Origin of the sequence: Photobacterium atrarenae (assembly GCF_024380015.1) — a bacterium.
GTDB classification, from domain to species: domain Bacteria; phylum Pseudomonadota; class Gammaproteobacteria; order Enterobacterales; family Vibrionaceae; genus Photobacterium; species Photobacterium atrarenae.
Map to the genome: position 1 here is coordinate 1,054,902 of NZ_CP101508.1, position 57,671 is coordinate 1,112,572.

The 57,671-nt window shown below is 54.7% G+C and carries 37 protein-coding genes and 1 other annotated feature (1 of these 38 only partly in view); of the genes, 13 read left to right on the forward strand and 24 right to left on the reverse strand.

Annotated elements, in window-relative coordinates:
* Window positions 1-29 precede the first annotated feature (29 nt).
* Complete coding sequence (locus NNL38_RS05150) at window positions 30-14,360, forward strand: Ig-like domain-containing protein (protein WP_255390563.1); 14,331 nt, start codon at window positions 30-32, stop codon at window positions 14,358-14,360.
* Between the two features lie 339 nt (window positions 14,361-14,699).
* On the opposite strand, the gene gspS2 is transcribed toward NNL38_RS05150, so the two are convergent.
* The 11 genes from gspS2 to aroF form a co-directional block, all read right to left on the reverse strand.
* Window positions 14,700-15,086, reverse strand: a complete 387-nt coding sequence (gene gspS2 / locus NNL38_RS05155; protein WP_255389954.1) for a type II secretion system pilot lipoprotein GspS-beta — start codon at window positions 15,084-15,086, stop codon at window positions 14,700-14,702.
* Window positions 15,087-15,112: 26 nt separating this feature from the next.
* Entirely contained in the window at window positions 15,113-15,412 is a 300-nt protein-coding gene (locus NNL38_RS05160) for a YciI family protein (RefSeq protein WP_255389955.1), read from the reverse strand.
* A 131-nt stretch (window positions 15,413-15,543) separates the two neighbouring features.
* The gene (gene yciA / locus NNL38_RS05165) at window positions 15,544-15,942 is read right to left on the reverse strand and encodes an acyl-CoA thioester hydrolase YciA (protein ID WP_255389956.1); all 399 of its coding nucleotides are present in this window, start codon (window positions 15,940-15,942) and stop codon (window positions 15,544-15,546) included.
* 305 nt (window positions 15,943-16,247) lie between these two features.
* Window positions 16,248-17,531, reverse strand: coding sequence for a dicarboxylate/amino acid:cation symporter (locus NNL38_RS05170; protein ID WP_255389957.1), 1,284 nt, complete (start codon window positions 17,529-17,531; stop codon window positions 16,248-16,250).
* Window positions 17,532-17,862: 331 nt separating this feature from the next.
* Window positions 17,863-18,678, reverse strand: coding sequence for a tryptophan synthase subunit alpha (trpA, locus tag NNL38_RS05175; RefSeq protein ID WP_255389958.1), 816 nt, complete (start codon window positions 18,676-18,678; stop codon window positions 17,863-17,865).
* A complete protein-coding gene (gene trpB / locus NNL38_RS05180) occupies window positions 18,678-19,868 on the reverse strand; it encodes a tryptophan synthase subunit beta (protein WP_255389959.1) in 1,191 nt (396 codons plus the stop codon). Before trpB ends, trpA begins: the two co-directional genes overlap by 1 nt.
* An 11-nt stretch (window positions 19,869-19,879) precedes the next feature.
* On the reverse strand, window positions 19,880-21,250 hold the full coding sequence (gene trpCF / locus NNL38_RS05185; protein WP_255389960.1) for a bifunctional indole-3-glycerol-phosphate synthase TrpC/phosphoribosylanthranilate isomerase TrpF: 1,371 nt from the start codon (window positions 21,248-21,250) through the stop codon (window positions 19,880-19,882).
* 2 nt (window positions 21,251-21,252) lie between these two features.
* Window positions 21,253-22,263, reverse strand: a complete 1,011-nt coding sequence (trpD, locus tag NNL38_RS05190) for an anthranilate phosphoribosyltransferase (protein ID WP_255389961.1) — start codon at window positions 22,261-22,263, stop codon at window positions 21,253-21,255.
* A gap of 27 nt (window positions 22,264-22,290) precedes the next feature.
* Window positions 22,291-22,902 (reverse strand): aminodeoxychorismate/anthranilate synthase component II, encoded by a 612-nt coding sequence (locus NNL38_RS05195; RefSeq protein ID WP_255389962.1) that lies wholly within the window; start codon window positions 22,900-22,902, stop codon window positions 22,291-22,293.
* 10 nt (window positions 22,903-22,912) lie between these two features.
* On the reverse strand, window positions 22,913-24,493 hold the full coding sequence (locus tag NNL38_RS05200; RefSeq protein ID WP_255389963.1) for an anthranilate synthase component 1: 1,581 nt from the start codon (window positions 24,491-24,493) through the stop codon (window positions 22,913-22,915).
* Entirely contained in the window at window positions 24,490-25,503 is a 1,014-nt protein-coding gene (gene aroF / locus NNL38_RS05205) for a 3-deoxy-7-phosphoheptulonate synthase (RefSeq protein ID WP_255389964.1), read from the reverse strand. Before aroF ends, NNL38_RS05200 begins: the two co-directional genes overlap by 4 nt.
* Window positions 25,504-25,570: 67 nt before the next feature.
* Window positions 25,571-25,666 (reverse strand) — a sequence feature (Trp leader region).
* 117 nt (window positions 25,667-25,783) lie between these two features.
* Here aroF and rnm point away from each other — a divergent pair.
* From rnm to rluB, 3 genes are all read left to right on the forward strand, one after another.
* Entirely contained in the window at window positions 25,784-26,650 is an 867-nt protein-coding gene (rnm, locus tag NNL38_RS05210) for an RNase RNM (RefSeq protein ID WP_255389965.1), read from the forward strand.
* Between the two features lie 23 nt (window positions 26,651-26,673).
* Window positions 26,674-27,294 (forward strand): L-threonylcarbamoyladenylate synthase, encoded by a 621-nt coding sequence (locus NNL38_RS05215; protein WP_255389966.1) that lies wholly within the window; start codon window positions 26,674-26,676, stop codon window positions 27,292-27,294.
* Between the two features lie 140 nt (window positions 27,295-27,434).
* Window positions 27,435-28,442 (forward strand): 23S rRNA pseudouridine(2605) synthase RluB, encoded by a 1,008-nt coding sequence (gene rluB, locus NNL38_RS05220; RefSeq protein ID WP_255389967.1) that lies wholly within the window; start codon window positions 27,435-27,437, stop codon window positions 28,440-28,442.
* Window positions 28,443-28,600: 158 nt separating this feature from the next.
* On the opposite strand, the gene NNL38_RS05225 is transcribed toward rluB, so the two are convergent.
* Window positions 28,601-29,371 carry a YciK family oxidoreductase gene (locus NNL38_RS05225; protein WP_255389968.1) on the reverse strand — a complete coding sequence of 257 codons (771 nt, stop codon included), beginning with the start codon at window positions 29,369-29,371 and terminating at the stop codon, window positions 28,601-28,603.
* 105 nt (window positions 29,372-29,476) lie between these two features.
* On the opposite strand from NNL38_RS05225, the gene sohB reads away from it, so the two are divergent.
* The gene (sohB, locus tag NNL38_RS05230) at window positions 29,477-30,538 is read left to right on the forward strand and encodes a protease SohB (RefSeq protein WP_255389969.1); all 1,062 of its coding nucleotides are present in this window, start codon (window positions 29,477-29,479) and stop codon (window positions 30,536-30,538) included.
* A 94-nt stretch (window positions 30,539-30,632) separates the two neighbouring features.
* Here sohB and NNL38_RS05235 read toward each other — a convergent pair whose 3' ends face one another.
* Entirely contained in the window at window positions 30,633-30,881 is a 249-nt protein-coding gene (locus tag NNL38_RS05235; RefSeq protein WP_255389970.1) for a DUF2498 family protein, read from the reverse strand.
* Between the two features lie 593 nt (window positions 30,882-31,474).
* On the opposite strand from NNL38_RS05235, the gene topA reads away from it, so the two are divergent.
* The gene (gene topA, locus NNL38_RS05240; RefSeq protein ID WP_255389971.1) at window positions 31,475-34,120 is read left to right on the forward strand and encodes a type I DNA topoisomerase; all 2,646 of its coding nucleotides are present in this window, start codon (window positions 31,475-31,477) and stop codon (window positions 34,118-34,120) included.
* 68 nt (window positions 34,121-34,188) lie between these two features.
* Here the strand turns inward: topA and miaE are convergent, their stop codons facing one another.
* Window positions 34,189-34,983, reverse strand: a complete 795-nt coding sequence (gene miaE / locus NNL38_RS05245) for a tRNA isopentenyl-2-thiomethyl-A-37 hydroxylase MiaE (RefSeq protein WP_255389972.1) — start codon at window positions 34,981-34,983, stop codon at window positions 34,189-34,191.
* A 146-nt stretch (window positions 34,984-35,129) separates the two neighbouring features.
* Window positions 35,130-35,891: a DNA repair protein gene (locus NNL38_RS05250; RefSeq protein WP_255389973.1), complete on the reverse strand. Its 762-nt coding sequence runs from the start codon at window positions 35,889-35,891 to the stop codon at window positions 35,130-35,132.
* A 322-nt stretch (window positions 35,892-36,213) separates the two neighbouring features.
* Here NNL38_RS05250 and cysB point away from each other — a divergent pair, with 322 nt between their 5' ends.
* From cysB to NNL38_RS05265, 3 genes are all read left to right on the forward strand, one after another.
* Window positions 36,214-37,188, forward strand: coding sequence for an HTH-type transcriptional regulator CysB (cysB, locus tag NNL38_RS05255; protein WP_255389974.1), 975 nt, complete (start codon window positions 36,214-36,216; stop codon window positions 37,186-37,188).
* 142 nt (window positions 37,189-37,330) lie between these two features.
* The gene (locus NNL38_RS05260; RefSeq protein WP_255389975.1) at window positions 37,331-38,539 is read left to right on the forward strand and encodes a methyltransferase; all 1,209 of its coding nucleotides are present in this window, start codon (window positions 37,331-37,333) and stop codon (window positions 38,537-38,539) included.
* A gap of 2 nt (window positions 38,540-38,541) precedes the next feature.
* Window positions 38,542-39,255, forward strand: coding sequence for a sulfite exporter TauE/SafE family protein (locus NNL38_RS05265; RefSeq protein WP_255389976.1), 714 nt, complete (start codon window positions 38,542-38,544; stop codon window positions 39,253-39,255).
* A gap of 44 nt (window positions 39,256-39,299) precedes the next feature.
* Here the strand turns inward: NNL38_RS05265 and NNL38_RS05270 are convergent, their stop codons facing one another.
* The 3 genes from NNL38_RS05270 to NNL38_RS05280 form a co-directional block, all read right to left on the reverse strand.
* Window positions 39,300-41,291 carry a putative bifunctional diguanylate cyclase/phosphodiesterase gene (locus NNL38_RS05270; RefSeq protein WP_255389977.1) on the reverse strand — a complete coding sequence of 664 codons (1,992 nt, stop codon included), beginning with the start codon at window positions 41,289-41,291 and terminating at the stop codon, window positions 39,300-39,302.
* A gap of 163 nt (window positions 41,292-41,454) precedes the next feature.
* A complete protein-coding gene (locus tag NNL38_RS05275; RefSeq protein ID WP_255389978.1) occupies window positions 41,455-42,291 on the reverse strand; it encodes a DUF3943 domain-containing protein in 837 nt (278 codons plus the stop codon).
* Window positions 42,292-42,608: 317 nt separating this feature from the next.
* Window positions 42,609-43,817: an aromatic amino acid transport family protein gene (locus tag NNL38_RS05280; RefSeq protein WP_255389979.1), complete on the reverse strand. Its 1,209-nt coding sequence runs from the start codon at window positions 43,815-43,817 to the stop codon at window positions 42,609-42,611.
* A 597-nt stretch (window positions 43,818-44,414) separates the two neighbouring features.
* Between NNL38_RS05280 and NNL38_RS05285 the strand changes: the two genes are divergently transcribed.
* Together NNL38_RS05285 and NNL38_RS05290 are read left to right on the forward strand one after the other, a co-directional pair.
* Complete coding sequence (locus tag NNL38_RS05285) at window positions 44,415-45,632, forward strand: CinA family nicotinamide mononucleotide deamidase-related protein (RefSeq protein ID WP_255389980.1); 1,218 nt, start codon at window positions 44,415-44,417, stop codon at window positions 45,630-45,632.
* A 318-nt stretch (window positions 45,633-45,950) separates the two neighbouring features.
* Window positions 45,951-47,555, forward strand: a complete 1,605-nt coding sequence (locus tag NNL38_RS05290; RefSeq protein WP_255389981.1) for an EAL domain-containing protein — start codon at window positions 45,951-45,953, stop codon at window positions 47,553-47,555.
* 35 nt (window positions 47,556-47,590) lie between these two features.
* Here the strand turns inward: NNL38_RS05290 and NNL38_RS05295 are convergent, their stop codons facing one another.
* The 6 genes from NNL38_RS05295 to NNL38_RS05320 all read right to left on the reverse strand — a co-directional run bounded on the left by NNL38_RS05295 (window position 47,591) and on the right by NNL38_RS05320 (window position 53,606).
* Window positions 47,591-47,890 (reverse strand): 2Fe-2S iron-sulfur cluster-binding protein, encoded by a 300-nt coding sequence (locus tag NNL38_RS05295; RefSeq protein WP_255389982.1) that lies wholly within the window; start codon window positions 47,888-47,890, stop codon window positions 47,591-47,593.
* Window positions 47,887-49,020 carry a class Ia ribonucleoside-diphosphate reductase subunit beta gene (gene nrdB / locus NNL38_RS05300; protein WP_255389983.1) on the reverse strand — a complete coding sequence of 378 codons (1,134 nt, stop codon included), beginning with the start codon at window positions 49,018-49,020 and terminating at the stop codon, window positions 47,887-47,889. The genes NNL38_RS05295 and nrdB overlap by 4 nt, the downstream gene beginning before the upstream one ends.
* A 55-nt stretch (window positions 49,021-49,075) precedes the next feature.
* Complete coding sequence (gene nrdA / locus NNL38_RS05305; RefSeq protein ID WP_255389984.1) at window positions 49,076-51,343, reverse strand: class 1a ribonucleoside-diphosphate reductase subunit alpha; 2,268 nt, start codon at window positions 51,341-51,343, stop codon at window positions 49,076-49,078.
* 382 nt (window positions 51,344-51,725) lie between these two features.
* Entirely contained in the window at window positions 51,726-52,403 is a 678-nt protein-coding gene (locus NNL38_RS05310) for an HAD family hydrolase (protein WP_255389985.1), read from the reverse strand.
* 155 nt (window positions 52,404-52,558) lie between these two features.
* Window positions 52,559-53,278: a bifunctional 2-polyprenyl-6-hydroxyphenol methylase/3-demethylubiquinol 3-O-methyltransferase UbiG gene (gene ubiG / locus NNL38_RS05315; RefSeq protein ID WP_255390564.1), complete on the reverse strand. Its 720-nt coding sequence runs from the start codon at window positions 53,276-53,278 to the stop codon at window positions 52,559-52,561.
* A 193-nt stretch (window positions 53,279-53,471) separates the two neighbouring features.
* Window positions 53,472-53,606: a hypothetical protein gene (locus tag NNL38_RS05320; protein WP_255389986.1), complete on the reverse strand. Its 135-nt coding sequence runs from the start codon at window positions 53,604-53,606 to the stop codon at window positions 53,472-53,474.
* 435 nt (window positions 53,607-54,041) lie between these two features.
* Between NNL38_RS05320 and gyrA the strand changes: the two genes are divergently transcribed.
* Together gyrA and serC are read left to right on the forward strand one after the other, a co-directional pair.
* Window positions 54,042-56,687, forward strand: a complete 2,646-nt coding sequence (gene gyrA, locus NNL38_RS05325; RefSeq protein WP_255389987.1) for a DNA topoisomerase (ATP-hydrolyzing) subunit A — start codon at window positions 54,042-54,044, stop codon at window positions 56,685-56,687.
* 220 nt (window positions 56,688-56,907) lie between these two features.
* Window positions 56,908-57,671, forward strand: partial view of a 3-phosphoserine/phosphohydroxythreonine transaminase gene (serC, locus tag NNL38_RS05330; RefSeq protein ID WP_255389988.1) — the 5' portion only. The gene runs 319 nt beyond the window's last position; the window shows 764 of its 1,083 coding nt (coding positions 1-764); its start codon is at window positions 56,908-56,910; its stop codon lies beyond the right edge, outside the window.

The window sequence follows — 57,671 nt, forward strand, 5'->3', positions numbered from 1 at the left end:
ATACCGAGGTCACAGACCTGGCGATCGAGCTGGATGCGAACATCACAGAAGATGACGTGATCAACGCCGCCGAAGCCGGGCAGGATATCCCTGTCACCGGTAAAGTGACCGGTGAGTTCAATGAAGACGACACCGTCACCCTGACCGTGAACGAGAAACCGTTCACCGGCACAGTCGACAAGGACGGTAACTTCAGCATCAACGTTCCGGGCGCAGACCTTGTTGCAGATGGCGATAAGGTCATCGATGCGAGCATCACGACCACGGATAAAGCGGGCAACACAGATACCGCGACGACAAGCGAAGGCTACAGCGTCGATACCGAGGTCACAGACCTGGCGATCGAGCTGGATGCGAACATCACAGAAGATGACGTGATCAACGCCGCCGAAGCCGGGCAGGATATCCCTGTCACCGGTAAAGTGACCGGTGAGTTCAATGAAGACGACACCGTCACCCTGACCGTGAACGAGAAACCGTTCACCGGCACAGTCGACAAGGACGGTAACTTCAGCATCAACGTTCCGGGCGCAGACCTTGTTGCAGATGGCGATAAGGTCATCGATGCGAGCATCACGACCACGGATAAAGCGGGCAACACAGATACCGCGACGACAAGCGAAGGCTACAGCGTCGATACCGAGGTCACAGACCTGGCGATCGAGCTGGATGCGAACATCACAGAAGATGACGTGATCAACGCCGCCGAAGCCGGGCAGGATATCCCTGTCACCGGTAAAGTGACCGGTGAGTTCAATGAAGACGACACCGTCACCCTGACCGTGAACGAGAAACCGTTCACCGGCACAGTCGACAAGGACGGTAACTTCAGCATCAACGTTCCGGGCGCAGACCTTGTTGCAGATGGCGATAAGGTCATCGATGCGAGCATCACGACCACGGATAAAGCGGGCAACACAGATACCGCGACGACAAGCGAAGGCTACAGCGTCGATACCGAGGTCACAGACCTGGCGATCGAGCTGGATGCGAACATCACAGAAGATGACGTGATCAACGCCGCCGAAGCCGGGCAGGATATCCCTGTCACCGGTAAAGTGACCGGTGAGTTCAATGAAGACGACACCGTCACCCTGACCGTGAACGAGAAACCGTTCACCGGCACAGTCGACAAGGACGGTAACTTCAGCATCAACGTTCCGGGCGCAGACCTTGTTGCAGATGGCGATAAGGTCATCGATGCGAGCATCACGACCACGGATAAAGCGGGCAACACAGATACCGCGACGACAAGCGAAGGCTACAGCGTCGATACCGAGGTCACAGACCTGGCGATCGAGCTGGATGCGAACATCACAGAAGATGACGTGATCAACGCCGCCGAAGCCGGGCAGGATATCCCTGTCACCGGTAAAGTGACCGGTGAGTTCAATGAAGACGACACCGTCACCCTGACCGTGAACGAGAAACCGTTCACCGGCACAGTCGACAAGGACGGTAACTTCAGCATCAACGTTCCGGGCGCAGACCTTGTTGCAGATGGCGATAAGGTCATCGATGCGAGCATCACGACCACGGATAAAGCGGGCAACACAGATACCGCGACGACAAGCGAAGGCTACAGCGTCGATACCGAGGTCACAGACCTGGCGATCGAGCTGGATGCGAACATCACAGAAGATGACGTGATCAACGCCGCCGAAGCCGGGCAGGATATCCCTGTCACCGGTAAAGTGACCGGTGAGTTCAATGAAGACGACACCGTCACCCTGACCGTGAACGAGAAACCGTTCACCGGCACAGTCGACAAGGACGGTAACTTCAGCATCAACGTTCCGGGCGCAGACCTTGTTGCAGATGGCGATAAGGTCATCGATGCGAGCATCACGACCACGGATAAAGCGGGCAACACAGATACCGCGACGACAAGCGAAGGCTACAGCGTCGATACCGAGGTCACAGACCTGGCGATCGAGCTGGATGCGAACATCACAGAAGATGACGTGATCAACGCCGCCGAAGCCGGGCAGGATATCCCTGTCACCGGTAAAGTGACCGGTGAGTTCAATGAAGACGACACCGTCACCCTGACCGTGAACGAGAAACCGTTCACCGGCACAGTCGACAAGGACGGTAACTTCAGCATCAACGTTCCGGGCGCAGACCTTGTTGCAGATGGCGATAAGGTCATCGATGCGAGCATCACGACCACGGATAAAGCGGGCAACACAGATACCGCGACGACAAGCGAAGGCTACAGCGTCGATACCGAGGTCACAGACCTGGCGATCGAGCTGGATGCGAACATCACAGAAGATGACGTGATCAACGCCGCCGAAGCCGGGCAGGATATCCCTGTCACCGGTAAAGTGACCGGTGAGTTCAATGAAGACGACACCGTCACCCTGACCGTGAACGAGAAACCGTTCACCGGCACAGTCGACAAGGACGGTAACTTCAGCATCAACGTTCCGGGCGCAGACCTTGTTGCAGATGGCGATAAGGTCATCGATGCGAGCATCACGACCACGGATAAAGCGGGCAACACAGATACCGCGACGACAAGCGAAGGCTACAGCGTCGATACCGAGGTCACAGACCTGGCGATCGAGCTGGATGCGAACATCACAGAAGATGACGTGATCAACGCCGCCGAAGCCGGGCAGGATATCCCTGTCACCGGTAAAGTGACCGGTGAGTTCAATGAAGACGACACCGTCACCCTGACCGTGAACGAGAAACCGTTCACCGGCACAGTCGACAAGGACGGTAACTTCAGCATCAACGTTCCGGGCGCAGACCTTGTTGCAGATGGCGATAAGGTCATCGATGCGAGCATCACGACCACGGATAAAGCGGGCAACACAGATACCGCGACGACAAGCGAAGGCTACAGCGTCGATACCGAGGTCACAGACCTGGCGATCGAGCTGGATGCGAACATCACAGAAGATGACGTGATCAACGCCGCCGAAGCCGGGCAGGATATCCCTGTCACCGGTAAAGTGACCGGTGAGTTCAATGAAGACGACACCGTCACCCTGACCGTGAACGAGAAACCGTTCACCGGCACAGTCGACAAGGACGGTAACTTCAGCATCAACGTTCCGGGCGCAGACCTTGTTGCAGATGGCGATAAGGTCATCGATGCGAGCATCACGACCACGGATAAAGCGGGCAACACAGATACCGCGACGACAAGCGAAGGCTACAGCGTCGATACCGAGGTCACAGACCTGGCGATCGAGCTGGATGCGAACATCACAGAAGATGACGTGATCAACGCCGCCGAAGCCGGGCAGGATATCCCTGTCACCGGTAAAGTGACCGGTGAGTTCAATGAAGACGACACCGTCACCCTGACCGTGAACGAGAAACCGTTCACCGGCACAGTCGACAAGGACGGTAACTTCAGCATCAACGTTCCGGGCGCAGACCTTGTTGCAGATGGCGATAAGGTCATCGATGCGAGCATCACGACCACGGATAAAGCGGGCAACACAGATACCGCGACGACAAGCGAAGGCTACAGCGTCGATACCGAGGTCACAGACCTGGCGATCGAGCTGGATGCGAACATCACAGAAGATGACGTGATCAACGCCGCCGAAGCCGGGCAGGATATCCCTGTCACCGGTAAAGTGACCGGTGAGTTCAATGAAGACGACACCGTCACCCTGACCGTGAACGAGAAACCGTTCACCGGCACAGTCGACAAGGACGGTAACTTCAGCATCAACGTTCCGGGCGCAGACCTTGTTGCAGATGGCGATAAGGTCATCGATGCGAGCATCACGACCACGGATAAAGCGGGCAACACAGATACCGCGACGACAAGCGAAGGCTACAGCGTCGATACCGAGGTCACAGACCTGGCGATCGAGCTGGATGCGAACATCACAGAAGATGACGTGATCAACGCCGCCGAAGCCGGGCAGGATATCCCTGTCACCGGTAAAGTGACCGGTGAGTTCAATGAAGACGACACCGTCACCCTGACCGTGAACGAGAAACCGTTCACCGGCACAGTCGACAAGGACGGTAACTTCAGCATCAACGTTCCGGGCGCAGACCTTGTTGCAGATGGCGATAAGGTCATCGATGCGAGCATCACGACCACGGATAAAGCGGGCAACACAGATACCGCGACGACAAGCGAAGGCTACAGCGTCGATACCGAGGTCACAGACCTGGCGATCGAGCTGGATGCGAACATCACAGAAGATGACGTGATCAACGCCGCCGAAGCCGGGCAGGATATCCCTGTCACCGGTAAAGTGACCGGTGAGTTCAATGAAGACGACACCGTCACCCTGACCGTGAACGAGAAACCGTTCACCGGCACAGTCGACAAGGACGGTAACTTCAGCATCAACGTTCCGGGCGCAGACCTTGTTGCAGATGGCGATAAGGTCATCGATGCGAGCATCACGACCACGGATAAAGCGGGCAACACAGATACCGCGACGACAAGCGAAGGCTACAGCGTCGATACCGAGGTCACAGACCTGGCGATCGAGCTGGATGCGAACATCACAGAAGATGACGTGATCAACGCCGCCGAAGCCGGGCAGGATATCCCTGTCACCGGTAAAGTGACCGGTGAGTTCAATGAAGACGACACCGTCACCCTGACCGTGAACGAGAAACCGTTCACCGGCACAGTCGACAAGGACGGTAACTTCAGCATCAACGTTCCGGGCGCAGACCTTGTTGCAGATGGCGATAAGGTCATCGATGCGAGCATCACGACCACGGATAAAGCGGGCAACACAGATACCGCGACGACAAGCGAAGGCTACAGCGTCGATACCGAGGTCACAGACCTGGCGATCGAGCTGGATGCGAACATCACAGAAGATGACGTGATCAACGCCGCCGAAGCCGGGCAGGATATCCCTGTCACCGGTAAAGTGACCGGTGAGTTCAATGAAGACGACACCGTCACCCTGACCGTGAACGAGAAACCGTTCACCGGCACAGTCGACAAGGACGGTAACTTCAGCATCAACGTTCCGGGCGCAGACCTTGTTGCAGATGGCGATAAGGTCATCGATGCGAGCATCACGACCACGGATAAAGCGGGCAACACAGATACCGCGACGACAAGCGAAGGCTACAGCGTCGATACCGAGGTCACAGACCTGGCGATCGAGCTGGATGCGAACATCACAGAAGATGACGTGATCAACGCCGCCGAAGCCGGGCAGGATATCCCTGTCACCGGTAAAGTGACCGGTGAGTTCAATGAAGACGACACCGTCACCCTGACCGTGAACGAGAAACCGTTCACCGGCACAGTCGACAAGGACGGTAACTTCAGCATCAACGTTCCGGGCGCAGACCTTGTTGCAGATGGCGATAAGGTCATCGATGCGAGCATCACGACCACGGATAAAGCGGGCAACACAGATACCGCGACGACAAGCGAAGGCTACAGCGTCGATACCGAGGTCACAGACCTGGCGATCGAGCTGGATGCGAACATCACAGAAGATGACGTGATCAACGCCGCCGAAGCCGGGCAGGATATCCCTGTCACCGGTAAAGTGACCGGTGAGTTCAATGAAGACGACACCGTCACCCTGACCGTGAACGAGAAACCGTTCACCGGCACAGTCGACAAGGACGGTAACTTCAGCATCAACGTTCCGGGCGCAGACCTTGTTGCAGATGGCGATAAGGTCATCGATGCGAGCATCACGACCACGGATAAAGCGGGCAACACAGATACCGCGACGACAAGCGAAGGCTACAGCGTCGATACCGAGGTCACAGACCTGGCGATCGAGCTGGATGCGAACATCACAGAAGATGACGTGATCAACGCCGCCGAAGCCGGGCAGGATATCCCTGTCACCGGTAAAGTGACCGGTGAGTTCAATGAAGACGACACCGTCACCCTGACCGTGAACGAGAAACCGTTCACCGGCACAGTCGACAAGGACGGTAACTTCAGCATCAACGTTCCGGGCGCAGACCTTGTTGCAGATGGCGATAAGGTCATCGATGCGAGCATCACGACCACGGATAAAGCGGGCAACACAGATACCGCGACGACAAGCGAAGGCTACAGCGTCGATACCGAGGTCACAGACCTGGCGATCGAGCTGGATGCGAACATCACAGAAGATGACGTGATCAACGCCGCCGAAGCCGGGCAGGATATCCCTGTCACCGGTAAAGTGACCGGTGAGTTCAATGAAGACGACACCGTCACCCTGACCGTGAACGAGAAACCGTTCACCGGCACAGTCGACAAGGACGGTAACTTCAGCATCAACGTTCCGGGCGCAGACCTTGTTGCAGATGGCGATAAGGTCATCGATGCGAGCATCACGACCACGGATAAAGCGGGCAACACAGATACCGCGACGACAAGCGAAGGCTACAGCGTCGATACCGAGGTCACAGACCTGGCGATCGAGCTGGATGCGAACATCACAGAAGATGACGTGATCAACGCCGCCGAAGCCGGGCAGGATATCCCTGTCACCGGTAAAGTGACCGGTGAGTTCAATGAAGACGACACCGTCACCCTGACCGTGAACGAGAAACCGTTCACCGGCACAGTCGACAAGGACGGTAACTTCAGCATCAACGTTCCGGGCGCAGACCTTGTTGCAGATGGCGATAAGGTCATCGATGCGAGCATCACGACCACGGATAAAGCGGGCAACACAGATACCGCGACGACAAGCGAAGGCTACAGCGTCGATACCGAGGTCACAGACCTGGCGATCGAGCTGGATGCGAACATCACAGAAGATGACGTGATCAACGCCGCCGAAGCCGGGCAGGATATCCCTGTCACCGGTAAAGTGACCGGTGAGTTCAATGAAGACGACACCGTCACCCTGACCGTGAACGAGAAACCGTTCACCGGCACAGTCGACAAGGACGGTAACTTCAGCATCAACGTTCCGGGCGCAGACCTTGTTGCAGATGGCGATAAGGTCATCGATGCGAGCATCACGACCACGGATAAAGCGGGCAACACAGATACCGCGACGACAAGCGAAGGCTACAGCGTCGATACCGAGGTCACAGACCTGGCGATCGAGCTGGATGCGAACATCACAGAAGATGACGTGATCAACGCCGCCGAAGCCGGGCAGGATATCCCTGTCACCGGTAAAGTGACCGGTGAGTTCAATGAAGACGACACCGTCACCCTGACCGTGAACGAGAAACCGTTCACCGGCACAGTCGACAAGGACGGTAACTTCAGCATCAACGTTCCGGGCGCAGACCTTGTTGCAGATGGCGATAAGGTCATCGATGCGAGCATCACGACCACGGATAAAGCGGGCAACACAGATACCGCGACGACAAGCGAAGGCTACAGCGTCGATACCGAGGTCACAGACCTGGCGATCGAGCTGGATGCGAACATCACAGAAGATGACGTGATCAACGCCGCCGAAGCCGGGCAGGATATCCCTGTCACCGGTAAAGTGACCGGTGAGTTCAATGAAGACGACACCGTCACCCTGACCGTGAACGAGAAACCGTTCACCGGCACAGTCGACAAGGACGGTAACTTCAGCATCAACGTTCCGGGCGCAGACCTTGTTGCAGATGGCGATAAGGTCATCGATGCGAGCATCACGACCACGGATAAAGCGGGCAACACAGATACCGCGACGACAAGCGAAGGCTACAGCGTCGATACCGAGGTCACAGACCTGGCGATCGAGCTGGATGCGAACATCACAGAAGATGACGTGATCAACGCCGCCGAAGCCGGGCAGGATATCCCTGTCACCGGTAAAGTGACCGGTGAGTTCAATGAAGACGACACCGTCACCCTGACCGTGAACGAGAAACCGTTCACCGGCACAGTCGACAAGGACGGTAACTTCAGCATCAACGTTCCGGGCGCAGACCTTGTTGCAGATGGCGATAAGGTCATCGATGCGAGCATCACGACCACGGATAAAGCGGGCAACACAGATACCGCGACGACAAGCGAAGGCTACAGCGTCGATACCGAGGTCACAGACCTGGCGATCGAGCTGGATGCGAACATCACAGAAGATGACGTGATCAACGCCGCCGAAGCCGGGCAGGATATCCCTGTCACCGGTAAAGTGACCGGTGAGTTCAATGAAGACGACACCGTCACCCTGACCGTGAACGAGAAACCGTTCACCGGCACAGTCGACAAGGACGGTAACTTCAGCATCAACGTTCCGGGCGCAGACCTTGTTGCAGATGGCGATAAGGTCATCGATGCGAGCATCACGACCACGGATAAAGCGGGCAACACAGATACCGCGACGACAAGCGAAGGCTACAGCGTCGATACCGAGGTCACAGACCTGGCGATCGAGCTGGATGCGAACATCACAGAAGATGACGTGATCAACGCCGCCGAAGCCGGGCAGGATATCCCTGTCACCGGTAAAGTGACCGGTGAGTTCAATGAAGACGACACCGTCACCCTGACCGTGAACGAGAAACCGTTCACCGGCACAGTCGACAAGGACGGTAACTTCAGCATCAACGTTCCGGGCGCAGACCTTGTTGCAGATGGCGATAAGGTCATCGATGCGAGCATCACGACCACGGATAAAGCGGGCAACACAGATACCGCGACGACAAGCGAAGGCTACAGCGTCGATACCGAGGTCACAGACCTGGCGATCGAGCTGGATGCGAACATCACAGAAGATGACGTGATCAACGCCGCCGAAGCCGGGCAGGATATCCCTGTCACCGGTAAAGTGACCGGTGAGTTCAATGAAGACGACACCGTCACCCTGACCGTGAACGAGAAACCGTTCACCGGCACAGTCGACAAGGACGGTAACTTCAGCATCAACGTTCCGGGCGCAGACCTTGTTGCAGATGGCGATAAGGTCATCGATGCGAGCATCACGACCACGGATAAAGCGGGCAACACAGATACCGCGACGACAAGCGAAGGCTACAGCGTCGATACCGAGGTCACAGACCTGGCGATCGAGCTGGATGCGAACATCACAGAAGATGACGTGATCAACGCCGCCGAAGCCGGGCAGGATATCCCTGTCACCGGTAAAGTGACCGGTGAGTTCAATGAAGACGACACCGTCACCCTGACCGTGAACGAGAAACCGTTCACCGGCACAGTCGACAAGGACGGTAACTTCAGCATCAACGTTCCGGGCGCAGACCTTGTTGCAGATGGCGATAAGGTCATCGATGCGAGCATCACGACCACGGATAAAGCGGGCAACACAGATACCGCGACGACAAGCGAAGGCTACAGCGTCGATACCGAGGTCACAGACCTGGCGATCGAGCTGGATGCGAACATCACAGAAGATGACGTGATCAACGCCGCCGAAGCCGGGCAGGATATCCCTGTCACCGGTAAAGTGACCGGTGAGTTCAATGAAGACGACACCGTCACCCTGACCGTGAACGAGAAACCGTTCACCGGCACAGTCGACAAGGACGGTAACTTCAGCATCAACGTTCCGGGCGCAGACCTTGTTGCAGATGGCGATAAGGTCATCGATGCGAGCATCACGACCACGGATAAAGCGGGCAACACAGATACCGCGACGACAAGCGAAGGCTACAGCGTCGATACCGAGGTCACAGACCTGGCGATCGAGCTGGATGCGAACATCACAGAAGATGACGTGATCAACGCCGCCGAAGCCGGGCAGGATATCCCTGTCACCGGTAAAGTGACCGGTGAGTTCAATGAAGACGACACCGTCACCCTGACCGTGAACGAGAAACCGTTCACCGGCACAGTCGACAAGGACGGTAACTTCAGCATCAACGTTCCGGGCGCAGACCTTGTTGCAGATGGCGATAAGGTCATCGATGCGAGCATCACGACCACGGATAAAGCGGGCAACACAGATACCGCGACGACAAGCGAAGGCTACAGCGTCGATACCGAGGTCACAGACCTGGCGATCGAGCTGGATGCGAACATCACAGAAGATGACGTGATCAACGCCGCCGAAGCCGGGCAGGATATCCCTGTCACCGGTAAAGTGACCGGTGAGTTCAATGAAGACGACACCGTCACCCTGACCGTGAACGAGAAACCGTTCACCGGCACAGTCGACAAGGACGGTAACTTCAGCATCAACGTTCCGGGCGCAGACCTTGTTGCAGATGGCGATAAGGTCATCGATGCGAGCATCACGACCACGGATAAAGCGGGCAACACAGATACCGCGACGACAAGCGAAGGCTACAGCGTCGATACCGAGGTCACAGACCTGGCGATCGAGCTGGATGCGAACATCACAGAAGATGACGTGATCAACGCCGCCGAAGCCGGGCAGGATATCCCTGTCACCGGTAAAGTGACCGGTGAGTTCAATGAAGACGACACCGTCACCCTGACCGTGAACGAGAAACCGTTCACCGGCACAGTCGACAAGGACGGTAACTTCAGCATCAACGTTCCGGGCGCAGACCTTGTTGCAGATGGCGATAAGGTCATCGATGCGAGCATCACGACCACGGATAAAGCGGGCAACACAGATACCGCGACGACAAGCGAAGGCTACAGCGTCGATAATGCTCCTGATGCTATTGACGATACGTTAACGATCACTTCGTCAGGCCTGAAAGCGGAATACTATGGTTATCAGGAAGGTGCGGATGGCAATAACTTGTCCAGAGTTCATCAGGTTGAGAGCTTCATCCAGTCGAACGATCCTGATGCCACCTTTATCGCGTCCAAGGTTAATTACGGTAGTCAGGAGAATAACCTCGGCACCGGCTCTACGTTACAGAAATTCCTGAAAGGGGATAAAGGTAGCCTGAGCAATGATCCGGGTGATAGCAGTGATGCCATTATTCGCATGTCGGGCCAGATCGAGCTTTCTGAGGGGACCTATCAGTTCAAGGTGAAAGCGGATGATGGCTACAGCATTCGTATCAACGGAGAGGTTGTCGCTGAATATGATGGCAATCAATCTGCAACCTCTCGCAAAGGGATTGAATTTACGGTTGATGAAAGTGGTAGCCATAATATTGAGATCATTTATTGGGATCAGGGAGGTGATTCCCAGCTCAAAGTACAGCTAGGCGAGCAAAACAGCTCTGGTGGCTTTGGGAACTATAAAATTTTAGGTGAAGACATAACGAGCCATGAGCAGCCGCTCTCGGTTGATGATGGCCAGTCACTGACTATCGATCCGGCTGTCTTGCTGGCGAATGACCAGGATGAGTCACCTGAATCCTTGCAGGTTATCGGCGTTGGTAATCCGGTGCATGGCAGCGTATCTATGGTGAACGGTCAGATAGTCTTCACGCCGGATCCGAACTATAGCGGCCCTGCACAATTTGATTACACGGTTGTGGATGAGTACGGCCAGCAGGACAGCGCCACAGTGACTCTGAATGTCGTAGACACCAACGATGCGCCAACTGTCTCTGCAGCAACGGTGACTGTTTCTGAGGAAGGTCTGGCACAAGGGATTGAAGATGGGCAGGGCTTGCCAGATACCACTGATAGCCCTGTGGCTTCAGGTAAGCTCACGATTTCAGACCCGGACAGCAGTGATTTGAGCGTGACCTTAACGGCGCCAACGGTTGCATTGACGTCAGGCGGCCAAGCGATTGAGTGGAGTGGAGATAACACTAATGTGCTCGTGGGCTCCGTTGATGGTCAGCCTGTCATCGAGATTAGCATTGATGATGAAGGCAATTACGATGTGACGCTAAGCGGACCGGTTGATCACCCAGTTCAGGGCGAAGACCGACTGGCCATTGAAGTCGGGGTGAACGTTCATGACGGCGAGTTAACGGGTCAAAGTACATTGACAATCCAGGTTGAGGATGACGCACCGGAATCCAGTGCCCTGACCGAGGACGTGGAAGTCACGCCAACGGATAGCAATATCGTCGTCGTGCTGGATGTTTCTGGCAGTATGGGGGGCAACCGTCTCACCATGGCGAAATCAGCAATCTCTAACTTGTTGGATAGCTACGACGAGCACGGCGATGTCAAAGTCCAGGTAGTGACGTTCTCCGGTGACGCCACGGCGGCGAGCCAATGGCTCGATGTTGCTGAAGCTAAACAGCTTGTGAATGCTGCGCAGGCAGATGGTTGGACGAACTATGATGCGGCGCTATTTGACTCAGAAGACGGTGCGAAGGCTGCTTTTGAAACCCAGGGCAGTTTGCCGAATGGACAAAACTTGCTTTATTTCTTGTCTGATGGCGCTCCAAATTATGGGTATGGTCTGGGGTCTGCTGATGAGGTTAGCTGGGAAACATATCTGAACAATCATGATATTAAGGCCTATGCATTGGGGATCGGAAATGGTGTCTCGGTTTCACAACTCGACCGGGTTGCCTTTGACGGTACGACCAACAGCGAAATGGACGCTCAGGTCGTTACTGACGTAAATGACTTATCGAGTGTTCTGAATGCGACTGCGGCACATATTTCAGGTAACTTGGTGCAAGACACAAGCCGCTCAGGTCAGCTTGATGTCAGTCAGTTTGGCGCGGATGGGGGTTATATTTCAGCGGTTACTGTTGATGGGAAGACTTACCACTATTCACCGGTTGGCGGCATTACCGGCGCGACTGGTGCTCAGTTTAATGCCAATACCAATGAACTGACGATTGAAACCACAGCGAAGGGTAAATGGACTATTGATTTGGATAATGGTGCATATTCATATACGGCTCCGGCTGGCGCACAAGGTGCGTTTAGTGAAAGCCTGGACTATGTGTTGACTGATAGTGATGGTGATACGGCTGACTCCAGCCTGACGCTGAATGTGAAACCTGCTGATAATCAGGCACCTGTCGCCAATGATGATGTGGTGGAACTCAATGTGGCTGAGGGTGAGGCGGTATACCTGCTGCGGGAAAATGACTATTTGGTCAAACTGGATCCTGAATCAGGCACAGGCGCGACCATTGCCAAAGTCAATGTTGATACCCTGGCGATGGGCCAGGCCGGTGATTTGCTGGGAACTTATAAACATGGCAATAGTGCATACCTTGTTGAAATCAGCAAAGAGACAGGCGCGATAACATCGAGCCTCCAGTTATCCGGTGTCAGCGGCAGGTTGAATGCTTTGTGTGTGGGTGATGACGGCCTGTTAATTGCCTCGAATGACCAAGGCATTTATCAAATCGATCCGACGACAGGGCAAAGTAGTCAGCTTAGCAATCAACATACATTTGATGATCTTTCTATGCTTGGTGGTCAGCTTTACGGCGTAGATAACGGTAAGCTATATCTTGTTGATATTGATGGCAGTCAGGTCAGCCGTCAGCAGTTGCTCGACTTTGGTAGCTCTATTAACGGCCTTGCAACCACAGCTGATGGCCAGTTGATTATTGCCGCCACCAACTCTTATGTATATCGCTATGATCCTCAGACAGGGAATGGGGAGTGGATGCATACCTATGACGGCTCCACGAACTCTAAGTTTGCGGATGCGGCGGGTGATGCGTTAGATGTGACTGGAAACGTACTGGAGAATGACTCAGATGCGGAAGGAAGTGCCCTGACGGTGACTGATGTCGCGTTTGGGACGACTGACGGTGATGTCGGCAGTCGGATCGAGGGCAACCATGGGTATCTCGAATTGAATGCCGATGGTCGTTATCGTTACACCCTGACAGATACCGGTAATGCAGATTCGCTGACTGATGAGGTCTTTACCTATACGATCACCGATGGTTCGAAGACAGATACTGCTCAGTTGGTGATCAAGCTGGATGCGCTGACTTCAATCAAGGGTGCCGATGGCGATGATAATATTTCGGTACTGGCAGGTGAAGATCGGGTTCAAGTCGATCTGGGTGCTTATTTTGACTCAGAGAATAAGCCGGTTGGCACTCAGAGTTATCAACAAGCGGTGGATGAGTCCGAAGGTGTCATGCTGAAAGGCGGCGCCGGGAACGATCACCTTACGGGGGGCCTGGGGAACGACATCCTGATCGGCGGAACCAACGGTCATGGCTCTTCTGGCGGATCGAATGGTGGAAACCAAGGTGACACTTTATCGGGCGGCGAAGGGCGCGATACCTTTGTATGGCTGGACGGTGATGCCGGAGACTTTGGCCAAGTGGGTGGGTCCATTGATATTCCTGTTGATATCATCACGGACTTTAACACCAGCAGTGGCTACTTTGATGCCAGCGAAGGGGATACGATTGATCTCAGCGATTTACTTGACAGCGATGGCGGCAAGTCAAAAGACGAACTTGAATCTTTGTTGAGTGCGCTTGAAGTCGATGGGGATACCCACCTGCAGATCAATGTTGATGGCAGTAGCGATGATTCTGTCGATCAAACGATTGTTCTGGAAAATACGACTTTCGATGATATTACAGGAATTAGTAACAGTAGCGCGAATGATGTAATTAACCATTTGTTTAATAACAACCTCATCGACTTAGATAAATAATTGCACTAAAAGCAATGATTTAGAAAAATCCCTCGATTAACTCGAGGGATTTTTTTTGAGTCATCTCAACAGGTCTTTAATGAGGTGTGTTGTGATCGGAGATTGCGGAAATGAAAAACCGCCTGACTAGGCAGGCGGTTTGGCGATCAGGAGAGCTGTCGTTCCGGAGTTTATGCCGGCTTATACCAATTAAAGTAAGTGATCAGAAATAGCGCCGGAAAAATGTTTGAGAACAAGGCAGAATTTTTAGATAAGTAGTTATTCTACAGTCAAAAATTCTAACGCAGTTATCGAGCATTTTAACAAGCTAGAATGACCCCTTATTTACTGCGATTGGTATTATTTCGCCAGTGACTGGCAGTATTCGGCATAGACTGGTTGCTCCACCATGGTCCGGCCCCGCATATCCATGATCAGGATGCGATAGTTCAGTCCCTCGTCGAACAGCGGGGTGAGCTCTTCATTGCGGCAGTAGTTTACTGCGGCATTTTTAGCAGCCACGGAAGGGGCGACTTTGCCGCCGCCGCCGTAGAGAATGGTGATCTCAACGGTTTTTTCCCGCGCTTGCGCTTTCATCACCTGATACTCGCCAATTTTGTTGTACGGCGCTTTATTGTTAATTGCTGTCGCCCGGCTTTTGGCAAGAGCTTTGGCAACATCATCCGGGTTGGATGCACAGCCTGCCAGCAAGAAGATGGCGAGAGAGGCGAAAACCTTTTTTAACATCAGTCAATCGTCCAAGTGGGGTACATTTAAGGCAGTACCTTTTTGAATGGTTTGACGATCACATTTTCATAGACCCCGGCGTCAATATACGGGTCGGCATCGGCCCAGGTTTTGGCCGCTTCCAGTGAGTCAAATTCTGCAATCACGGTTGAACCGGTGAAACCAGCTTCACCCGGGTTGTCGCTGTCAATCGCCGGCATCGGACCGGCAACCAGCAGGCGGCCTTGTTCTTGCAGATCTTTCAGGCGGGCCAGGTGTTTTTCACGTACGCTCAGGCGGCGCTCCAGGCTATTTTCAACGTCCTGAGAAAAAATGACATACCACATCTAGGAATTCTCCCTGTGAAAAATGAAGTTGAAGCTGTTTCAGTAAGATACAGGCCTCTCGAGGGTTGGTCGTTATCTTAAAGTAAAAGAAAAGCCCCAGCCAGTGACGGGGGCTCATTGTGCGCTCAAGTTTACGCTTTTTTGATTGGGCGCGGTCGGCCTTCGCTGTTAATCGCGACATAATTGAAGGTCGCTTCACAGACCCGGTATCGCTCACCGACACCATCGATAGCCACCGGTTTGACCCAGACCTCCAGGCCGACACTCATTGACGTGTTGCCGATACGGGTGCATTCACCGTAGCAGCACACAACATCACCGACGCTGACCGGGGCTTTGAAGGCAATACTGTCGACAGAGACTGTAACGACACGACCGCCGGAAATCTCTTTGGCCAGAATCGCACCGGCCAAATCGAGCTGGGACATGATCCAGCCGCCGAAGATATCGCCGTTGGCATTGGTATCAGCCGGCATCGCGAGGGTGCGGAGCAGCAGTTGTCCGCGTGGAATATGATTCTCTGTGGTCATGGTTCGGTCTTACTAGTTGTTGGAACAGTTGGGGAGCCTATGGTGTGCAATAACACCGCGGCTGGCAAGGGGTAATCCCAATCAAAGTAAGTAAATGAGCAGAAATAGCGCAGGAAAAATGTTTGAGAACAAGGCAGAGTTTTTAGATAAGTAATTATTCTACAATCAAAAAGTCTAACGCAGTTATCGAGCATTTTAATAAGCTAGGATGACCCCTTATTTACTGCGATTGGTATCACTGGGTCTGGTAACGCAAAAGGCTGCGGACGGAGCCGCAGCCAATGTTGTGATTGACCACAGCAGGATCAGGCGATGGACGCCTTTTCGACTGGCTGCTCTGCGGCTTTATCAATTGTGTCGTTGATGATCACGGCACACGCGGCATCGCCGGTGATGTTCAGTGCCGTGCGGATCATATCGAAGATCCGGTCCAGGGCAAACAGCAGCGGCAGGCCTTCAATCGGGATCCCGGCGGATAGTAGCACGGCGACGACCAGGAAGGATGGGCCCGGGACACCAGCCTGACCGACGGCACCTAAAGTGGACGTCACGATAATGGCGATATAAGCACCCATACTCAGATCGATGTTGAACATCTGGGCAAAGAAGATGGCAACCAGGCCGTAGTAGATTGCATTGCCACTCATGTTGATGGTCGCGCCCAGCGGTAGGACAAATGAAGCAGTCGAGTTTTTCACCTTCAGCTCTTCTTCACACACTTCCATGGTAACCGGCAGGGTGGCCATGGAAGATGCGGTCGACAGCGCGACGGCTTGCGGCTTTTTCATTACCGACAGGAATTTCATTGGTGAAGTCTTGCTGAAGACCTTCAGCATCAGCGGGTAGAAAATAAAGCCGTAAATCAAAATGGCAGCGACGTAGACCACGAACAGCTTGAAGACCACCATCAGGGCGTTGAAACCGAATGTGCCGACGGCATCAGCCATCAGGCCGAACACGCCCAGCGGGGCGATTTTCATCACCACGTTGATCATCCACACCATGGCATCAACAATGGCGTTAACGCCGTTCAGCAGCGGGTCGCGGCGATCTTTTTCCAGCTTGGATAAAGCGATACCAAAGAACAGACAGAACACCAAAATTTGCAGGATATTCGCTTCATTGAGGGACTGGAACACGTTGGTTGGGATCATGCCCAGCACAGTTGCCCAGAAGGATGGCAGATCCCCTTTGTCGGCATACACATTGGAGAACATGCCTTCAACACCGGTCAGGTCAACCCCGACCCCCGGCTGGAACACCTGACCCATAAACAGTGCCAGGGCCACGGCTACGGCAGAGGTGAAGCCGAAGAAGCCGAGGGTGGCAAAACCGACTTTCCCGGCAGACTGGCTGCTGCCGAGGCCGGCGGCACCGGAGATAATCGCGACGGCGACCAACGGGATCACCAGCATTTTAATCAGATGGATAAAAATGCTGCCCAGGGGCGCAAACATACTGGCTGAGTGGCCCATCATGGCCCCGGCCAGCGTCCCGATACACATGGCAATGACGACTTGTACGCCGATATTGCCGAACAGTCCTTTTTCTTTGAACACCTTTGATACCTCAGTTGTGTTTGTGTACATGTTTGGTTAGGTTGTCTAGGGTTAAGTGTTGAAATTGTTGTAAATGTTAACCCAATATTTTTGCGGTTGTGTTTTTACACACAATTTTTGAATTGTTCAATCATTCCTTTCGATATTTTTCTCTAATGACATAGTTTGGTGGAATGTCTGGGTGATCCCGGCGACTTAGTCACCGGTTACTTTAAGCTGCGGGGGAAGGGAGATCTTTGATCTAACCCGGATTAGGTAGGCATTTGGGGCCGAGAAATAGACAGCTTTTCAGCCGGGTAGAAAAAGCCGCATCGGATGCGGCTTTGGTGCGAGATCATTTTGCTTGAGCGTCAATCAGGGCTCAGGATTCACTTTGCCGGGTGGCAGACTTCATCTCGTGAATGAAGTGGTGCATCTGGCTGAGCATTTCCAGCGGATTGTTCAGGTTGTTTTCAATCACCTTCACCACCGCAGAGCCGGAAATGGCGCCGGCGGCACCGGCTTTGATCGCTGCCGCCACTTGTTCGGGCTTGGAAATCCCGAAGCCCAGCAGCGCCGGTGGCGCATGGTAGGTGCGCAGACTCTCGAGCAGATGGTCGACCGGCATTCCGGCCTGGGTTTCGGTACCGGTCACCCCGGCACGGGACAGCAGGTAGGTATAGCCGCCGCTGAGCTCCGAGACCGTTTTGAGGGTGGCTTCATCGGCATTGGGCGGGGCGATGAATATCGGATGGATCCCGTGCTTTTGCGCGGCCTCGCGAAATTCAGCCGAGGCGCCGACCGGTACATCGGCGATCAGCACCGAATCCACACCCGCCTCAGCACACTGCTGATAGAAATGGTCGATCCCTGCGGCAAAGACCAAGTTGGCGTACATCAGCAGGCCAATCGGTACCTCCGGGTGGTTGGCGCGGATTTTTGCCAGCAGTTCAAAGCAAATCGCAGGGGTGGTGCCGGCATCCAGGGCGCGAATGGTGGCGCCCTGAATGGTTGGGCCGTCCGCCAGCGGATCGGAGAAGGGGATCCCCAGCTCCAGGGCATCAGCTCCGGCTTCAATCAGGGTTTCAATTACCTGCAGGGATTGTTCCGGGTTCGGATCACCGATGGTGACGAAGGGAACGAACGCGCCTTCCTGTTGTGCTTGCAGGCGTTCAAATAGTGCTTGATACCGATCCATTACAGCGCTCCCTTTCCTTCTAAAATTGCATGTACCGTAAAAATGTCTTTATCACCGCGGCCGGACAGGTTGACGACCAGCAGCTGCTCTTTATCCGGGTTTTGTTTGATTAGCTTGAGGGCATAGGCAAGGGCATGGGCGGATTCCAGCGCCGGGATGATCCCTTCGCTGCGTGCCAGTTCCTGAAACGCATCGAGCGCCTCATCATCGGTGACTGAGCCGTACTCGGCGCGGCCTGTGGCATTGAGGTAGGCGTGCTGCGGGCCGACTGACGGAAAGTCGAGGCCGGCAGACACTGAATAGGACTCCTCAACCTGACCGTGCTCGTCCTGCATCAGCGGTGCTTTCATGCCGAAGAAAATCCCCAGCTTGCCGTGCTTGAGCGGGGCGCCGTGCATGTTGGTGTCCAGCCCTTTCCCGGCCGGCTCGACGCCGATCAGTCCCACTTCCGGGTTGTCAATGAAGTCGGCAAACATGCCGATGGCATTGGAGCCGCCGCCGACACAGGCGATCACGGCATCGGGCAGACGTCCTTCTTTTTTCAGGATCTGAGCCTTGGTTTCTTCGCCGATGATGCGCTGGAACTCGCGGACAATGGTCGGGAACGGGTGCGGCCCGGCTGCCGTGCCCAGCAGGTAGTGGGCCTTGTCGTAGGTGGCCGACCAGTCCCGCATCGCCTCGTTACAGGCATCTTTGAGGGTGGCGGAGCCGGAGTGGACCGGGATCACCTCAGCGCCCATCAGCTTCATCCGGAACACGTTCGGGCTCTGGCGCTCGACGTCCTTGGCCCCCATGTAGACCCGGCATTTCAGGCCCAGCAGGGCACAGGCCAGGGCGGTTGCCACCCCGTGTTGCCCGGCGCCGGTTTCGGCAATAATTTCTTCTTTACCCATGCGTTTGGCCAAGAGGGCCTGACCCAACACCTGGTTGGTTTTGTGGGCGCCGCCGTGGAGCAGATCTTCGCGCTTGAGATACAGTTTTGTTTTGGTGCCTTTGGTCAGGTTACGGCACAGGGTCAGCGCCGTCGGACGACCGGCATATTCCTGCAGCAGCTCGAGAAAGTCCTGTTGAAAGCCCGGGTCCTGCTGGGCGTCGACAAAAGCAGCTTCCAGTTGGTCCAGTGCCGGGACCAGGATTTGCGGCACATACTGGCCGCCGAATTCGCCAAAAAAGGCGTCAAGTTTACTCATAACATCTGTCCTTAATATTTTCTGATGGCTGCGAAGGCCGCTTTGAGTTTTTTCGGATCTTTCTTGCCCGGGGCGCTTTCAACACCAGAGTTTAAATCCAGTCCTTTGCAGCCCAGGAGCGCTGCTTCGCAGACGTTGTCCGGGGTCAGACCACCGGCCAGCATGGTGACTTGTTTCTGCTCATCGGGTATCAGGCGCCAATCGAAAGTGACCCCGGTGCCGCCGGACTGGCTACCGACCTTGCTGTCGAGCAAGTGGCGGTCGGCGTTCCATCGCTTGAGATCCGGTATTGTGTCGGTGATCCCGTGGGCTTTCCAAATCTCACAATCTGCCGGCAATCGGGCTTTCAGGCCCTGAACGTATTCCGGCGTTTCGTCGCCGTGCAACTGTACTGCTGCCAGCGACAGGGCTTTGGCTGCCTTGGTGACCGCATCCGGATCGGCATTGCGGAACACGCCGACATATTTGAGTGGGGCACCGCTCATGATCATCCGTGCCTGTTCGATATCCACATGGCGCGGCGAGCCGGAGACAAAAATCAGCCCGCCGTAGACCGCGCCGCTCTGGTAGGCTGCTGCGGCATCATCGGCATGGGTCAAACCGCAGACCTTGTTTTCTCCCAAGAGCACGCGGCGCACCGCCAGCTCCAGATTGTCTTCAGCCATCAGCGAGCTGCCGATCAAAAAACCGTTGGCATACGGGGCCAGTTCGCGCACCTGCTTGTGGGTGTAGATCCCGGATTCAGAAATGACGATGGTGTCTTCCGTCAACCGCGGTGCGAGGGCTTTGGTGCGGTTGAGATCGATGCTTAAATCGCGCAGGTTGCGGTTATTGATCCCGACCACCTTGGCTTTGAGCGCGATGGCCCGCTCCAGCTCCGCTTCATTGCTGACTTCGGTCAGGATCCCCAGCCCCAGCGTTTCTGCGACTTTGGCCAGCTCGCGATACTGGTCATCGTCGAGGACCGACAGCATGAGCAGGATGGCATCAGCCTGGTAATGACGGGCCAGATAGACCTGATAAGTGTCAATCATAAAGTCTTTGCACAATACCGGCTGGCTGACCTGGCTGCGAACCCGGGGCAGAAAATCAAAATTGCCCTGGAAATACTTCTCGTCGGTCAGTACAGAAATGGCGCTGGCATAGCGGTTGTAGATCCCGGCGATATAGTCGAGGTCGAAGTCTTCGCGGATCAGTCCTTTTGACGGCGACGCCTTTTTACATTCCAGAATAAAGACGCTCTGTTCGCCGGACAGGGCGGCGTAAAAGTCACGATCACTCAGTTGCAGCTGGTCGATAAAACCGTCCAGCGGTTGCTGTGCTTTGCGTTCCTCGACCCAGATTTTTTTGTCGGCGACGATTTTTGCGAGTACGGTTTCCATGATTAACCTCTTGCTGCCAGTTGTTCGACCAGAGTATAGGCCTTGCCGGATTGCATGACATCCAGTGCCTGCTGGGTATTGGCGCTGAGATCTTCATGACCAAACAGGCGCAGCAGCAGGGCGACATTGACTGCGACAGCTGCTTGCTGGGCGGGGGTCCCTTTCCCGGTCAGAATATCTTTGATGATCATCCGGTTTTCTTCCGGCTCGCCGCCTTTAATGTCATCCAGATCGTAGCTTGGTACGCCAAAATCTTCCGGAGTCAGGGTGTATTCGCGGATCTCGCCATCAATGATTTCAGCCACGGTGGTCGGGCCGTGGATCGCTACTTCATCCAGGCCGCTGCCGTGGACCACAGCGGCACGCTTCATGCCCATGGTTGCCATGGTTTCGGCGATCGGCCGGACCAGGGCCTGATCATAGACGCCCATCAGCTCGATGTTCGGTCGGGCCGGATTGATCAGCGGACCAAGCAAGTTAAAGATGGTGCGGGTTTTCAGGCATTGGCGTACCGGCATCGCATGGCGAACCCCGCCGTGGTACTGCGGCGCGAACAGGAAACAAACCCCGAGTTCATCAAGTGCGGCGCGGGTCTCGTCGGCCCCCATCGCCAGATTGATCCCGAATTTGTCGAGCAGATCGGAAGAGCCGGACTTGCTTGATACCCCGCGGTTGCCGTGTTTGGCGACTTTCACCCCGCAGGCCGCAGCAACAAAGGCGGCGGTGGTGGAAATATTGATGGTGTTGTGGCCGTCGCCGCCGGTGCCGACGATATCGGCAAAGTCGTAGTCTGGGCGCGGAAACGGATTGGCGTTGGCCAGCAGGGCACTGGCTGCGCCGGCGATCTCAGCCGGAGTTTCCCCTTTGATTTTCAGCGCGGTCAGGATCGCTGACAGTAACATCGGCTCGACGTCGCCTTTGATGATGGCATCGAACAAGGTGTGGCTCTGGGCCTGAGTCAGTGGCTGTTGCTGATACAGCTGGTCAGCCAGGGTATAAATGCTTGCATCCATTGTCGTTCTTCCTTCATTGTTCTGTTGCTATTGTTGCGCTGTGTCATGTGCCGGTTTCGACATCACCCAGTCCAGGGTGTGGGTCAGGAGCTGGGCACCTTGTGTGGTGAGAATGGACTCAGGATGGAACTGGTAGCCGCAGACGCGATCGGCGTCATGGGTCACGGCCATCACCAGGCCGTCGACATCCGCGATGGTGGTGAGTGTTTCCGGTACTTGGGTTGCGACCAGCGAGTGGTAGCGGGCAATGGTGAGCGGGCTCGGCAGCGAACCGAAGACCGCATGGCCGCTGTGGGTCATGTTGGCAGCCTTGCCGTGGACGATATCACCGGCGCCTTCGACAGTGCCGCCGTAGGCTTCCACAATGGCCTGATGGCCGAGGCAAATACCGATCATCGGGACTTTGCCGCGCACGCGTTGGATGAGTTCCGGCATACAGCCTGCCTCTGACGGCGCGCCGGGTCCGGGGGAGAGCACCAGCACCGGATTGGTTTTCTGCGCCAGGGCCTGTTCAACCTGTTCGGCACTCAGGCTGTTGCGGTAGATGGTGACCGGATAGCCTAGGGAGCGGAACTGATCCACCAGGTTATAGGTAAAGGAGTCAAAATTATCGAGGAGGACGATGTGGGTTTGGCTCATGATTGGCTCCTTAAACCGATGGGGTTGGGGCACAGTGTGCCTGACGGATGGCGTTGATCACTGCTTGCGCTTTGCCGCGGGTTTCATCGGCTTCGGCTTGCGGCACTGAGTCGTAAACCACTCCGGCGCCAGCCTGAACACTGGCCACGCCATTTTCGACATAGGCGGAGCGGATCACGATACAGGTGTCCATATCGCCCTGGCCGGTGAGATAGCCGACGGCGCCGCCGTAGCTGCCGCGCCGGCGTTGCTCGACTTCGCGGATCAGCTGCATGGCACGGATTTTCGGGGCGCCGGTCAGGGTGCCCATGTTCATACAGGCCTGATAGGCGTGCAGGGCATCGAGATCGCCCCGCAGCTGGCCGACTACGCGGGAGACCAGGTGCATTACATGGCTGTAGCGATCGACCTGGAGCAGGTCGGCGACGTAGCGGCTGCCCGGCTCGCTGATCCGGGCCACATCGTTGCGGGCCAGATCAACCAGCATCATGTGTTCGGCGTTCTCTTTCATGTCGCTGCGCAGCTCGAGCTCGATCCGGCCGTCGAGATCCAGGTTAATTGAGCCGTCGGGATTCTTGCCGCGGCGGCGGGTGCCGGCAATCGGGTAGATTTCGATCTGGTTACTGTTGGTGCAGTACTTCAGCGCGCTTTCCGGCGATGCCCCGAACAGGATGAAATCGGTATCCTGAAGATAGAACATATACGGGCTCGGGTTGCCGGTTTTGAGCTCTTTGTAAGCCACCAGTGGTGACGGGCACGGCAGGGTGAACTGGCGTGACGGTACCACCTGGAACACATCGCCGTTGACTACATGCTGTTTGAGATCCTCAACTTGCTGGCAGAAATCGGAGTCGCTGACGCTGGCTACCGGCTCACATGAATCCAGCAGATCGGCTTTCGGCAGCGGTCTGGGTTCGAGGCAGGCTTCTTTAATATGTTGCAGCCGGCGGCTGAGCTCGAAGTAGCTGGCGGTATAGTTGTCGCCGCCGAACAGGGTGGCCTGCAGTTTGCCGCGCCGTTTCTGATGGTCGAGCACCAACAGGGTTTCGGCAATATAAAACAGGTAGTCCGGGCACCGGTTATCAGCGGGGACGTCCGGCAGCGGCTCGAATCCGGCCACCACGTCATAGGCGAACAGGCCGCCGAGGAACAGGGCCTCGCGCGGATGGCCCTGGGTATTGAACAGTTGCTGGATCAGACGCAGGGCATCAAACGAAGAGGTCTGGCGCAGGCGACTGTCTTCATCCAGGCTACGCTCAGCCGAGGGAAAGTCCAGGATCAGGCACTGACTCTCGCGCTGGAACGGCACATCGGCCGGCAGTGCTGTGATCAGAGTACTGAGCACATTCTGGCCGTTGTCGCTCAGGGCCTCCAGGCGAACCTGATGACCGCGGCAGATAATGCGCACTGCGGCATCGATCAGCATCAGGCTTTTTAAGTCTTCCTTGGAGTCGATTTCAGCCGACTCCAGCAGAAGGTTGTGCGGGCGATCCCCGCAGACGGAATAGTACAGTTCCGTCGGGTCTGCGACATAGGGAACGTCGAGGCTCAGCAGCTCTAGTTCGCCGGTTTCTAATGAGGTCGTTTTCACAGCGTTCTCCCTGCCGCTTCTACAAACGGTTTCAACTCTTGCATTAATTGCTCAAACATCGGACCGGTCAGTGCCTGGTGGCCGTCAGACAGGGCTTCGCTCGGGTTGAGGTGCGATTCCACAATAATTCCGTCAGCGCCAACCGCGGCGGCGGCGCGGGACAGCGGGATCACCAGCTCGCGTACTCCGGTACCGTGGCTCGGGTCGACGACGACCGGCAGGTGCGTGCGCTGTTTGAGGTAGGCGACGGCATTGAGGTCCAATGTATTCCTTGTCGCTGTTTCAAAGGTGCGGATACCGCGTTCACACAGGATAATGTTCGGATTTCCCGCATCAAAGATGTATTCCGCAGCCAGCAACAGTTCTTCGATAGTGGCGGAAAGTCCGCGTTTGAGCAAGACCGGTTTGCCGCTTTCACCCACGGCTTTGAGCAGGGCGTAGTTTTGCATGTTGCGCGCGCCGATCTGCAGGCAGTCGATATACTGGCACAGACTTTCAACCTGGCTGACTTCCATCACTTCGGAGACGGTCGGCAGTCCAAGTTGCTGATTTGCCTGCTGGAGCAGTTTCAGCCCTTCCTCGCCAAGGCCCTGGAAGTCATACGGGCTGGTGCGTGGCTTGTAGGCGCCGCCCCGCAGGGCCACGGCGCCGTGCTTTTTGACCATTTCGGCGACGGCCATCAGCTGGGCTTCAGATTCGACGGAACACGGGCCGGCAATCACGGCAAACTTGTCGCCGCCGACGGCTGCGTTGCCGAAGCGAACCACGGTATCGTGGGCCTGGACTTCCCGGCTGACCATTTTGTACTTGGTCAGGATCGGCTTAACCGTTTCGACACACGGGTAGGCATCAAAGTGCATGGTTTGCAGGATGCGCTCATCGCCCAGCGCGCCCAGCACGATTCGCTCGACCCCCGGCATGTAGAGCGGCTTGAGCCCCGCGGCTTCAATGCGGTTCAGAATCTCTTGGGCTTGCGCTTCGCTGGCTTGGGGTTTCAGTACAATGATCATGGTTGCCTCTTTCCTGATATCGGTTCAGCCGGGTCGACGGCGTTGCATTGGGTTTGAAATTATCGGTATAAAAAAGCCCGCAAAATCGCGGGCTTGTGTTTGTTTGGCCATCAGGCACAGCAAATCACACCACCCGCGAACGGCAGTGCCACCACCAAGAGAAGAAAGCGCAGAGCTGATGATGAAATTGCTGTACCATGTAAATATCCTGTAAGTCGATTACGGGGTAACTGCGTACTAGTAAACTAGTTCATAAATTCAATGTCAAGAAAATTCATTTATGTTATTTGATTTACATAGCCACACGACTGCGTCGGATGGCCGTTTATCCCCGGAAGAATTGGTCAAACGTGCGGTCGCGAGCCGGGTGGACGTGCTGGCGATCACGGATCACGACACGGTGGCGGGGCTTGAGTCGGCGCAGCAGGTGATTGACGCAGAAAACCTGCCGCTAACGCTCATCAAAGGTATTGAAATATCGACACTTTGGCAAAATTTTGATATTCACGTTGTCGGCCTGAACATCGACCCGAGCCACCCGGCGCTGGTGGCCCTGATTGCCGAGCAGGCTGCGCGCCGTGAAGCCAGAGCTGCGTTGATTGCAGAGCGACTGGAGAAGCGACGGATGCCGGGGGCACTTGCCGGGGCCAAGGTGCTGGCCGGTGGTGCTACCCTGACTCGGGCCCATTTCGCCCAGTGGCTGGTGGAACAAGGCTATGCCAAAAACATGCAGGCAGTATTTAAAAAATTCCTGACCCGCAACAACCTGGGCTATGTGCCGCCGAACTGGTGCTCGATTGCCGAGGCCGTGGTGGTGATACATGCCGCGGGCGGGCAGGCGGTACTGGCCCATCCCGGACGATATAAACTCAACGGGAAATGGCTCAAGCGGCTGCTGGCATCTTTTGCAGAAGCCAACGGGGATGCGATGGAAGTGGCACAGCCCCAGCAGGCGCCGCAGGAGCGCCGGATGCTGGGCGATTACGCGATCGAATATCACTTGCTTGCTTCGCAAGGCTCTGATTTCCATTACCCATCACCTTGGACAGAGCTGGGTCGCAACCTCTGGCTACCCAAGGGGGTGACGGAAGTCTGGCAGGATTGGCAAGTTGAGAAAAAGCGAGTGGATGAAGCGACTTCGCCTTAGGCGGGGTCCTGTGAGGAGGAAGAATGAGTCAGTTTTTTTACGTTCACCCGGAAACACCGCAAAACCGCCTGATCAACCAGGCGGTTGCGATTATTCGCAACGGTGGGGTGATTGTCTATCCGACTGATTCCGGCTATGCGCTGGGATGCCAGTTGGAAAACAAGCAGGCGTTGGATCGGATTTGCCGTATCCGCCGCCTGGATGATAAGCACAATTTTACCTTGTTGTGCCGGGATTTATCGGAGTTGTCACTGTATGCCCGGGTCGATAACACGGCGTTTCGCCTGCTGCGCAATAACACACCGGGCGCTTATACGTTTATCTTTAAAGGGACCAAGGAAGTGCCGCGCCGGCTGATGAACCCGAAACGAAAAACCATCGGGATCCGGGTGCCGGACAATGCCATCGCCCTGGCTCTGCTTGAAGCGCTGGGCGAGCCGATGATGTCGACCTCACTGATTTTGCCGAATAGTGACGTGGCGGAGTCGGATCCGGATGATATCCGCGATAAGTTGGAGCATGCGGTTGATTTGATCATCAATGGTGGTTTCCTTGGGGAGCAGCCAACGACCGTGATTGATTTCAGCAATGATACGGTGGAAATTGCCCGCCAGGGTGCCGGGGATCCCGAGCCGTTTCTGTAACGGTGATTTAACGGGATGACATCGCGTTTAGCTGTGGTATCTGCGGCGCGGTTTTGGCATAATTCGCCGTCGCTTTAAGTGCGCTTAAAGCATGTATTGATGATGTTTCGACGCCTGTGAAGGCGACAAAGGTTTGTCTGATGAGTGAAAAATTACAGAAAGTGCTGGCCCGTTCCGGTCAGGGGTCCCGACGTGAGATCGAACAAATGATCCAACAGGGGCGTGTGAGCATCGACGGGAAGGTTGCCAAATTGGGTGATCGCCTGGACGATCTGAACACCCTGGTTCGAATTGATGGCCATAAAGTTGATTTGGTGGCACTTTCTGATGAAGTGTGTCGTGTATTGGCCTATAACAAGCCGGAAGGTGAGTTATGTACTCGTCATGATCCTGAGGGTCGTCGTACGGTTTTTGATCGTTTGCCGCGTCTGACTGAAGGCCGTTGGGTCTCTGTCGGTCGTCTGGATGCGAACACCGCAGGTTTGTTGCTGTTTACCACTGACGGTGAGCTGGCGAACCGCCTGATGCACCCGAGCCGCTGCGTGCAACGTGAGTACATGGTCCGTGTGTTCGGCGAAGTGACGGAAGACATGGTCCGTAACCTGGTGCGTGGTGTGGAGCTGGAAGACGGCATGGCCCGCTTTGAAGATGTGGTCTACGCTGGTGGTGAAGGGATGAACCATACCTTCTACGTGGTGATCACCGAAGGTCGTAACCGTGAGGTGCGCCGTCTGTGGGACTCACAAGGGGTGACGGTGAGTCGTCTGAAGCGTGTGCGTTACGGCGATATTTTCCTGACCAAAGATCTGCCTCGCGGCGGTTGGATGGAGCTGGAGCTGAAGGAAGTGAACTACCTGCGTGAAATGGTCGAGCTGCCACCGGAGTCGGAAACGATGCTGACGGTGGAAGGCCAGAAGCGTAAGAAAGGGGTTCGTCAGATCCGCCGTGCGGTTCGCCGCTATGAAGAGCGCGTCAGCGATGAAACCAAGGGCCGCCGTGGCCGTAAGGATAATCGCCGCACGACCAGCCGTAACCAGAATGCCGAAAGTGACCATGCCCAGCAGCGTCGCCGCAAGCCGTCCGGGAATGCGGCAAATCGTCGCAACCCGCTGAAAAACAAGCCGGCCAAACCGCGGACACGTAAGTAAGCGTCTGTCGCTGGAAGTGTCTGGGCCCTCCTGGCGTTGCCGGACCCCGGAAATAAAAAAGCAGCCGATGGCTGCTTTTTTTGTACCTGGTCTTTTTTGTACCTGGTCTTTTTTGTACTTGGTATTGATGGCTGGACTTTGCCCGTGGGGAGCTCGGATTAACTTTCCGCGCCCGCCGGTCCCGGTTTGCGTTTTGGCTGCGCATCAATGCACTGGCCATGGACATCTTTGCTCTCCGGCCCCATCAGGTAGAGATACAGCGGGATGATGTCTTCCGGTGTTTTCAGCAACGAGGCATCCTCGGCCGGGAAGGCCTTGGCCCGCATCCCGGTGCGGGTACCGCCCGGATTGATCGCATTGACCCGGACATGGGTGTTGCTCAGCTCATCGGCCAGCACCTGCATCATACCTTCGGTGGCGAATTTGGAGATGGCGTAAGCGCCCCAGAATGCCCGGCCCTGATGGCCGACAGAAGAAGAGGTGAAAATAATCCGGCCGTCTTTGGCTTTTTTGACCAGCGGCATCAGCGCCTGGGTCATCAGGAACTGGGCCTTGACGTTGACTTGCATCACCTCATCAAAGGTATCTTCACCAAGTTGATCGAACGGGCTCAGCACCCCCAGCAGGCCGGCATTGTGCAGCACGCCGTCCAGGTGGCCGAACTGACCTTCAATGGTCTCAGCCATATCGAGGTAGTTCTGCTTGGTCGCGCCCATTAGATCCAGCGGGATAATCGCCGGTTGGGGGTAGCCCAGCGCTTCTATTTCATCGTAAACGGCTTCAAGCTTCGCCACTGTGCGGCCAAGCAAAATAACAGTTGCACCGTGAGCTGCGTAGCTGATGGCAGCCTGACGACCAATGCCTTCTCCGGCACCGGTTACCAGAATGACGCGATCTTTAAGCGAATCGGCAGCAATTTGATATTCCACGTGTAACTTCCTTATTGGTTTTTTCGTTTTCCTATTGTATTGCGATAGCGGTATGGGTGACAACTTGGTTACAATGAAGAAAATGCCAAAAATGAGGACTCAACATTGGATTTTTTGTTTGATTACGGGCTGTTCCTGGCCAAAATTGCCACGGTGGTGATCGCGATTGTCAGTATTTTGGTGCTGGCGAAAGGACTGAGCGGTCGTCAGGGCGGGCAAAAAGGCGAGCTGGAAGTCACCAATCTGACCGAGCAACACAAAGACACGGTCCACCAGCTGGAATCACACCTGTATGACAAGCCGCTGCTCAAAGCGCGCGAAAAAGCGTCGAAAAAAGCCGATAAAGAAAAGAATAAAGCTCGCCAGAGTGAAATCAAGAAAGCAGCCAAGGAAGGGGAGCTGTCCCAGGCCCGTGAGGCGCGCTTGTTTGTCCTCGATTTCCACGGCAGCATAGATGCCCGTGAGGTTTCCGCATTGCGGGAAGAAGTGAGCGCGATTTTGGCGGTAGCCGCCGAAGGTGACGAAGTACTGCTGCGTCTGGAAACCGGTGGTGGCATGGTCCATGGCTACGGTCTGGCCTCTTCACAGCTTGATCGCCTGAAAGCGGCCGGGATCACCCTGACGATTGCCGTCGATAAAGTGGCAGCGAGTGGTGGTTATATGATGGCGTGTGTCGCCGATAAAATCATTTCGGCCCCGTTTGCTGTGGTTGGCTCGATCGGAGTGATTGCCCAGTTGCCGAACTTTAATAAACTGCTGAAAAAGCACGATATCGAATTTGAGCAAATCACCGCCGGTGAGTTTAAGCGAACGCTCACGATGTTCGGCGAAAATACAGATAAAGCGCGGGATAAGTTCAAATCTGAAATCGAGGAAACCCACGATCTGTTCAAGCTGTTTATTGCCGAGCACCGCCCGTCGCTGGCGCTGGATCAAGTGGCGACTGGTGAGCACTGGTTCGGCAAGCAGGCCTTAGAACTCGGTTTGGTGGATGAAATCGGCACCAGTGATGATGTGATCACTGCTGCCTGTAAGGAACGTGAAGTGTTGGCGGTGCGCTATGTCCAGCGTAAAAAACTGGCTGAGAAACTGGCCGGTGCGACCAGTGAGGCGGCTGATCGCCTGCTGCTGAAATGGATCAGCCGCGGCCAGCGTCCGATTGTCTGAGCCTGGGTGATGCCTGCTGGTGGATCCATCACAGCCCCGCATTAGCGGGGCTGTCATTTTTCTGGCGAATCATTCGCCTCGGCTTTGAGGCCGCTTAGTCCGCGAGGGTAAATTCCGGCGAAAGCTGGTGGGCGAGGTACTTGAACAGGTTAAATACCACGGTGGTTTTCTCGGTCGGCAGCCCTTGGTCGTCGAGGAAATAGTCACCGCGGAAGATCAGGACATCGTCTTTTTCTTCTACGCTCGTGGCGCGGATACCGTCCTGGTAAGCCTGGTGATCCTGAAGCAATTGGTTAGCGATCATCAGCAAGTCATTGGTTTTAATTTCTTTTTTATCACTCATAAAGATTCTCTCTGTGGTGACAGCCCCGCGATTTGAAAGCGGGATGCGGGAGCGGGGCGAGATGTGTCAGTGTATTGAAGTTCTGGGGAGAAAACAAATCCACATCTATAAAGAGGGAATTCTGAAATTGGTTAAAGAGTGTGTGCATTTGGTGAAAGTCTCCGCGATTTATGTGAGCCAAGACAAAAATTCATGGGTTTGAATAGTCAAAGCGGTTGCGAGGTGGTAATCATTAGCGCCCGTCGCCTCTTTCAAAGTGGAAAAATAGAAAATGAATCGGCGTTGAGCTACAACAAATACAGGAGGGCAAAGGGGTTAACCTGTATTTAACAAGTGGAGAAGGGACGAGCAAACAATTCGCTTTCTGCAAAAAGCAGTTGACCTTCACGGAATGTAGCCCAATATGTAAATACCAGTCACATTAAGTAACTATCTGTCCGAGGCCCTGGTTTTTCCTTGCGTTACGATAGGTTAGGAATAGTTATTTAATCAGATTGGTTAGTTAGCGTTGCCGTGCCACTGGGTCATTTTTAACGTGCAACTATTTGTTTTATTCTAAAGTTTTGCGAGCACGAGGACGTAATTGAGTCATTATGGGTAAATCTCTCGTTATCGTGGAGTCACCAGCCAAGGCGAAAACAATAAATAAGTACTTGGGCAAAGACTTCATTGTTAAATCTAGCGTGGGTCACGTCCGTGATTTGCCGACGGGTGCACGAAGCACGGGTAAAAAGGCGGCCCCGACCTCGACGAAAGGGTTGAGCGCCGAAGAGAAAGCCCGCATCAAAAAAGAAAAAGAACGTAAGTCGCTGATCGGCAAAATGGGGGTGAACCCCTACAACGGCTGGGAAGCGCAGTACGAAGTGCTGCCGGGGAAAGAAAAGGTAGTCAACGAGCTACAAAAACTGGCAGCGGATGCTGACTATGTCTACCTCGCGACCGATTTGGACCGCGAGGGAGAGGCCATTGCGTGGCACCTTCGTGAGCTCATCGGTGGCGATGAGGAACGCTATAAGCGAGTGGTTTTCAACGAAATCACCAAGAATGCAATTCAGCAGGCTTTCGAGCAGCCTGGCGAACTGAACATCGACGGCGTCAATGCCCAGCAAGCCCGCCGCTTTCTTGACCGCGTGGTCGGCTTTATGGTCTCGCCGCTGCTGTGGAAGAAAGTGGCCCGCGGCCTGTCGGCCGGCCGGGTTCAGTCGGTTGCGGTGAAGCTGATTGTCGAGCGTGAGCGCGAAATTAAAGCATTTACGCCGGAAGAATACTGGGACATGCACGCCAACACGCAGACCCAGGGCAAAGATGCCCTGCGCCTGATGGTGGCCCAGCAAGCCGGTAAGGCGTTCCGTCCGGAAAATGAAGCCGACACCATGGCGGCCAAAGCGCTGCTGGAACAGGCGGCGTTCACTGTGGTTGATCGTGAAGATCGCCCAACCAGCAGCAAGCCGTCCGCGCCATACATTACCTCGACGTTGCAACAGGCGGCCAGTACCCGTCTGGGTTACGGGGTGAAACGGACCATGGGTCTGGCCCAGCGCCTGTACGAAGCCGGTTATATTACCTATATGCGTACCGACTCGACGAACCTGTCCAAGGAAGCGGTGGCGTCGGCGCGTGAATATATCGGTCAGGAATACGGCGAGAACTATCTGCCGGCCCAGCCGAATGTTTACGGCAGCAAGGGCAATGCCCAGGAAGCGCACGAGGCGATCCGTCCTTCCAATGTAGAAGTGAAAGCGGAAAACCTGGAAGGGATGGAGCAGGACGCGGTCAAGTTGTACGACCTGATCTGGCGCCAGTTTGTGGCCTGTCAGATGGTTCCGGCGAAATACGACTCCACCACCATTACGGTGGAAGCGGGTGAATTCACGCTGAAAGCCAAAGGTCGCACCCTGCGTTTTGCCGGCTGGACACAGGTTCAGCGTCCGTCCGGGAAGAACGAAGACACCACATTGCCGATGGTTCATGTCGGCGATTCGCTGGCACTGGAGAGCCTGGAGCCGAAGCAGCACTTCACCAAGCCACCGGCACGCTTCACTGAAGCGGCCCTGGTGAAAGAGTTGGAAAAACGCGGGATCGGCCGCCCGTCAACCTACGCTTCGATCATCTCGACCATCCAGGATCGTGGTTATGTACGGGTCGATCAGCGTCGTTTCTACGCTGAAAAAATGGGCGAGATCGTCTCAGATCGTCTCGATGAGAGCTTCTCGGATCTGATGGATTACGACTTCACCGCGCGGATGGAAGGGAATCTGGATAAAATCGCCGAAGGCCAGGCGAACTGGAAGGCGGTCCTGGATAAATTCTTCAGTGACTTCTCTGCCGAGCTGGAAAAAGCAGAGTGTGATGAAGAAGAAGGCGGTATGAAGCCGAATAAGATCGTGCTGACCGACATCGAATGTCCGACCTGTGGTCGTCCGATGGGGATCCGCACGGCGTCGACCGGGGTGTTCCTGGGTTGTTCCGGCTACGCGCTACCACCGAAAGAGCGTTGTAAAACCACCATCAACCTGGGGGATGAGGAAGGGATCGTCAACGTCCTGGAAGAGGATGTTGAAACGGCCGCTCTGCGTGCCAAGAAACGTTGTCCGAAGTGTGACACGGCGATGGATGCCTACCTGATCGACCAGGAGCGTAAGCTGCACGTCTGTGGTAACAACCCGATCTGTGATGGTTATATCGTTGAGAAGGGGGAGTTCAAGCTCAAGGGCTATGACGGCCCGGTGATCGAATGTGACAAGTGCGGCTCCGACATGGAGCTGAAAAACGGTCGCTTCGGCAAGTACATGGGTTGTACCAATGAGAGCTGTAAGAATACGCGGAAAATCCTGAAAAACGGTGAAATTGCGCCGCCGAAAGAAGATCCGGTGCATCTGCCTGAGCTGCCGTGCAGCCAGGATCCGGATGCATACTTTGTCCTGCGTGACGGGGCTTCCGGTCTGTTTATGGCTGCCAGTACTTTCCCGAAATCACGGGAAACCCGTGCGCCGCTGGTTGCTGAGCTGGCTCGGTTTAAAGACCGCCTGTCACCGAAGTTTGCCTACCTGGCTGATGCGCCGCAGGAAGATCCGGATGGTCGCCCGACTGTGGTTCGCTTCAGTCGCAAGACCAAGGAAAACTACATTCGCTCGGAAATTGACGGCAAGCCATCGGGCTGGACCGGGCTCTACGTCGACGGTAAGTGGGAAATTACCGACAAGCGTAAAAAGCCAAAAGCCGAGAAAACAGAAAAGTAAGGACATGAAAAACCGCCGGAAGGCGGTTTTTTGTGTTTGGGCCATTGGTGTTGGAAATGATCAGAAGGTCAGGCTGCCTTGCTGCTCTGAGCCGGAACGCCACTATGGAAGCGGAAGTGCTCATCGGGCTGGGAGATGAGTTCAGCTTCCCGGGCACCGATCACCTTGACCCGCTCGCTGATATCTTCGCCGGCAATGGTTTCTGCCAGGATCAGGTAGTCTTGATAATGGCGTGCCTCGGAGCGCAGTAGTGAGATGTAGAATTTCTTCAGTTCTTCATCGAGGAACGGCGCCAGTTTGGCGAAACGTTCACAGGAGCGGGCTTCGATATAGGCACCGACAATCAGCTTGTCGACCAGGGTTGCCGGCTCATGGGTGCGGACGGCTTTCATCAGGCCCCGGGCGTAGCGGCCGGCACGCAGGCTGCTGTAGGGGATCCCGCGGCTGTCCATGATCTCAAGCACCTGTTCGAAATGGTGAAACTCTTCCTTGATGAGGCGAACCATCTTGTCGATCAGCTCCTGGCCGTGGGCGAAATCCTGGCGGGGCGTGAGCGGCGCGGAGAGACCGTTTTTTTTGCCGTGAAATGTGCTGGTATCGCGCAGTTTGCCGTAGACGAAGCCTTCATAGGGTTTGGCCCATGCCAAGAGTGCCTGGCCGCTCTCAGCATCAACGGCATATTTGCGGATCAGGAACATGGCCGTCTGGCTGGCCTTCAGTTCACAATTACAGTGATCGACCAACAAGTCGGTCAGGTTCTCCGGCTTACGGGCTTCTTCAATCCAGCTGTCGGGCGTGTCGCACTGAAGGAATTGTTGGATTGGCGAGAGCAGCTCGTCAATCATGCGCTGCGTGTCGTTCATGGGCATTCGTGTTGCGTCTGATAGTCAGTTAAACAGGAAGTTGGGGAGTATAGCAAGTTCTGCCCGTTGCGTCTCAGTTGGCGGTCAACTGTAACCGGGGATCAAAAAAGGCCGCGACGGCGGCCTTTGCGAAGTGTAGAAACGGGTTACCATTTCCGCTTGGGCTGGAACAGCACGTCGAGGTCGTCCTGCTCGCGGTCAATCATTTGTTGACGTTCCTGCTCGTGACTTTGATTCTGGCTGTCATCAATGTCAAGCAGCATGCCCTGCAGTTTCTCCCGTGCCTGGTTGGCATAGTTGTCGTTCTTGCTGGCCAGGACATCAATTCCTTTTTTGAGCAGCTGCTTCGCGGTTCCCAGCTGTCGTTTGGCCTTGGCATCGTTGGCGCGTTTAATGACATTTTCGATGTTGATCCGCAATTGGATCCCTTCGAGCCGGGCATTTTCTGCCACAAAAGCCTGGGTTGGAAAACGTCCCTTGCTGTGTTCATTACGGATCACGGTTTTCAGGCGTTTCACCAGCTGCAGCATCCCAATGGCTTGTTTGTCGGTACTGGGGACCTTAAACGGGGTAACATCAGCGTTGGAATAGTTTTCCTGCAACTGGCGGATCTGATCTCTCACATTCCTGATCCGCGGCGGCAGGCTTTTGTCCGAAGGATCGGTTTCGCTCATGCTTTCCAGCGAGTGTAAGACGCGCTGGTTCAGACACACCAGGAGCTCTTTACTATAAGGCAGGTGATGGGCATTCCCAATCAGCTCTTCTGTCGCATCAATGGTGGCAATGAATTTGGCCAGTTCCTGATGTTTTGCACTTTCAAGGCGTTGGCGATACTGAACGATCACGTTGTAGCCAATGACCAAGACCAGCAATAGCGAAATCAGGCCAATCATTAAAGGGATACTCATAGAATACGTCTGTCTTCCGTGCGTTTGAACGAGCCTCATAAGATACACTATCTCTCAATCCCGGCATAGCGTGGCGGCCAATTTTGCTAGCTTTATCCGTTAATCGGCAGGTTTTCATTTGGTCGACTTACTTGCCGGGTTAACTTCGGTATGATTGGGCATCCGGTTGGATGCCCAATCCGATTTTATGGCATAAAAAGCAGGCTTGCTCAGGGGGATTCGACTCAAGAAATGCTATGAAAGTTGCGAGATTCGATATATAACATGATGCAATACATGGTTGCACTGATATGATGTAACGGACTATAAGTTGGGCGGTACCATGAAATTACAACAGTTAAGATATATTGTTGAGGTGGTAAATCATAACCTTAACGTTTCTTCGACAGCAGAAAGCCTCTATACCTCACAGCCGGGGATCAGTAAACAGGTGCGTTTACTGGAAGATGAGCTGGGGATCCAGATTTTTGAGCGCAGCGGTAAGCACCTCACCAAAGTGACACCGGCCGGGGAAGAGATTGTGCGGATTTCGCGCGATATCCTGTCACGGGTCGAAAGCATCAAGGCCGTTGCCGGCGAGCACACTCATCCTGAAATGGGTACCCTGAATATTGCCACGACGCATACCCAGGCGCGTTATGCGTTGCCTTCGGTGATCCAGGGATTTACCGCGCGCTATCCGAAGGTGTCGCTGCATATGCACCAGGGCACGCCGTCTCAGATTGCAGATGCGGTGGCCAAAGGCACAACGGACTTTGCCATTGCGACTGAAGCCCTGCACCTGTATCAGGACATGATCATGCTGCCGTGCTATCACTGGAATCGCTCGATCGTGGTCAAGGCCGATCACCCGCTGGCGAAAAAGTCTGAAATTACCATTCATGATCTGGCGGCGTATTCGCTGGTGACCTATGTCTTTGGCTTTACCGGGCGTTCTGAACTCGACAGTGCGTTTAACCGCTCTGGTCTGACGCCACGGATTGTGTTTACCGCAACCGATGCTGATGTGATCAAAACCTATGTCCGTCTGGGGATTGGGGTCGGGGTGATTGCCAGTATGGCGATGGATCCGGACACTGATGATGACCTGGTAGCGATTGATGCCAGCCACATCTTTGAAGCCAGCACGACCAAGATTGGGTTTAAGAAAGGGACCTTTTTGCGCAGCTACATGTATGACTTCATGGAGCGCTTTGCTCCGCACCTGACTCGCAATGTGGTCGATCAGGCTGTAGCGCTGAAAACCAACGCAGAAATTGAAGCCATGTTTGCCAGTATGGCGCTGCCGGTTCGCTAACGGGTCCGGTTATTGCAATTCCCGCGAAGGGCTGTCAGAAGACAGCCCTTTTCTTTTGCGACGGCAAACATGGGTAGGTAGATGCGCCGCTTGTGGTATAAAATGCCGGGTCTTGTTGCTAATGTCTCTGAAGAGTTCTGACATGACTGGATATTCACCGCGGTTTCACCGTCTGGACAAGCTGCTGACCGACAATCGTGCGTTCTGGCAGTTTATGCCGTTTGCTGCCACAGACTTGATTTGGCAATCCAGTCATCCGGGGTTGTGCGACTGGCTTAACGGGTTGAGTGATGAGGCAATCGCCGCGTTCCTGCACGATGGCGAGGCACTGGCTTTAGCGCTGTCGCCCTGGTTGCCCGCTGCGCCCGAGTTGTATCGCCTGTCGCAGCTCGAGGCCCTGCAACCGTCGGGTGATGCGTCTGAGCCTGCCTGGCCCCAGGGGCTGGATGTCGGGATCCCGGGGCGCAAGTGGCAACAGATCACTGCGTTTAATCGTGCTACTCCGGCATTGCAACTGCCGATTCTTGAGTGGTGTGCCGGCAAAGGGCATCTGGGTCGGGTACTGGCAGTCAGCCACCAGATGCCGGTGGTCAGCCTGGAGTGGCAGCAGACCTTGTGTGAAGAAGGGGATGTTGCCGCCCGCCGGCTGCAATTGCCGATCCGTTTTGTCCATGCTGATGCGTTCGAGCCTGCCAGTGCCGAGCATGTGCTGGCCAGGCAGCACGCCGTGGCGCTGCATGCCTGTGGTGACTTGCATGTCGCACTGTTACAGCGGGTTACAGAGCGCCGGGGGAAGGCCGTGACAATTTCCCCGTGTTGCTACCACTTGATCCGAGAGAGCCATTATCAACCGCTCTCGCGCGTCGGTCAGCAAAGCCAGCTCCAGCTGAGCAAGCATGATTTGCGCTTGCCGCTGCAGGAGACAGTGACGGCCGGGCAGCGGGTGCGTCGCCAGCGCCGGACCGAGGTCAGCTTCCGACTGGGTTTTGATAGCCTGCAGCGATTCGTACGCGGTAGTGATACTTATCTGCCGGTGCCGAATGTGCAAAAGGCCCAGCTCAATGCCGGCTTTGCCAGTTTCTGCCGCTGGGCGGCCGAGAAGAAACAGCTTGAGCTGCCATCAGCGATCGATTTTGAGCACTGGCTGCAACAGGGTGAACAGCGCTTTGCCCGGGTTGAGCGAATGGAGCTGGTACGCCAGCTGTTTCGTCGACCGCTGGAATTGTGGCTGATTGAAGATCGGGTCGGTTATTTAGAAGAGCGTGGCTATCAGGTGTCGGTCGGGGCCTTTTGCGACAAGCCGGTGACGCCACGGAATATTCTGATCCACGCCGAGCGAAAGGATAACTGAGCATGGAAACCAGCACCTTAGTTTATTGTGCCCTGGCATTGGCTGCGGGGTGTTTTGTCCAAAGTACGGTTGGCTTTGGCATGGCGATTGTGGCTGCGCCGATCGTGTACATGTTTGAGCCGCGCTTTGTTCCGGGTACGATCACGCTGGTCGGATTGGTCCTGGCGCTGATTAATATGTGGCAGTATCGCCGGATGCTGTCGTTCAGGGGGCTCTCCGCCGCTTTTATTGGCCGGGTACCGGGCACGATTGCTGCCGGGTTCCTGCTGTTGTATATCAGCGCCGAATCGCTGGCGCTGGTGCTGGGGGCCGGGGTACTGCTGGCAGTGGTGATCAGCCTGATGAAGGTGCGGATTAAACCGACCGGTAAGGCGCTGTTCTGGGCCGGGTTTGCTTCCGGCCTGATGGGAACCAGTACCAGTATCGGTGGCCCGCCGATGGCCCTGGTGTTGCAGCATGCCGAAGCCGGGAAGTTGCGGGCCAATCTGGCCGGTTATTTCGCTTTCAGCTGTGTGCTCTCGCTGATAGCATTGTCAGCGACCAATCACTTCAGCTGGTGGCATTTCAAGTACGGCATGATGATCCTGCCGGCGCCTATTCTGGCTACCTGGCTGGCATACCGGGTCCAGCACCTGATCCGGGCGGAATGGCTGCGCTATGCATTATTGGTGCTCTGCTCTGTCTCCGGAGTGATCGCGATCTGGCAGGGGGTCTAACCTCCGGTATCTGCTGAAAGGACAGATAGCCTGCTCACGGGTGGTTATACAGGTGCCGCCTGCGAGGTGTCGGCCGGTTTGACCGGGATCGGGTTGAGCAGGCTGAAATTGTTGGCTTCGATTTCGACCGGCGGTAGTGGTTTGCCGAGGTAATAACCCTGGCAGTAATCAAAATTACACTGCTGCAGGTATTGCAGCTGCTTAATGGTCTCAACCCCTTCCGCAACCACTTTCAGCGCCAATTTCTCACAAATGGCCCGGGTCGCTTCAATGATGGCCTGGCTGCTCTTGTGTTCCCCCTGGACGAAACTCTGGTCCAGCTTCACGGTACTGATCGGGAGATCCTGGAGCTGCGACAGGGAGGAATAACCGGTGCCGAAGTCATCAAGATATAATTCCAGCCCCAATCCGGCCAGGGCATCCAGGCATTGCTTCGCCTCGTCATATTCCTGCAGCATGGTGGACTCGGTAAGCTCCAGCGCCAGCTGTGATGGCTGAATATCATATTGCTCCAGCAGGGCCTGGATTGCGGGTGCCAGGCTGGTCTGGAGTTGCGCCCGCGAGAGGTTGACGCTGACGGTAAACCGATGTTGGTATTTTTGGTGCCAGGCGGCCAGTTGCTGGCAGGCTGTTTTCAAAATCCAGTGGCCCAGCGGAACAATCTGGCCGGTTTCTTCGGCCAGGGGAATAAATTCGCCCGGAGAAACCTGTCCTAGCTCGTCATCGTACCAGCGGATCAAGGCCTCAAACCCTTTGAGCTGGTGGCTCGCCAAATCGACAATTGGCTGATAATAGAGTTGAAAATTTTGGCTTTCCAGCGCCAGGGTCAGGTGGTGGCGCAGGGTCATTTTTCGATACAGGGCATCAGCCATGTCCGGTGAAAAGTGATGGTTGCGGTTGCGACCCCGTAGCTTGGCGCGGTGCATCGCCATATCGGCCTGGATGATCAGGGTCTCAATTTCGCGGGCATCTTCGGGGAAGCTGGCAATGCCAATGCTGCATCCAACTGAGAGATCGCCTACTTCCTGGATATGAAATGGCTTGTTCAGGGCGGTGATGATGGTTTTGGCAAAGCGGGACGGGGTGTCCAGGTTACGGTGCTCAGCCTGAATGATAAATTCGTCGCCGCCAAAGCGAGCCAGCAGTCCTTTGTTTTTGACGATATCCAACACCCGAATTGCGACCGCACGCAGGAGCTTGTCACCGACGGCGTGGCCATAGGTGTCGTTAACCAGCTTGAAACCGTCCAGGTCAAGGAAAAATAAGCTATAAGGTTGGCGACTGTGCTGGTTTTCGGCAATGGCCCGGGTCAGGCCACGGCGGTTGAGCAGGCCGGTCATAAAGTCATGCTCGGCATTGTAGCGGGCTTTGCTGAGTTGCTCTTTTTCCTGGTGAATGTTCACCAGGCTCAGCAGTAGTTGTTGTTTGTCCTGCAGCCATTGGCCGTGAATTTCAAACCAGCAATGGCTGCGGCCGGTCCAGCACAACTTCTTCAAAGCCAGTGAGCCGTGGTCACGGGCTTGCGACAGCCAGTTGTCGGCCAGCGCGGCATCGCCAAGAAAGTTGGCCAGATCGGGTAACTGGTTGCCGAATGCTTGTTCGAAAGCGGTATTGGCACTCAGTAGCTCGCCGCTGGCGGCAAACAGCAGCGCCAGGTTGGTACAGCCGGCAAACGCCAGCTCGCGGCGTAAACTGGATTCCTCTGCAATAACTTCCACCAGCATCGCCATTCTGCCGTCCGGGAGTGGTATCCCGGAGAAATGGCACAGGGCTTTTTTTTGCAGACCTTTGGGGTTGAATGACCACCAGGTTTTGATCGCTTCCCCGGCGGCGAAGCGCTGTCGGTAGACGTCCAGCAAGGCGTGGACAGCCTGGGTCATATCCAGGCTCAGATCCCGGGCCGTGAGCTCGGTGAGGGTGTTCGCTTCCCATAGGGCTAGAGAGGCCGGATTTGCCCACAGGATTTTCTTATGTTGAAGATCAAACACCCAGACCGGTGACTGGAGGTGTGCAAACAGCGAAAAAGTACGGTTCATACCAAGGCAGGGTATTAATGATAGTTATAGTATCAATAGGTTATATGAAAATGCTCACGCTCAGTACGCAGAGAAGATAAAAGCGTGATATGCATCCATGAACATGGTGCTATATAAACTAAATGATTGAAATTGAGTATGAAAAAAGATAGTCCGGTTCAGGTTAATAATCGAGCGACAAGCTGAGGCCGATAAACGGGCCCGTGTTGGGATGAAGCTGTCGGGGCTGGCCAGGTGCGAAGACGGATTCGGGGGACCATAGGGTGGTTGAGAGTCGGACATGGACTCCATGGTCCCACCAGCGATTAACCCAATGGTGAATATGTCCGACCGGGTTGAGCAGGAATAAGCTCACATCGCCCAGAAACCTGGAGTGCATCACCTGTCCGTCATTGGCCAGGATTTCGGCTTCTGTCAACAACATCCACTCGCCTACCGCAGCGCCGAAGATAGGGGTGACAATGAGATCCTGAATTGAGGGCTGCTCAGCCAGTGCTTCAATCCCGTACTCCCAGTAAAAGGTGGAGAGAGCCGCGGAGTACAGAAAAGAATCCCACTCATCATAGCCGGCATGTCGGGCCGTGGTGTAATAGACGCCGCCAAAGTAAGGATGCATGACATAGTTGAGGATATGGTCATCTTGATCCCAGGTCGGCCCGGCCGACACGTTATCCCACCACTGTCGTCCTAAATGATTCAGGCTTAGATCGGCACCTTCCCAGTGGGTCACACTGTCCGGCAGCAAGGTCATCAGCCCGGCGGTCGCTACACTCAGCCCCAGAATGGTATAGGACTGGGCTTTGAGATAAGGCCAGTTTTTCTGATCTGGGACCAGGTCGTCGGGGGACGGCTTCGGGTCGGCCGCTGGGCCGCGCTCGAGGGATACATTGTGGTATTGGTCCGGGATAATTTGATACAGAAAAAGATCGTGAGCGTGGAATGTCGGGGCTGGCGCTCTTCCGGTGGCAAAAGCGGAAAAGCTGAGCAAAGCGCTCAGCAATATAAGAACTTGAAAAAAGCTGCTGTCGCGTCGCAATCAGGGCTCCGCCAGTTAAAGGATTTAATACCAATCGTAGTCAAGAACGGGTCATCCTCGCTTGTTAAAACGCCTGGGAACTGCGTTAGAGTTTTCGATTGTAGAATCACGACGTCTCAAAACAACCGACCTTGTTCTCAAGTGTTTTCTCTAGGATATTTCTGATCACTGACTGACTGCGATTGGCATAAGTATCGATGAAGCCAGGGGAAATTCCCTGCAAAGAAAAAGGCTTGCCGGGCAAGCCTTTTACAACGGTGGAGAAAAGTACGGCTGGCCTGCTATCCCACGGCCGGGATCATTCCGGCCATTTGTAAAAATTGCGCTGAGATGATCAGGATCCCGGCTCCTGTGGCGGCGGTCAGGGCAACAGAGCCGCCGCGAACCTGGTAGCTGTCATCTTCTGCCGGGCGCTGGCGGCGCTGGGCTTTGACCATCGCAACCGGCAGGAAGATGGCCAGGATCACCAGGGCGATAGCGGCAAAGCCAAGGGCCATAATAAAACCTTGTGGGTAGAACAGGGCAAAGCACAGCGGCGGCACGAAGGTGATCAGTGCGGTTTGCAAGCGGGCAGTGCCTTTGGTACCGCGATTGAGGCTGTCGGACATAAAATCGAACAGCCCCAGACTGACCCCCAGGAATGAAGTCGCCAGTGCCAGATCGGCAAATACGGAGACGGACTGGCTCACCGCGGGGCTGTGCAGCAGCTCACTGAGGGACGCGATAAAGGTGCCGAGTGTCGTACTGGCCATGAGTGCTGGTTGGCTGAGCACCCCCTGGCTGGTGATCTGCCACAGCACGTAGACGATCAGCGGTGTCGCTGAGCCCAGGATCATGATCTTGCGCAGGGCTTTCATATCCAGGCCGACGTAGCGAACAATCGACGGAATGCTGCCGTGAAAGCCGAATGAGGTAAAAATCACCGGCAGGGCTGAGAGCAGTAGCCCCTTCTGAACCGGCATTTCTACCAGGTTAATACCCTGTACGTGCGGTGCCAGCAGCACCAGCATGGTGGCGAGTGCGACCAGTTTGAGGGTAAAGAGCGCGCGGTTGACGAGATCAACTGAATGCGTGCCGATAGATACGACGGCGCCGATCATCACGGTGAATATCACGGTGCTGGCCTGGGCGCTGACGTTCAATCCCATCCAATTGTTCAGCTTGTCATTCAGCTGTGCCCCGCCGCCGGCGATGTAGGCTGCGCACAGAGAGTAGAACAGGAACATCATCGCAAAGCCGGCTATGAGCTGGCCTTTGCGTCCGAGAAGTTGCCGGGCCAGGGTGTGCAGGGTGGCATTTTGATCCGCATGTTGATGGACTTCTAACATTAACAGGGCGGTGTAAATCATCAGGCCCCAAAGACCAAGCATGGTCAGGGTTGCGGTGGCAAAGCCGAGCCCGGCTGATGCCAAGGGAAGTGCTAGCATGCCGGCACCGATGGTGGTCCCGGCGATGATCAGGGTACTGCCGAAGGTTTTGTTCATAGACATTGGGTCGAAGCTCCCGATTACTTTCTTTTGTTTTATGAGGGAGATAGCGCGCAAACTGCCTGTGGTTGTGCTCTCCCGATTTTTGGGTTGAGGACTGAGTTTAGTTGGGTCTCCAACTTTTGCCTCAAGGGGTGGGGCGGCCACAATCGCACGAATAAGATGAAGAGGGTATAAGTGGTTACTTATCTTTACACCCGATCGAGCCATTGTGGCTATCGATAGAAGGTGTTTTGATGGTGCTTATTCATGTGATTTCCGTATAAACCTAGTAATAAAACCTGGATAAAACAGCGCAGAGCATAGTATCTATGGTTTGCTACCATAATGGTGGACGGCCAAACTGTCAACTGTAGATTGACAGTGTGTAACGATATATTTACGATCTGGTGTGCTGTTGGGGCATTCAATTTTCGCGCCTCAAGTTTCGGCTACTTTGTTCAGCACATGTTTTGCTCAACCCACTTCATATTTGTGTCATTTTCAGAGGGAACTGGTATAAGGTGTATAGAACCAAACCCTTCCCGGGAACATGTCCTCGAAGGGATTTGGGTGACCGATCCAATCACAATAAACGAGGAAAATAGTGTGCGGGTAGCAATGATTAGTACAGGTGAAGAAGTGCTGCATGGCGATATTGTCGATACCAATGCGGCATGGTTGTCGCGGCTGTTTTTTCAGCATGGGTTCCCTTTATCCCGCAGAACAACGGTGGGAGATCAGCTCTCTGATCTCGCATCCGAGATCGAGCACTGTAGCCTGACGGCCGATATTGTGGTGGTTAATGGCGGGTTGGGGCCGACAACCGATGACTTAACCGCTCAGGCCGCCGCAATTGCGGCAGACAGTGGACTCGAGCAGTCGGATCACTGGGTCGCACAGATGCAGGCTAAATATCAGGCGATGGGCCGGGAAATGCCGGCGGCCAACCTCAAGCAGGCGATGCTGCCTGAAGGTGCGGTGTTGCTGGATAACCCCGTTGGAACGGCTTGTGGTTTTGCCATGAAGCTCAATCGTGCCTGGTTGTATTTTACCCCTGGGGTGCCCAGTGAGTTTAAGCAAATGGTCACCGATGAGATTTTGCCACGGTTGAAACAGCAGTTTAGTGAGGTGGCGGCACTGGACTGCCATCGCTTTTATACGTTTGGCTTGTCTGAATCCGGCATTGGTCAAACCCTGGCAGCCATCAAGTTACCTGAGGGGTATCAACTCGGCTACCGCTCCTCGTTGCCTTTTATTGAGGTGAAGCTGTTCACCCCGCGTCACGCTCGCCAGGCGCGGGAGGTTCAGCAGCAACTGGTGGCTTGCCTGGGTGAGCATGTGGTGAGTGTGGATCGGGAAATGGTTGCTCATGTGGGCCAGCAGCTGCAATCTGCGGGCCTGGATGTCATGGTGGTTGAGCATTGTTCCGGCGGCTGGCTGACGAACTGGTTGTCCGGTGATCCGCTGTGTCGTCAGGCGCTGCGGAGCGGGCAAACACGGATGGTAGATACCGGCGAGCAAGACCGGACACTGGCAGCGATGCTGGCGTATGCGACGGAAGAGCGGGCGCAGTCTGGCGCATCGATAACGCTGATTTCGGGCGCGTGGGGTGAGTCGGGTTTTCAGGTCGGCCTGGTGACGCCGACTGGTTGTTGGGGCCAGGTGGTCTTGACTCGGCGTGAATACAGCAATCAGGCTCAGCGGAACATCGTCGCAACAGTCATCCTGGATATGCTGCGGCGTTACCTGGCGGGTCAAGCTGTCATTGGTCAGTATGAATTTCTGAGTTGTGCTGAGCAGCTTCATCTTCCGGCTGAAGCTCTGTGTGGGGATTAAGGTTTGCCTGCCAGGCAATCCGTCATGAAGGCCGCCTGCGGGCGGTTTTTTTGTGGCTGAAGTTCATAAAACCGGGTCTGAACTCACAGAGACTATTGTGAAACTCATAGCGTACTGAACAATTTTATGTGAATCATTTCGTGCTAACGGAAAAAATCCTTTGATTTTGTAGTGTTATTTTTGCGGGTTTCTTTTTATTTATCATCATTCTGGGTAACATCATTACGTGGTGAAAAACATGATACGGCTTCCAAGTTTTTTCAGTGTTGCTGCAAAATTTCAATAATTGTTTAAGTGATGATGAAATATCGATTTCGGATGGGGTCAAAACCGCAGGAGCGTGGAAAACAGGCTGGTTTCAATCGGGTTTTGCTGCGTGATATCGCCGTGATTTACCTGTTGACCTTTGTGGTCGGCGTGCCTTTTTACTTCTGGAAGCTACACTCGGATTTATCCGGATTGGGGCAGTCCGCGCTTTCGCGGATTGATCTGTTCGTCGAGCAAACCACCCATAGCTTGGCCCCGCTGGTGAGCCTGCCCAAAACTTGTACTTCATCTGAGATTGATCAGCTCCGTCAGACGGTCTTTCATTCATACCGGGTTAAAGAGATTGGTCTGATTAACCCGGCGGGACGGGTGTTCTGTACCAGCAACCTCGGTAACACTTCAATTCCTATCTATAACCAGACACTCAGTCGCTGGCGAAATGCGCCCGACGGTCGGACGCTGGCTTTGGTGCGGGCCAAAACCGGCAAAACCCACTCGCTATTTGTTTATTTGCAGGGCCCTCACGACATGGGCGCGAATGCGCTGATCCCGCCGGATGTTCTGAATGAGCTGGTTGGCAAAGGGTTTCCGTTCCCGGACCTGCCGTTTGCGGTCAAAGTGGCCGGCAATGCACTTGCTGGCTCGGTGAATGCGCCGCTTGAAGTCGGCGCGATGCATGAGACAGATCGGTTTAGCTTTTACTCAGCGCAAAACCCGGTGGAGTTGCAGTTTCAGGTGACCCCGGCCTTTCAGCGTTCCTATATGCTCGAGCATAGCTGGATCCCCTTGCTTCTGGGAACCCTGTTTAGCGCGGTTTACACTTATGCCAGCCGGCGACGGGTAGCCCGGCAATCTTTGCCGGCGACGTTTGAGTGGGCGCTGAAAAATAATGAGCTGGAGGTGTTTTTCCAGCCGATTATGGACACTGATCTCGGTGGGCCACTTGGGTTTGAACTCCTGTTGCGCTGGCACCATCCGGCTCATGGCATTATTTCGCCGATGATCTTCATTCCGCTGGCTGAACAGTTGGGAAAAATCGGGGCGCTGACGGATTTTGTGATGGAGACTGCTATCGGCTTTATCCAAGAGAACCCGGAGTTAATGAAATCACGTTACCTGGCGATCAACATCAGCCGCCAGTTGCTGCTTGATGAGCACTTTGCCGAGCGGGTATGCCGTCGCTGCGGGCGCAACCAGCACCTGATCCGCCACCTGTTGCTCGAAGTGACTGAAGATCTGGCGTTTAGTGATGCGGAGATGGATCAGGCCATTACCCAGCTTCATTTGCTGCAACAGCATGGGTTCCGGATTGCGGTCGATGATTTCGGCACCGGGTACTCCGGCCTGGATCTATTGCGTCGCTTCCCGTTTGATGTGGTCAAAATTGATAAAGTGTTTATCAAAGAGCTGCTGCCGGAAGGCAATGCGGTGGCTTTGCTTGATTCCATGATTGGCCTGGCGGATGGCCTGGGAATGGTGATCATTGCTGAGGGCGTTGAAACTGCCCAGCAGGCCGACAGCCTCCTTCAGCGAGGTGTCAATCATCATCAGGGATTTTATTATGCCAAGCCGATGCCGCAGTCTGCGCTGGTCGCCTGGCTGGCCCGGAGCGGCGCATCTGAGCCGGCCGAAGGCGCGGTAACGGTCGAGGTATAAACTGGTGTGGTAACAAAGCGCGAGGTCGGGACGCGCTATCGGTTGACGACGTCGCGGTCAGCAGATTCGGCCGGGGTCAGTTGGTAGTCAAATTCGAGCTCAAGGTGGCTTTTCGGCACAGAACAACAGGCGAGGATCTCATTGGGACCAACAAAAGCCATGGCATCTTGCTGATCGACGGCACCGATCTTGAGCTTGCAGCGGCAGGCACCGCACATGCCGTTGCGGCATTGATACTCGGGGCGGAAGCCGGCTTTTTCGAGCTGAACCAGCAACGGTTCGCGGCTGTTGCCGCAAACCGTCTGACCATTCACCTTGAAGGTTAATGGGCTCATAGCTCAAAATCACCCAGATCGTCAGAGCTGACGTCGTTGTCAATCTGACCGACCAGATACGAGCTGATTTCCGCTTCCTGTGGCGCAACCTGAACGTTGTCCGACGACAACCAGGCATTAATCCACGGGATCGGGTTCTGGGTGGCACCCGGATAAGCCTGCTCCAGACCGACCGCAGCCATGCGAAGGTTGGTGATGTATTCTACGTACTGGCACAGGATATCTTTGTTCAGGCCGATCATAGAGCCGTCCTTGAACAGATATTCAGCCCATTCTTTCTCTTGCTCGGCGGCCTCTTTAAACAGGGTGAAACATTCCTGGGCACATTCCTGGGCAATTTCTGCCATTTCCGGATCGTCCTGACCGGTGCGCATCAGGTTCAGGATGTGCTGGGTGCCGGTCAGGTGCAGCGCTTCGTCACGGGCGATCAGCTTGATGATCTTGGCGTTTCCTTCCATCAGCTCGCGCTCGGCAAATGCGAACGAGCAGGCGAAGCTGACATAAAAGCGGATTGCTTCGAGCGCGTTCACCGACATCATGCACAGGTACAGCTTCTTTTTGATCTCGCGCAGATTGACCGTGATGGTCTTGCCGTTGATCATGTGCGTGCCTTCACCCAGGCGGTGGTAGTCGTTGGTCGCGTTGATCAGATCATCGTAGTATTTGGAGATATCGCCGGCACGCTTGATGATATGCTCGTTATCCACGATGTCATCAAAAACCACGGATGGGTTGGTGACGATATTGCGGATGATATGGGTGTAGGAGCGCGAGTGAATCGTCTCTGAGAACGACCAGGTTTCAATCCAGGTTTCCAGCTCCGGAATCGAGACAATCGGCAGCAGGGCAACATTCGGGCTGCGACCCTGGATCGAGTCCAGCAAAGTCTGGTACTTCAGGTTGCTGATGAAAATATGGCGCTCGTGCTCCGGCAGATTGTTATAGTCAATCCGGTCACTGGAGACGTCCACTTCTTCCGGACGCCAGAAGAACGAAAGCTGTTTTTCAATCAGCTTTTCAAAGATTTCGAATTTTTGCTGGTCATAGCGCGCCACGTTGACGGGCTGGCCAAAGAACATCGGCTCCTGGAGCTGATTGTTATTGGTTTGACAAAAAGTGCTGTATGCCATTGTATCCTCAACTTCAAAGGGGAGCCGAAGCTCCCGCTCTAAATTGTGCCTTTACTTAAATCTTGCAGCTGGTGCAGTCATCACCGGAAACGTCACCCTGGCTATCAGATGCACCATCTCGGGTGTTGTGGTAGTACAGGGTTTTCACGCCGAGTTTATACGCTGTCAGCAGGTCTTTGAGCAAGAGTTTCATCGGCACTTTGCCGCTTGGCTGAATGCTCGGGTCGTAGTTGGTGTTGGCAGAAATCGCCTGGTCGATAAATTTCTGCATAATGCCCACCAGTTGCAGGTAGCCATCGTTGCTGCCGATATTCCACAGCAGCTCGTAGTTGTTTTTGTACTTGCTGTACTCAGGCACAACCTGTTTCAGGATACCGTCTTTCGATGCCTTGACCGAAACAAAGCCACGCGGTGGCTCAATGCCGTTGGTTGCATTGGAGATCTGCGAGGAGGTCTCTGATGGCATCAGCGCAGATAGTGTCGAGTTGCGCAGGCCGTGGGTTTTGATCTCTTCCCGCAGTGTTTCCCAGTCGTAACGCAGTTCTGCCGTGCAAATGTTGTCGATATCTTTCTTGTAGGTATCGATCGGCAGGATCCCTTTGGCGTAGGTTGTTTCGTTAAACGCCGGACACGCGCCTTGCTCTTTGGCCAGGCCAACCGAGGCTTTCAGCAGGTAGTACTGAATCGCTTCGAACGCTTCGTGGGTCAGGTTGTTGGCACTGCCGTCCGAGTAGCGCACGCCGTTTTTGGCCAGGTAGTAAGCAAAGTTGATCACGCCGACTCCCAGGGTGCGGCGGTTCATGGTGGCTTTGTAGGCAGCCGGCAGCGGGTAGTCCTGGTAATCCAGCAGTGCATCCAGAGCGCGTACGGTCAGGTCAGCCATCTCTTCCAGGTCGTCCAGCGAATCGATGGCGCCCAAGTTGAAGGCAGACAGGGTACACAGGGCGATTTCGCCGCTTTCATCTTCCACGTTGTTCAGCGGTTTGGTCGGTAGCGCAATTTCCAGGCACAGGTTGGACTGGCGAATCGGCGCAACAGTCGGGTCAAACGGGCTGTGGGTATTACAGTGGTCGACGTTCTGGATGTAGATACGGCCAGTCGAGGCACGCTCTTGCATCAGCAGTGAGAACAGGTCAATCGCTTTGATGGTCTTGCGTTTAATGCTTTCGTCTTGCTCGTACTGGACGTACAGACGCTCAAACTCTTCCTGATCGGCAAAGAAGGCATCGTACAGACCTGGGACATCAGATGGCGAGAACAGGCTGATATTGCCGCCTTTGATCAGACGGGTGTACATCAGTTTGTTGATTTGCACGCCGTAGTCCATGTGACGGACCCGGTTTTCTTCAACACCGCGGTTGTTCTTCAACACCAGCAGTGATTCCACTTCACCGTGCCAGATAGGATAGAACAGGGTCGCTGCACCACCACGGACACCGCCCTGAGAGCAGCACTTCACGGCAGTCTGGAAGTACTTGTAGAACGGGATACAGCCAGTGTGGAAAGCTTCACCGCCGCGAATTTCCGACCCCAGGGCACGGATACGACCGGCGTTGATACCGATGCCGGCACGCTGAGACACATAACGCACAATGGCGCTAGCTGTGGCGTTAATTGAATCCAGGCTGTCGTCACACTCGATCAGCACACAGGAGCTGAACTGGCGTGTTGGTGTACGGACACCAGACATGATCGGCGTCGGTAGCGAGATTTTGAACTGGGAAACGGCATCATAAAAACGCTTGATGTAGTCCATGCGCGTCTCTTTCGGATATTTGCCGAACAGACAGGCTGCAATCATCATGTACAGGAACTGGGCGCTCTCAAAGATTTCGCCGGACACACGGTTTTGCACCAGGTACTTCCCTTCCAGCTGCTTCACCGCAGCGTAGGAGAAGTTCATATCACGCCAGTGATCAAGATAGGTGTCCATCAGATCGAATTCTTCTTTGCTGTAGTCTTCCAGCAAATGACGATCGTATTTTCCTTTCTCAACCAGGTTGGTGACGTGGTTAAACAGTGTTGGTGGCTCGAACTGACCGTACGCTTTCTTACGCAGATGGAAAATCGCCAGGCGTGCTGCCAGATATTGGTAGTCTGGTGTTTCCTCTGAAATCAGGTCAGCCGCTGCCTTGATGATGGTTTCATGAATATCTTCCGTCTTGATCCCGTCATAGAACTGGATGTGAGATTTCAGCTCGACCTGTGACACAGAGACATTCTCCAGGCCTTCAGCGGCCCAGGTGATCACCCGGTGGATTTTATCCAAATCGATATTTTCTTTGCGTCCATCACGCTTGGTAACAGTTAGCTGTTGATTCATTTTTGACCGTTTTCCCAGAAATTCGCCAATAACAGGGCGTTTTGCAACATTTTCGTGAAGAGATGTAAAGATTGTGATCTTACTTACAACTCTTAGTTTAGTCGAAAAACACTATATATTGGGGTGTTGAGCTTATGGCGTTACAAGATAGTGATGAAGTCAGGGTAATGCAAGGTGGTAATTTTTCGCCACCTGTGGATAACGTGGGGATGGTCAAAAAAAAGTTGGTGCCTACTAACCGATTTAGGTAGATACGCCAATATAATAGAAAAAATCAACGAAAGCCGATGAGAAAAAATGGCGTAAAAAAAAATATTTTTCTTGATTTTTGGCCGGGCAGTCATCGTAAAAACCTCCCTGAACTGATTGATTAAGAAATGACTTATTGGCATTTTCTTTGCTGCTCCAGCATATCAATCAGCGCCTCCGGGGCTGGTAACACTTCGCGGGCCTGCCATGCTTCGGGGTGGTGCGTTTGACCGATATAACCCCAGCCGGCCACCAGGCCGTGCATCCGCGCGGCATTGGCGGCAATCATGTCCTTTTCGATGTCGCCGACGTAGGCGCAGGCGGTATGGGGGATCCCCAACAACTCACTGGCATGCAACAGTGGCTCGGGGTGAGGTTTGGCAACGGCCAGGGTATCGCCACAAACCACAACCTGGGCTTTCAGCAGTTCCGGGAAAAAGGGCAACAAGAGCTCGGTGAGAAAACCGGGTTTGTTGGTCATGATCCCCCAGGGAATTTGATGCGCTTCCAGATAAGCCAAGACTTTGTTGATCCCACGGTAGACGGAAGTCCCTTCACAGATATTTTGCTGATAATAGTGGAGAAATTCGCGGCGTAGCTGATCGGCATCAAGATGGGCCGGAATGGCTCCGAACCCGGCGGTCAGCAGTCCTCTGGCGCCGTAACTGGTGTTGGCTTTGATCTGCTCATCAGTCAGGGGGGCCTGATTATAGTCCGCCAGCACCCGGTTGGCGGCCTCTGCCATATCGGGCGCGGTATCGAGCAAGGTGCCGTCAAGATCAAACAGGATGGCACGGATTGGTAAATGCATGGGGTTATATCCTTATAAAACCGTCTGGGTTCGGGCCATCGCCTCGGTGGAAGCCGACATCTGCACCCGCTGTTCTTTTGTCTCTAATTGTAGCCGGGGGATGGCCAGAACAACTTGAATAAAAAGAGGCGCCTGATGGCGCCCCGATAACAATGCTAGCCTGCTGAGTCCGGCTTGATGGTATGGACGATGTAATTGACATCGACATTCTTCCCCAGCCAGTAATTGTCGGTCAGCGGATTATAGTGCAGCCCGGTGATATGGCGATCCTGCAGCGGCGTCTGATCGATCATCGCCATTAGCTCTGACGGGCGGATAAACTTGTTGTGATCGTGCGTCCCCCGCGGGACCAGTTTCAACACCTGCTCGGCACCGACAATGGCAAACAGGTAAGATTTGAGGTTGCGGTTCAGGGTCGAGAAGAAGACATGGCCGCCCGGTTTGACCATCTTGGCACAGGCGGCGATCACTGAGGCCGGGTCCGGTACGTGCTCCAGCATCTCCATGCAGGTCACGACATCATAGGTTTGCGGGAACAGCTCGGCATGCTCTTCCGCAGTCCGCTGGACATATTCCAGCTGGGTCCCGGTTTCGAGCGCGTGAAGGCGAGCCACCGTCAGCGGCTCTTTGCCCATGTCCAGCCCGGTTACGTCTGCGCCTTCCACAGCCATGCTCTCAGCCAGAATGCCGCCGCCACAGCCGACATCGAGAACTTTCTTGCCAAACAGGCCGTCGGCATGATCGATGATAAAGTTCAGCCGCAGCGGGTTGATTTGGTGCAGCGGCTTGAATTCGCCTTCGAGATCCCACCAACGGGAGGCCATTTCTTCAAATTTCGTGATTTCTGCCGGATCGACATTCAACTGCTTGGTCATTGTCATCGCCATTTTCCTTTTTCGATTGCAGGCATTATAACGAAATCACCCAAGTGGAATAATAATTTCTGCATCAACGCCTGAGCAAGTGGCGAGAGAGGAAGGTAAAAAGTCGGCCCAAGGGCGGTCTTGGCCCGTGAAGTGTCGAGGGAAATAAGCAGCAGGCTTCATCTCAACTGCTGCTTGGGGCGCCTTAGCCTTGGTTGAGGACGATGAGTTCCGGGGTCAGGGTCCCGGAGAACAACGTCATGGCAGCAAGAATGAGCATCAGGATGTATTTCCCGCCGATGATACAGAGTCCGATGGTGTTGATGGCCTGGCTTAACATAGTGACCTCACTTATTTTTCTGTGAAAAAATAAAGGTGCAGGTCCGTTTGATACGGCTAAACGGTTGGTGCAAAGGCTATTTTACGCTTTGCCTGGCGGACAAAATTGACCCGGATCAGAGTCTGGCATGATGAAAATAGGTGGTGGATGTTGCAGGGGTGAAACCGCGAGGGGATCGGCTTTTTACAATTGCTCATACTTTATTTGTTGATTGAAATTTAATCGCTGCGGACGTGGTGGAAGTGATGGAAAAATAACCATTTGACGCTCGGGCCGGACGTTAAGGCGAATATCTGGTGTCTGGTTTTTGATAAATCCGCTAAATTACTCACAACATAAATTGTGAAAGGTGTGCCTATCGAGGCCTGTTTGTGCTATATTCTCGCACCTTGCACGTAGAAATACGACAGAAATTACCTGAGGGATATTGGCTCCATGAGCGATCTTGCAAAAGAGATCACGCCCGTAAACATTGAAGAAGAGCTGAAAGGCTCATATCTCGACTATGCGATGTCCGTTATCGTTGGTCGTGCTCTTCCTGATGTGCGTGATGGCCTTAAGCCGGTACACCGTCGCGTGTTGTTCGCGATGAATGTGCTCGGCAATGACTGGAATAAAGCATACAAAAAATCAGCCCGTGTGGTTGGTGACGTCATCGGTAAATATCACCCCCATGGTGATAGTGCGGTTTACGATACGATCGTACGGATGGCGCAACCTTTCTCCCTTCGCTACATGCTGGTCGACGGCCAGGGTAACTTCGGCTCCATCGACGGCGACTCCGCCGCGGCCATGCGTTATACCGAAGTCCGGATGGCGAAGATTGCACACGAGCTGCTGGCTGATCTGGAAAAAGAGACGGTTGACTATGTGCCGAACTATGACGGCACCGAGCAGATCCCGGCAGTCCTGCCGACGAAAATCCCGAACCTGCTGGTCAACGGCGCTTCCGGTATTGCCGTGGGGATGGCAACCAATATTCCACCGCACAACTTGGGCGAAGTCATCGACGGCTGCCTGGCGTATATCGACAATGAAGATATCACCATCGATCAACTGATGGAGTATATCCCGGGACCAGACTTCCCGACGGCAGCACTGATCAGTGGCCGTAAAGGCATTATTGATGCTTATAAGACCGGTCGCGGCAAGGTCTACATGCGCTCGAAAGCGGAGATCGAAACCGATAAGAACGGCAAAGAGACCATTGTCGTCACGGAGATTCCGTATCAAGTTAACAAAGCGCGCCTGATCGAGAAAATCGCCGAGCTGGTGAAAGACAAGAAAGTCGAAGGCATCACTGCATTGCGCGATGAGTCCGATAAAGACGGGATGCGCATCGTGATCGAGTGCCGCCGTGATGCGGTGGGCGAGGTCGTGCTGAACAACCTGTACGCGCAAACCCAGCTGCAAACCACGTTTGGGATTAACATGGTGGCGCTGGATAACGGCCAGCCGAAGCTGTTCAACCTCAAAGAGACCCTGAAGTGCTTCGTCAACCACCGCCGTGAAGTGGTGACCCGCCGGACTATTTTCGAACTGCGCAAAGCCCGTGAGCGTGCCCATATCCTCGAAGGTCTGGCACTGGCACTGGCGAATATCGATGAAATTATCGAACTGATCCGCAATGCACCGACGCCGGCTGAAGCGAAAGCAGGCTTGATCGCGCGTGGTTGGGATCTGGGCAATGTTGCGGCAATGCTGGAGCGTGCCGGCACTGATGCAGCCCGTCCGGACTGGCTGGAGCCGCAATACGGGATCCGTGACGGTCAGTACTTCCTGACCGAGCAACAGGCTCAGGCAATTCTGGATTTGCGCCTGCACAAGCTGACTGGTCTTGAGCACGAGAAAATTCTCGACGAATATAAAGCGCTGCTGGAAGAAATCGCGGAGCTGATGCATATCCTGGCCAGCTCTGAGCGTCTGATGGAAGTGATCCGCGAAGAGCTGGAACTGGTCAAAGAGCAGTTCAACGACCCGCGTCGCACCGAAATTACCGCAGCCAGCCACGATATCGATCTGGAAGATTTGATCACCCAGGAAGACGTGGTCGTGACTCTGTCACATGAAGGCTATGTGAAATACCAAGTGCTGAGCGACTATGAAGCGCAGCGCCGCGGCGGTAAAGGTAAAGCCGCAACCCGGATGAAAGATGAAGACTTTATCGAGCGTCTGCTGGTGGCGAACACCCACGACACGATTCTGTGTTTCTCCAGCCGGGGCCGGATGTACTGGCTGAAAGTGTACCAGCTACCGCAAGCGAGTCGTGCCTCGCGCGGGAAGCCGATTGTGAATATTCTGCCGCTGGAAGAGAATGAGCGGATCACCGCCATCCTGCCGGTGAAAGAGTATGAAGAAGATAAATTTATCTTTATGGCGACTGCCGATGGTACCGTGAAGAAAACACCGCTGACTGACTTCAGTCGTCCGCGTAGCGCCGGGATCATCGCGGTGAACCTGCGGGAAGGTGATTCGCTGATTGGCGTGGATATTACCAACGGCAGTGACGATATCATGCTGTTCTCGCAAGCCGGTAAAGTGGTGCGCTTCTCGGAAGAGCAGGTGCGCGGCATGGGCCGTACTGCGTCGGGTGTGCGTGGGATTAAGCTGGCGGAAAGCGATCAGGTTGTTTCGCTGATTGTGCCACATAACGATGGTGACGTGCTGACCGTGACCGAGAATGGCTTTGGTAAGCGCACCGAGCTGGCAGAGTACCCGGCGAAGAGCCGTGCCACTCAAGGCGTGGTGTCGATCAAAGTCACCGAGCGTAATGGTGCGGTGGTCGGCGCGATCCAGGTTGAGGAAGGCGACGAGTTCATGATGATCACCAATGCCGGGACGTTGGTTCGTACCCGTGTCGGCGAGGTGAGCAAAGTGGGCCGGAACACCCAGGGTGTGACGTTGATCCGAACTGCGGAAGACGAGCAGGTGGTTGGCCTGCAGCGTATCGATGAGCCGGACGAAGATGAGCTGGCTGAAATTGTCGAAGGCGCTGAAGCCGTTGCTGCCCAGGCAGAGCAGCCGGAACAAGCAACCGATGATCAGGATGATTCTGCTGAGCAGGCTCCTGAGCAAGAATAAGCAAAGCGCGATCCGTAACAAAAAAACGCAGCCCCATGGCTGCGTTTTTTTGTGTTGCGCAAATGAATGCCGGATTTCGGCATGAAATCCTTTTCAGCACCGTGAGAAAGGTGTAAAAACAAGGATTAGACTTGGGTCACAATCTGTGGGCCTGGGAGCGTCTCTGAAAGCGCGACACCGTGTAACCCCATGTTTTATTAGCAGGAGCAAATTGATCATCATGGAGCAGGTTTATAATTTTTGTGCAGGTCCGGCAATGATCCCGGCAGACGTCTTAAAAAAAGCGCAAGCTGAGCTGGTTGACTGGCATGGCCTGGGCACATCCGTTATGGAAATCAGTCACCGGAGCAAAGCATTTCTCGCTGTGGCTGAGCAGTCAGAAAAAGATCTGCGCGAATTGCTGGCCATTCCGGAGAATTACCATGTGTTGTTTTGCCATGGCGGCGCGCGCGCGCAGTTTGCTGCGGTGCCAATGAACCTGCTGGGGGATGCGACCAGCGCCGATTATATGGATGGTGGTTACTGGGCCCACAGCGCAGCGCAGGAAGCCGAGAAATACTGCCGCCCGAATGTGGTGGATATTACCTGTGAGCGTGAGGGTAAGCGTGCCATTTTGCCGGCGCAGGCGTGGCCGTTGTCCGATGATGCGGCATATGTTCATTTCTGCCCCAATGAAACGATTGACGGGATTGAAATCCGCGATCTGCCGGTCACGGATAAACCGATTGTGGCCGATCTGTCTTCAACGATCCTGTCGCGTCCGATTGATGTCTCCCAGTATGGGGTGATTTACGCCGGGGCGCAGAAGAATATCGGCCCGGCCGGCCTGACGATTGTCATTGTACGTGATGACTTGCTGGGGCTGGCCAAACAGGCGCTGCCGAGTATTCTCGATTATACCGTGCTGGTGGAGAAAGACTCGATGTTTAACACCCCGCCGACCTTTGCATGGTACCTGGCGGGTGAAGTGTTCAAGTGGCTCAA

What these genes read in the sequence shown, in the direction of transcription:
- gspS2 (WP_255389954.1), bottom strand. Translation starts at nt 15,086, where the DNA reads ATGTTAAAAAAGGTTTTCGCCTCTCTCGCCATCTTCTTGCTGGCAGGC.
- NNL38_RS05160 (WP_255389955.1), bottom strand. Translation starts at nt 15,412, where the DNA reads ATGTGGTATGTCATTTTTTCTCAGGACGTTGAAAATAGCCTGGAGCGC.
- yciA (WP_255389956.1), bottom strand. Translation starts at nt 15,942, where the DNA reads ATGACCACAGAGAATCATATTCCACGCGGACAACTGCTGCTCCGCACC.
- NNL38_RS05170 (WP_255389957.1), bottom strand. Translation starts at nt 17,531, where the DNA reads ATGTACACAAACACAACTGAGGTATCAAAGGTGTTCAAAGAAAAAGGA.
- trpA (WP_255389958.1), bottom strand. Translation starts at nt 18,678, where the DNA reads ATGGATCGGTATCAAGCACTATTTGAACGCCTGCAAGCACAACAGGAA.
- trpB (WP_255389959.1), bottom strand. Translation starts at nt 19,868, where the DNA reads ATGAGTAAACTTGACGCCTTTTTTGGCGAATTCGGCGGCCAGTATGTG.
- trpCF (WP_255389960.1), bottom strand. Translation starts at nt 21,250, where the DNA reads ATGGAAACCGTACTCGCAAAAATCGTCGCCGACAAAAAAATCTGGGTC.
- trpD (WP_255389961.1), bottom strand. Translation starts at nt 22,263, where the DNA reads ATGGATGCAAGCATTTATACCCTGGCTGACCAGCTGTATCAGCAACAG.
- NNL38_RS05195 (WP_255389962.1), bottom strand. Translation starts at nt 22,902, where the DNA reads ATGAGCCAAACCCACATCGTCCTCCTCGATAATTTTGACTCCTTTACC.
- aroF (WP_255389964.1), bottom strand. Translation starts at nt 25,503, where the DNA reads ATGATCATTGTACTGAAACCCCAAGCCAGCGAAGCGCAAGCCCAAGAG.
- rnm (WP_255389965.1), top strand. Translation starts at nt 25,784, where the DNA reads ATGTTATTTGATTTACATAGCCACACGACTGCGTCGGATGGCCGTTTA.
- NNL38_RS05215 (WP_255389966.1), top strand. Translation starts at nt 26,674, where the DNA reads ATGAGTCAGTTTTTTTACGTTCACCCGGAAACACCGCAAAACCGCCTG.
- rluB (WP_255389967.1), top strand. Translation starts at nt 27,435, where the DNA reads ATGAGTGAAAAATTACAGAAAGTGCTGGCCCGTTCCGGTCAGGGGTCC.
- NNL38_RS05235 (WP_255389970.1), bottom strand. Translation starts at nt 30,881, where the DNA reads ATGAGTGATAAAAAAGAAATTAAAACCAATGACTTGCTGATGATCGCT.
- topA (WP_255389971.1), top strand. Translation starts at nt 31,475, where the DNA reads ATGGGTAAATCTCTCGTTATCGTGGAGTCACCAGCCAAGGCGAAAACA.
- miaE (WP_255389972.1), bottom strand. Translation starts at nt 34,983, where the DNA reads ATGAACGACACGCAGCGCATGATTGACGAGCTGCTCTCGCCAATCCAA.
- NNL38_RS05250 (WP_255389973.1), bottom strand. Translation starts at nt 35,891, where the DNA reads ATGAGTATCCCTTTAATGATTGGCCTGATTTCGCTATTGCTGGTCTTG.
- cysB (WP_255389974.1), top strand. Translation starts at nt 36,214, where the DNA reads ATGAAATTACAACAGTTAAGATATATTGTTGAGGTGGTAAATCATAAC.
- NNL38_RS05260 (WP_255389975.1), top strand. Translation starts at nt 37,331, where the DNA reads ATGACTGGATATTCACCGCGGTTTCACCGTCTGGACAAGCTGCTGACC.
- NNL38_RS05265 (WP_255389976.1), top strand. Translation starts at nt 38,542, where the DNA reads ATGGAAACCAGCACCTTAGTTTATTGTGCCCTGGCATTGGCTGCGGGG.
- NNL38_RS05270 (WP_255389977.1), bottom strand. Translation starts at nt 41,291, where the DNA reads ATGAACCGTACTTTTTCGCTGTTTGCACACCTCCAGTCACCGGTCTGG.
- NNL38_RS05280 (WP_255389979.1), bottom strand. Translation starts at nt 43,817, where the DNA reads ATGTCTATGAACAAAACCTTCGGCAGTACCCTGATCATCGCCGGGACC.
- NNL38_RS05285 (WP_255389980.1), top strand. Translation starts at nt 44,415, where the DNA reads ATGATTAGTACAGGTGAAGAAGTGCTGCATGGCGATATTGTCGATACC.
- NNL38_RS05290 (WP_255389981.1), top strand. Translation starts at nt 45,951, where the DNA reads ATGGGGTCAAAACCGCAGGAGCGTGGAAAACAGGCTGGTTTCAATCGG.
- NNL38_RS05295 (WP_255389982.1), bottom strand. Translation starts at nt 47,890, where the DNA reads ATGAGCCCATTAACCTTCAAGGTGAATGGTCAGACGGTTTGCGGCAAC.
- nrdB (WP_255389983.1), bottom strand. Translation starts at nt 49,020, where the DNA reads ATGGCATACAGCACTTTTTGTCAAACCAATAACAATCAGCTCCAGGAG.
- nrdA (WP_255389984.1), bottom strand. Translation starts at nt 51,343, where the DNA reads ATGAATCAACAGCTAACTGTTACCAAGCGTGATGGACGCAAAGAAAAT.
- NNL38_RS05310 (WP_255389985.1), bottom strand. Translation starts at nt 52,403, where the DNA reads ATGCATTTACCAATCCGTGCCATCCTGTTTGATCTTGACGGCACCTTG.
- ubiG (WP_255390564.1), bottom strand. Translation starts at nt 53,278, where the DNA reads ATGACCAAGCAGTTGAATGTCGATCCGGCAGAAATCACGAAATTTGAA.
- NNL38_RS05320 (WP_255389986.1), bottom strand. Translation starts at nt 53,606, where the DNA reads ATGTTAAGCCAGGCCATCAACACCATCGGACTCTGTATCATCGGCGGG.
- gyrA (WP_255389987.1), top strand. Translation starts at nt 54,042, where the DNA reads ATGAGCGATCTTGCAAAAGAGATCACGCCCGTAAACATTGAAGAAGAG.